This is a genomic window from Brevundimonas sp. UBA7838 (assembly GCF_002500885.1).
In the GTDB taxonomy this organism is placed as follows: domain Bacteria; phylum Pseudomonadota; class Alphaproteobacteria; order Caulobacterales; family Caulobacteraceae; genus Brevundimonas; species Brevundimonas vesicularis_C.
The window spans coordinates 1-55828 of the sequence record NZ_DLTK01000128.1; the positions used below are offsets into that span (position 1 = coordinate 1).

The 55828-nt window shown below is 63.3% G+C and carries 57 protein-coding genes, 3 tRNA genes and 1 pseudogene (1 of these 61 cut by a window edge); 29 read left to right on the plus strand and 32 right to left on the minus strand.

Going from position 1 to position 55828, the window contains the following annotated elements; translation table 11 throughout:
• Positions 1 to 401 precede the first annotated feature (401 nt).
• Together B3T77_RS12740 and B3T77_RS12745 are read left to right on the plus strand one after the other, a co-directional pair.
• Complete coding sequence (locus B3T77_RS12740; RefSeq protein WP_122467059.1) at positions 402 to 1541, plus strand: glutathione-independent formaldehyde dehydrogenase; 1140 nt, start codon at positions 402 to 404, stop codon at positions 1539 to 1541.
• Between the two features lie 31 nt (positions 1542 to 1572).
• Entirely contained in the window at positions 1573 to 2142 is a 570-nt protein-coding gene (locus B3T77_RS12745; RefSeq protein WP_292080045.1) for a type 1 glutamine amidotransferase domain-containing protein, read from the plus strand.
• 215 nt (positions 2143 to 2357) lie between these two features.
• Here the strand turns inward: B3T77_RS12745 and B3T77_RS12750 are convergent, their stop codons facing one another.
• From B3T77_RS12750 to B3T77_RS12765, 4 genes are all read right to left on the minus strand, one after another.
• Positions 2358 to 4949, minus strand: a complete 2592-nt coding sequence (locus B3T77_RS12750; protein WP_312184697.1) for an excinuclease ABC subunit UvrA — start codon at positions 4947 to 4949, stop codon at positions 2358 to 2360.
• A 463-nt stretch (positions 4950 to 5412) separates the two neighbouring features.
• Positions 5413 to 6522 (minus strand): S-(hydroxymethyl)glutathione dehydrogenase/class III alcohol dehydrogenase, encoded by a 1110-nt coding sequence (locus B3T77_RS12755; RefSeq protein ID WP_292080049.1) that lies wholly within the window; start codon positions 6520 to 6522, stop codon positions 5413 to 5415.
• Between the two features lie 215 nt (positions 6523 to 6737).
• Positions 6738 to 7028 carry a metal/formaldehyde-sensitive transcriptional repressor gene (locus B3T77_RS12760; protein ID WP_184279026.1) on the minus strand — a complete coding sequence of 97 codons (291 nt, stop codon included), beginning with the start codon at positions 7026 to 7028 and terminating at the stop codon, positions 6738 to 6740.
• 202 nt (positions 7029 to 7230) lie between these two features.
• A complete protein-coding gene (locus B3T77_RS12765; protein ID WP_292080051.1) occupies positions 7231 to 8220 on the minus strand; it encodes a zinc-dependent alcohol dehydrogenase family protein in 990 nt (329 codons plus the stop codon).
• Positions 8221 to 8358: 138 nt separating this feature from the next.
• Between B3T77_RS12765 and B3T77_RS12770 the strand changes: the two genes are divergently transcribed.
• From B3T77_RS12770 to B3T77_RS12785, 4 genes and pseudogenes are all read left to right on the plus strand, one after another.
• On the plus strand, positions 8359 to 8937 hold the full coding sequence (locus B3T77_RS12770) for a TetR/AcrR family transcriptional regulator (RefSeq protein WP_292080054.1): 579 nt from the start codon (positions 8359 to 8361) through the stop codon (positions 8935 to 8937).
• Positions 8938 to 9012: 75 nt separating this feature from the next.
• Complete coding sequence (locus B3T77_RS12775; RefSeq protein WP_292080056.1) at positions 9013 to 9843, plus strand: aldo/keto reductase; 831 nt, start codon at positions 9013 to 9015, stop codon at positions 9841 to 9843.
• A gap of 6 nt (positions 9844 to 9849) precedes the next feature.
• A complete protein-coding gene (locus B3T77_RS12780) occupies positions 9850 to 10479 on the plus strand; it encodes a TMEM175 family protein (RefSeq protein ID WP_292080058.1) in 630 nt (209 codons plus the stop codon).
• 104 nt (positions 10480 to 10583) lie between these two features.
• Positions 10584 to 11083: pseudogene (locus B3T77_RS12785) on the plus strand (tyrosine-type recombinase/integrase); the annotation flags it as partial.
• A 66-nt stretch (positions 11084 to 11149) separates the two neighbouring features.
• Here the strand turns inward: B3T77_RS12785 and B3T77_RS12790 are convergent.
• The 10 genes from B3T77_RS12790 to B3T77_RS12835 all read right to left on the minus strand — a co-directional run bounded on the left by B3T77_RS12790 (position 11150) and on the right by B3T77_RS12835 (position 17475).
• Positions 11150 to 11515: a hypothetical protein gene (locus B3T77_RS12790; RefSeq protein ID WP_292080059.1), complete on the minus strand. Its 366-nt coding sequence runs from the start codon at positions 11513 to 11515 to the stop codon at positions 11150 to 11152.
• Positions 11512 to 11718, minus strand: a complete 207-nt coding sequence (locus tag B3T77_RS12795; protein ID WP_292080061.1) for a TetR/AcrR family transcriptional regulator — start codon at positions 11716 to 11718, stop codon at positions 11512 to 11514. Before B3T77_RS12795 ends, B3T77_RS12790 begins: the two co-directional genes overlap by 4 nt.
• A 182-nt stretch (positions 11719 to 11900) precedes the next feature.
• Positions 11901 to 12593, minus strand: coding sequence for a DUF2891 family protein (locus B3T77_RS12800; RefSeq protein ID WP_292080261.1), 693 nt, complete (start codon positions 12591 to 12593; stop codon positions 11901 to 11903).
• Between the two features lie 471 nt (positions 12594 to 13064).
• The gene (locus B3T77_RS12805) at positions 13065 to 13967 is read right to left on the minus strand and encodes a helix-turn-helix domain-containing protein (protein WP_292080063.1); all 903 of its coding nucleotides are present in this window, start codon (positions 13965 to 13967) and stop codon (positions 13065 to 13067) included.
• A 60-nt stretch (positions 13968 to 14027) separates the two neighbouring features.
• Positions 14028 to 14456, minus strand: a complete 429-nt coding sequence (locus B3T77_RS12810; protein WP_292080065.1) for a hypothetical protein — start codon at positions 14454 to 14456, stop codon at positions 14028 to 14030.
• Positions 14453 to 14674 carry a helix-turn-helix transcriptional regulator gene (locus B3T77_RS12815; RefSeq protein ID WP_292080066.1) on the minus strand — a complete coding sequence of 74 codons (222 nt, stop codon included), beginning with the start codon at positions 14672 to 14674 and terminating at the stop codon, positions 14453 to 14455. Before B3T77_RS12815 ends, B3T77_RS12810 begins: the two co-directional genes overlap by 4 nt.
• A 77-nt stretch (positions 14675 to 14751) precedes the next feature.
• The gene (locus B3T77_RS12820; protein WP_292080067.1) at positions 14752 to 15426 is read right to left on the minus strand and encodes a hypothetical protein; all 675 of its coding nucleotides are present in this window, start codon (positions 15424 to 15426) and stop codon (positions 14752 to 14754) included.
• A complete protein-coding gene (locus B3T77_RS12825) occupies positions 15423 to 16745 on the minus strand; it encodes a tyrosine-type recombinase/integrase (RefSeq protein ID WP_292080070.1) in 1323 nt (440 codons plus the stop codon). Before B3T77_RS12825 ends, B3T77_RS12820 begins: the two co-directional genes overlap by 4 nt.
• A 284-nt stretch (positions 16746 to 17029) precedes the next feature.
• Complete coding sequence (locus B3T77_RS12830) at positions 17030 to 17224, minus strand: DUF2842 domain-containing protein (RefSeq protein ID WP_292080075.1); 195 nt, start codon at positions 17222 to 17224, stop codon at positions 17030 to 17032.
• The gene (locus tag B3T77_RS12835) at positions 17224 to 17475 is read right to left on the minus strand and encodes a transglycosylase (protein ID WP_292080077.1); all 252 of its coding nucleotides are present in this window, start codon (positions 17473 to 17475) and stop codon (positions 17224 to 17226) included. The genes B3T77_RS12830 and B3T77_RS12835 overlap by 1 nt, the downstream gene beginning before the upstream one ends.
• 134 nt (positions 17476 to 17609) lie before the next feature.
• Between B3T77_RS12835 and B3T77_RS12840 the strand changes: the two genes are divergently transcribed.
• A complete protein-coding gene (locus tag B3T77_RS12840) occupies positions 17610 to 18710 on the plus strand; it encodes a COX15/CtaA family protein (RefSeq protein ID WP_292080079.1) in 1101 nt (366 codons plus the stop codon).
• On the opposite strand, the gene B3T77_RS12845 is transcribed toward B3T77_RS12840, so the two are convergent.
• Positions 18679 to 20064, minus strand: coding sequence for an alkaline phosphatase PhoX (locus B3T77_RS12845; RefSeq protein ID WP_292080080.1), 1386 nt, complete (start codon positions 20062 to 20064; stop codon positions 18679 to 18681). The genes B3T77_RS12840 and B3T77_RS12845 overlap by 32 nt on opposite strands.
• Before the next feature lie 260 nt (positions 20065 to 20324).
• Here B3T77_RS12845 and rplM point away from each other — a divergent pair, with 260 nt between their 5' ends.
• The 4 genes from rplM (at position 20325) to msrB (ending at position 22892) form a co-directional block, all read left to right on the plus strand.
• Complete coding sequence (gene rplM / locus B3T77_RS12850; RefSeq protein ID WP_055809236.1) at positions 20325 to 20801, plus strand: 50S ribosomal protein L13; 477 nt, start codon at positions 20325 to 20327, stop codon at positions 20799 to 20801.
• Positions 20802 to 20803: 2 nt separating this feature from the next.
• Positions 20804 to 21298 (plus strand): 30S ribosomal protein S9, encoded by a 495-nt coding sequence (gene rpsI, locus B3T77_RS12855; protein ID WP_017503896.1) that lies wholly within the window; start codon positions 20804 to 20806, stop codon positions 21296 to 21298.
• 100 nt (positions 21299 to 21398) lie between these two features.
• Entirely contained in the window at positions 21399 to 22349 is a 951-nt protein-coding gene (gene argC, locus B3T77_RS12860) for an N-acetyl-gamma-glutamyl-phosphate reductase (protein WP_292080084.1), read from the plus strand.
• Positions 22350 to 22388: 39 nt separating this feature from the next.
• Positions 22389 to 22892 carry a peptide-methionine (R)-S-oxide reductase MsrB gene (gene msrB / locus B3T77_RS12865; protein WP_292080086.1) on the plus strand — a complete coding sequence of 168 codons (504 nt, stop codon included), beginning with the start codon at positions 22389 to 22391 and terminating at the stop codon, positions 22890 to 22892.
• Here msrB and B3T77_RS12870 read toward each other — a convergent pair.
• Both B3T77_RS12870 and phaC read right to left on the minus strand, forming a co-directional pair.
• Positions 22889 to 23266: a hypothetical protein gene (locus B3T77_RS12870; RefSeq protein WP_292080089.1), complete on the minus strand. Its 378-nt coding sequence runs from the start codon at positions 23264 to 23266 to the stop codon at positions 22889 to 22891. The genes msrB and B3T77_RS12870 overlap by 4 nt on opposite strands.
• Complete coding sequence (gene phaC / locus B3T77_RS12875) at positions 23263 to 25203, minus strand: class I poly(R)-hydroxyalkanoic acid synthase (protein ID WP_292080090.1); 1941 nt, start codon at positions 25201 to 25203, stop codon at positions 23263 to 23265. Before phaC ends, B3T77_RS12870 begins: the two co-directional genes overlap by 4 nt.
• Positions 25204 to 25309: 106 nt before the next feature.
• On the opposite strand from phaC, the gene B3T77_RS12880 reads away from it, so the two are divergent.
• The 9 genes from B3T77_RS12880 (at position 25310) to B3T77_RS12920 (ending at position 30585) form a co-directional block, all read left to right on the plus strand.
• On the plus strand, positions 25310 to 25735 hold the full coding sequence (locus B3T77_RS12880) for a hypothetical protein (RefSeq protein WP_292080092.1): 426 nt from the start codon (positions 25310 to 25312) through the stop codon (positions 25733 to 25735).
• 39 nt (positions 25736 to 25774) lie between these two features.
• Positions 25775 to 27586: a single-stranded-DNA-specific exonuclease RecJ gene (gene recJ, locus B3T77_RS12885; protein WP_292080094.1), complete on the plus strand. Its 1812-nt coding sequence runs from the start codon at positions 25775 to 25777 to the stop codon at positions 27584 to 27586.
• Between the two features lie 78 nt (positions 27587 to 27664).
• Positions 27665 to 27739 (plus strand) — tRNA-Glu (locus B3T77_RS12890).
• 220 nt (positions 27740 to 27959) lie between these two features.
• Positions 27960 to 28499 carry a cold-shock protein gene (locus B3T77_RS12895; RefSeq protein ID WP_045811719.1) on the plus strand — a complete coding sequence of 180 codons (540 nt, stop codon included), beginning with the start codon at positions 27960 to 27962 and terminating at the stop codon, positions 28497 to 28499.
• Between the two features lie 21 nt (positions 28500 to 28520).
• Positions 28521 to 29000 (plus strand): DUF192 domain-containing protein, encoded by a 480-nt coding sequence (locus tag B3T77_RS12900; protein WP_292080100.1) that lies wholly within the window; start codon positions 28521 to 28523, stop codon positions 28998 to 29000.
• 45 nt (positions 29001 to 29045) lie between these two features.
• Positions 29046 to 29122: transfer RNA gene (locus tag B3T77_RS12905), tRNA-Pro, on the plus strand.
• Positions 29123 to 29199: 77 nt separating this feature from the next.
• Positions 29200 to 29505, plus strand: coding sequence for an ETC complex I subunit (locus B3T77_RS12910; RefSeq protein ID WP_039245189.1), 306 nt, complete (start codon positions 29200 to 29202; stop codon positions 29503 to 29505).
• A gap of 19 nt (positions 29506 to 29524) precedes the next feature.
• Positions 29525 to 29601 (plus strand) — tRNA-Arg (locus tag B3T77_RS12915).
• A gap of 27 nt (positions 29602 to 29628) precedes the next feature.
• On the plus strand, positions 29629 to 30585 hold the full coding sequence (locus B3T77_RS12920) for a rhodanese-related sulfurtransferase (RefSeq protein WP_292080103.1): 957 nt from the start codon (positions 29629 to 29631) through the stop codon (positions 30583 to 30585).
• Positions 30586 to 30592: 7 nt separating this feature from the next.
• On the opposite strand, the gene B3T77_RS12925 is transcribed toward B3T77_RS12920, so the two are convergent.
• The 3 genes from B3T77_RS12925 to B3T77_RS12935 are packed head-to-tail and all read right to left on the minus strand — an operon-like array spanning position 30593 to position 32591.
• Positions 30593 to 31399: a DUF1295 domain-containing protein gene (locus B3T77_RS12925; protein ID WP_292080105.1), complete on the minus strand. Its 807-nt coding sequence runs from the start codon at positions 31397 to 31399 to the stop codon at positions 30593 to 30595.
• The gene (locus B3T77_RS12930; RefSeq protein WP_292080107.1) at positions 31396 to 32034 is read right to left on the minus strand and encodes a ChrR family anti-sigma-E factor; all 639 of its coding nucleotides are present in this window, start codon (positions 32032 to 32034) and stop codon (positions 31396 to 31398) included. Before B3T77_RS12930 ends, B3T77_RS12925 begins: the two co-directional genes overlap by 4 nt.
• A complete protein-coding gene (locus B3T77_RS12935; RefSeq protein ID WP_292080109.1) occupies positions 32031 to 32591 on the minus strand; it encodes a sigma-70 family RNA polymerase sigma factor in 561 nt (186 codons plus the stop codon). The genes B3T77_RS12930 and B3T77_RS12935 overlap by 4 nt, the downstream gene beginning before the upstream one ends.
• A gap of 184 nt (positions 32592 to 32775) precedes the next feature.
• On the opposite strand from B3T77_RS12935, the gene B3T77_RS12940 reads away from it, so the two are divergent.
• Both B3T77_RS12940 and B3T77_RS12945 read left to right on the plus strand, forming a co-directional pair.
• Positions 32776 to 34113 (plus strand): NAD(P)/FAD-dependent oxidoreductase, encoded by a 1338-nt coding sequence (locus tag B3T77_RS12940; RefSeq protein ID WP_292080111.1) that lies wholly within the window; start codon positions 32776 to 32778, stop codon positions 34111 to 34113.
• A complete protein-coding gene (locus B3T77_RS12945; protein WP_292080115.1) occupies positions 34110 to 34904 on the plus strand; it encodes a DUF1365 domain-containing protein in 795 nt (264 codons plus the stop codon). The genes B3T77_RS12940 and B3T77_RS12945 overlap by 4 nt, the downstream gene beginning before the upstream one ends.
• Positions 34905 to 34960: 56 nt before the next feature.
• Here B3T77_RS12945 and B3T77_RS12950 read toward each other — a convergent pair whose 3' ends face one another.
• Complete coding sequence (locus B3T77_RS12950) at positions 34961 to 36088, minus strand: zinc-binding dehydrogenase (RefSeq protein ID WP_292080117.1); 1128 nt, start codon at positions 36086 to 36088, stop codon at positions 34961 to 34963.
• Positions 36089 to 36246: 158 nt separating this feature from the next.
• On the opposite strand from B3T77_RS12950, the gene B3T77_RS12955 reads away from it, so the two are divergent.
• The 3 genes from B3T77_RS12955 to B3T77_RS12965 are packed head-to-tail and all read left to right on the plus strand — an operon-like array spanning position 36247 to position 41841.
• Positions 36247 to 37026, plus strand: coding sequence for an ImuA family protein (locus B3T77_RS12955; RefSeq protein ID WP_292080119.1), 780 nt, complete (start codon positions 36247 to 36249; stop codon positions 37024 to 37026).
• The gene (locus B3T77_RS12960) at positions 36917 to 38491 is read left to right on the plus strand and encodes a Y-family DNA polymerase (RefSeq protein ID WP_292080121.1); all 1575 of its coding nucleotides are present in this window, start codon (positions 36917 to 36919) and stop codon (positions 38489 to 38491) included. The genes B3T77_RS12955 and B3T77_RS12960 overlap by 110 nt, the downstream gene beginning before the upstream one ends.
• Positions 38488 to 41841 carry an error-prone DNA polymerase gene (locus B3T77_RS12965; RefSeq protein ID WP_292080123.1) on the plus strand — a complete coding sequence of 1118 codons (3354 nt, stop codon included), beginning with the start codon at positions 38488 to 38490 and terminating at the stop codon, positions 41839 to 41841. The genes B3T77_RS12960 and B3T77_RS12965 overlap by 4 nt, the downstream gene beginning before the upstream one ends.
• Before the next feature lie 31 nt (positions 41842 to 41872).
• Here B3T77_RS12965 and B3T77_RS12970 read toward each other — a convergent pair whose 3' ends face one another.
• The gene (locus B3T77_RS12970; protein WP_292080127.1) at positions 41873 to 42709 is read right to left on the minus strand and encodes an NAD(P)H-hydrate dehydratase; all 837 of its coding nucleotides are present in this window, start codon (positions 42707 to 42709) and stop codon (positions 41873 to 41875) included.
• 114 nt (positions 42710 to 42823) lie between these two features.
• Here B3T77_RS12970 and B3T77_RS12975 point away from each other — a divergent pair, with 114 nt between their 5' ends.
• Positions 42824 to 43162 carry a P-II family nitrogen regulator gene (locus tag B3T77_RS12975; protein WP_008261682.1) on the plus strand — a complete coding sequence of 113 codons (339 nt, stop codon included), beginning with the start codon at positions 42824 to 42826 and terminating at the stop codon, positions 43160 to 43162.
• Between the two features lie 81 nt (positions 43163 to 43243).
• A complete protein-coding gene (glnA, locus tag B3T77_RS12980) occupies positions 43244 to 44650 on the plus strand; it encodes a type I glutamate--ammonia ligase (RefSeq protein WP_066551526.1) in 1407 nt (468 codons plus the stop codon).
• Between the two features lie 99 nt (positions 44651 to 44749).
• Here glnA and tatC read toward each other — a convergent pair whose 3' ends face one another.
• Genes tatC through B3T77_RS12995 form a run of 3 tightly spaced genes read right to left on the minus strand, consistent with a single transcriptional unit; the run spans position 44750 to position 46457 of the window.
• On the minus strand, positions 44750 to 45640 hold the full coding sequence (tatC, locus tag B3T77_RS12985; RefSeq protein ID WP_055810012.1) for a twin-arginine translocase subunit TatC: 891 nt from the start codon (positions 45638 to 45640) through the stop codon (positions 44750 to 44752).
• Positions 45637 to 46215, minus strand: coding sequence for a Sec-independent protein translocase protein TatB (gene tatB / locus B3T77_RS12990; RefSeq protein WP_292080131.1), 579 nt, complete (start codon positions 46213 to 46215; stop codon positions 45637 to 45639). Before tatB ends, tatC begins: the two co-directional genes overlap by 4 nt.
• 23 nt (positions 46216 to 46238) lie before the next feature.
• Positions 46239 to 46457, minus strand: a complete 219-nt coding sequence (locus B3T77_RS12995; RefSeq protein WP_017503863.1) for a twin-arginine translocase TatA/TatE family subunit — start codon at positions 46455 to 46457, stop codon at positions 46239 to 46241.
• A gap of 110 nt (positions 46458 to 46567) precedes the next feature.
• Here B3T77_RS12995 and rnhA point away from each other — a divergent pair, with 110 nt between their 5' ends.
• Positions 46568 to 47020, plus strand: a complete 453-nt coding sequence (gene rnhA / locus B3T77_RS13000) for a ribonuclease HI (RefSeq protein WP_292080133.1) — start codon at positions 46568 to 46570, stop codon at positions 47018 to 47020.
• On the opposite strand, the gene B3T77_RS13005 is transcribed toward rnhA, so the two are convergent.
• The 7 genes from B3T77_RS13005 to kdsA form a co-directional block, all read right to left on the minus strand.
• Positions 47017 to 48414, minus strand: a complete 1398-nt coding sequence (locus B3T77_RS13005) for an MFS transporter (RefSeq protein ID WP_292080135.1) — start codon at positions 48412 to 48414, stop codon at positions 47017 to 47019. The genes rnhA and B3T77_RS13005 overlap by 4 nt on opposite strands.
• A gap of 30 nt (positions 48415 to 48444) precedes the next feature.
• The gene (locus B3T77_RS13010) at positions 48445 to 48903 is read right to left on the minus strand and encodes an NfeD family protein (RefSeq protein WP_292080138.1); all 459 of its coding nucleotides are present in this window, start codon (positions 48901 to 48903) and stop codon (positions 48445 to 48447) included.
• 17 nt (positions 48904 to 48920) lie between these two features.
• Positions 48921 to 49910 carry an SPFH domain-containing protein gene (locus B3T77_RS13015; RefSeq protein WP_066551520.1) on the minus strand — a complete coding sequence of 330 codons (990 nt, stop codon included), beginning with the start codon at positions 49908 to 49910 and terminating at the stop codon, positions 48921 to 48923.
• Between the two features lie 75 nt (positions 49911 to 49985).
• A complete protein-coding gene (locus B3T77_RS13020) occupies positions 49986 to 51077 on the minus strand; it encodes a DUF3089 domain-containing protein (RefSeq protein ID WP_292080141.1) in 1092 nt (363 codons plus the stop codon).
• On the minus strand, positions 51077 to 52078 hold the full coding sequence (gene rfaD, locus B3T77_RS13025; RefSeq protein ID WP_292080142.1) for an ADP-glyceromanno-heptose 6-epimerase: 1002 nt from the start codon (positions 52076 to 52078) through the stop codon (positions 51077 to 51079). Before rfaD ends, B3T77_RS13020 begins: the two co-directional genes overlap by 1 nt.
• Positions 52078 to 53556, minus strand: a complete 1479-nt coding sequence (gene rfaE2, locus B3T77_RS13030; RefSeq protein WP_292080143.1) for a D-glycero-beta-D-manno-heptose 1-phosphate adenylyltransferase — start codon at positions 53554 to 53556, stop codon at positions 52078 to 52080. The genes rfaD and rfaE2 overlap by 1 nt, the downstream gene beginning before the upstream one ends.
• A gap of 18 nt (positions 53557 to 53574) precedes the next feature.
• Positions 53575 to 54453 carry a 3-deoxy-8-phosphooctulonate synthase gene (gene kdsA / locus B3T77_RS13035; RefSeq protein ID WP_292080144.1) on the minus strand — a complete coding sequence of 293 codons (879 nt, stop codon included), beginning with the start codon at positions 54451 to 54453 and terminating at the stop codon, positions 53575 to 53577.
• Between the two features lie 111 nt (positions 54454 to 54564).
• On the opposite strand from kdsA, the gene B3T77_RS13040 reads away from it, so the two are divergent.
• Positions 54565 to 55828, plus strand: the 5' portion of a protein-coding gene (locus tag B3T77_RS13040; protein WP_312184643.1) for a deoxyribodipyrimidine photo-lyase. 194 nt of this gene lie beyond the right edge of the window; only the first 1264 of its 1458 coding nucleotides appear in the window; it begins with the start codon at positions 54565 to 54567; its stop codon lies off the right edge, out of view.

The window sequence follows — 55828 nt, forward strand, 5'->3', positions numbered from 1 at the left end:
AGCAGGACCAGAGGGTGGTCGAGGCGGCGGCGCAGGCGTTGGCGCGCGGCTGAGCCTTGGAGCGCGGTGCCGGGTGCGGCGCCGCCTGCTCAGTCTACGGCGATTCAGTCGACGCCGTTCAGTCGACGGCGGCGGGCTTGTGCGCCAGGCGCGCCTCCCGCGCGGCGCTGGTCGTCTCCGCTTGGCGCTTTATTCGGCCGTTCTGGCTCGGTCATTCAGAAAGCTGCGGTGAATCAATCCCAGGACGGCCCTACGGGGCGGAACCTCCCAGGTAGCAGAAGGTTCACTAAACTGAGATCACTTCGAAGGGTTCGATGTCCTCCGCCGTTGAAATGGACCGGATAATGACCAAGCTCTCGATTTGATGACGCGTTGAGAAGAGCTGCGAAAGGAAAAGAACCGTGAAAGCTGTCGTGTACAACGGGCCCAAAGATGTTTCCGTCAATACCATCGACGATCCGAAGATCGAAAAGCAGACCGATGTTATCATCCGGCTGACCACGACCAATATCTGCGGGTCGGACCTTCACATGTATGAAGGCCGTACCAGCTTCGAGAAGGGCAAGGTCTTCGGACACGAAAACCTTGGCGAGGTCATCGAAGTCGGCTCTGCCGTAGATCGCATCAAGAAGGGCGATCGCGTGTGCATGCCGTTCAACGTCGGTTGCGGTTTCTGCGAAAATTGCGAACGCGGTTTGACGGGTTTTTGCCTCACGACCAACCCTGGAACCGCCGGCGCAGCGTATGGGTTTGCCGAGATGGGTCCGTGGCAAGGCGGTCAGGCCGAATTTATGCGCGTTCCTTATGCGGACTTCAATTGTCTGAAGCTGCCTGAGGACGCTGAGGAGAAGGAGGATGACTATGTCATGCTCTCCGACATCTTCCCCACCGGTTGGCATGGCGTCGAACTGTCGGGTTTCCAACCTGGCGAAAGCATCGCGATCTACGGTGCCGGTCCGGTCGGTTTGATGGCCGCGCACTCAGCCGAAATCCGCGGCGCCGCTCAGATCTTCGTGGTCGATTCTCACGATGACCGCCTGAAACTGGCCGAGGCGATGGGCGCTATTCCGATCGACATGCGCAAGGGCGATCCCGCCCAGCAGATCCTTGACGCGACGGGCGGCCTCGGGACTGATCGGGGGGTCGAGGCGGTTGGGTATCAGTGTTGCGATCGCCACGGCAAGGAGCGCAGCAACTACACGATGAACTGCCTCGTCAAAAGCACGAAGGCCACCGGAGGCATCGGCGTCGTCGGCGTGTTCATTCCGGAAGACCCGAACGCGCCCGACGATCTGCAGAAGGAAGGCAAGATGGCGTTCGACTTCGGCAACTTCTGGTTCAAGGGCCAGAAGATCGGCACCGGCCAGTGCAATGTAAAGCACTACAACCGGCGACTGATGAAGCTTATCGAGCAAGACCGAGCTAATCCTGCCCAAATCATCTCGCACCGACTGCCGCTTGACCAGGCGCCAGACGCCTACAAGCACTTCGACGAGCGCGATGCTGGTTGGACCAAGGTCGTGCTCAAGCCGGGCGCCTGACCTTAGTCTTCGACGGAACAGGAAATAACTTATGACTTTAGAAGGCAAATCAGTTGCCATTCTGATCGCACCGCGCGGGACGGAAGAACCAGAATTCTCGAAGCCCAAGCAAGCTGTCGAGGACGCGGGTGGCAAAGTTACCGTGGTCAGTTTTGAACCGGGCAAGGCTCGCACAGTCAATAGCGATCTTGACGAGGGCGGCAGCTATACTATCGACAAGACGTTTTCCGAGGTCAAAGCCGACGATTTCGACGGGCTTGTTGTGCCCGGAGGGACTGTCGGTGCCGACAAGCTGCGCGGCAGCGACGAGGCGATTGGTTTCATCCGGGCTTTCTTCGATCAGAAGAAACCTGTCGCGGCTATATGCCATGCCCCCTGGACATTGATTGAGGCGGGCGTACTCAAGGGTCGCACCTTGACGTCCTACCCGACGCTGAAGGTCGATATCGAGAACGCCGGCGGTGCATGGACCAATGAGGAAGTCGTGGTCGACAACGGCCTTGTTACCAGCCGCGATCCCAGTGATTTGCCCGCCTTCTGTGCCAAACTCGTTGAGGAGATCGCAGAAGGTGCGGGCGCAGCGCTCCCAGCAGGGAGTTAAGTCGGGGCGTTTCGACGAACAATGTGAGGGCCCTCTCCTTGGAGAAGGTCCGCCACGCCGCGTATCACACGAACACGGCGCACCTGATGGGCACTCAAACCCTAAGCCGCGTCAACCGCGGTGACACATCGCCGGCTCCCGCTTCCAGATCCGACCCATTCCGCCGTGTGGTTGAGATGCACCTGGTCGAACGTGCGTTCGGGCAGATTTGCGACCTACAGCGCCGCCTTGAGATAGCGGGCGGTGAGACTGCCTTTCGCTTCCGCAACGACGCCAGGGACGCCGCTGGCAACGATACGGCCCCCATCTTCTCCAGCCCCCGGTCCCAGGTCGATGATCCAGTCCGCCTGCGTGACGGCGCGCATGTCATGTTCGACGACTACGACGGTATTGCCGGCGTCTACGAGGCCCTGCAGGTGTTGCATCAGGCGGTCGCCATCGGAGGGGTGAAGCCCCGAAGTTGGCTCGTCGAGGATATAGATCGTGTTGCCGCGTTGAGCACGTTGCAGTTCAGTCGCCAGCTTGATGCGCTGCGCCTCCCCGCCAGACAGCTCGGTCGCCGGCTGACCGAGCCTCAGATAGCCTAGACCGATCTCCCGCAACACGTCGAGGGAGCGCATCACAGATGCCTCGCCAGCGAAGAAATCGCACGCATCGTCGACCGTCAGTTCGAGCACCTGGGCGATATTGCGCCCGTTCCATTCGACTTCGAGCGTTTGCGGGTTGTAGCGAGAGCCATGACAGGTCGAACACGGGGCAAAAACGCTCGGCAGGAACAGCAGCTCCACCATGACGTATCCTTCGCCCTCGCACACAGGGCAGCGGCCTTGCGCGACGTTGAACGAGAACCTCCCCGGGCTGTAGTGCCGCCGGCGGGCGAGCGGCGTATCAGCGAAGATCCGTCGCACATGGTCGAACATGCCGCTGTAGGTGGATAGGTTCGAGCGCGGCGTGCGGCCGATCGGTTTCTGATCGACCCGCACCAGCCTGCGAACATGCTCCATGCCTGCGACAATGCGTCCTTCAGTGTCGTTCTGCGCAAGATCGAGCAGCGGATCGATATCCTCCTCCTCAGCCACGGGGGACCCGCCGAGGTGTTCCGTGACGAGCTCGAGCAGCGCCTGACTGACAAGACTGGATTTGCCCGATCCCGAAACGCCGGTGACAGCGGTGAAGCAGCCGATGGGAAACTCGACGTCGAGACCATGAAGATTGTTCCGCCTGATCCCTTCCAGGCGTAGCCATGCCTTGGGATCGCGCGGTGTGCGCTCACTGCGGAGCGCCTCTGCGAACAGGTAACGGCGGGTGATCGAAGTCTCGACGTCGGCAAGCCCCTCTATCGGCCCGCTGTAGAGGACTTCACCGCCCTTTTCCCCGGCTCCTGGCCCGACATCGACGAGCCATTCCGCGCGGCGGATCACGTCGAGATCATGTTCAACGACGAACAGGGAGTTGCCCGCCGCCTTGAGACGCTCGAGGATGGTGAGCAAGGCTTCGCCATCTGCCGGGTGCAACCCTGCCGAAGGCTCGTCAAGCACATAGACCACGCCGAAAAGCTGTGACGACAATTGCGTGGCAAGCCGCAAGCGCTGCAGCTCTCCGGAGGAGAGCGTCGGCGTGCTGCGGTCGAGCGAAATGTAGCCAAGGCCAAGATCGATCAGCGGATCTAGCCGCTCGATCAATTCGCAGGCAAGGCGTTGGGCGGCGATCCGCTTCTCGTCGGAGAGATTAGGCGTGCGGCGTACGTCGGGCGCGCTCTTGTGCGCAGAACCGCCCGCCGCAACCCGTTGTTCGACCGCTGCATCGCGGGCCGCTTTTTCCAGAACATGGCCCTTTGAGGGGGCTGAGACCCCCCCATACGCGCCATGCGCGACGGGCATCAGCAAGTCCTTCAGTTTGAGCACCGTCAGGTCGCCGAACTCGGCAATATCGAAACCGGCGAATTTGACCGACAGGGCTTCGCGCTTCAGGCGCTTGCCGTCGCAGGTCGGGCAATCGCGGCCGATGATATATTGCGAGACGCGCTTCTTCATCAGCGCGCTTTTCGTGTTGGCGAAGGTCTCCAGCACATAGCGGCGGGCGCCGGTGAAGGTGCCCTGATAGCTCGGTTCCATGCGGCGCTTCAGCGCCACGCGGGTCTGTTCGGGCGTCAGACCCGCATAGACCGGCACCGTCGGCGCCTCTTCAGTGAAGAGGATCCAGTCGCGATCCTTTTTCGGCAGGTCGCGCCACGGCGTATCGACGTCATAGCCCAGCGAAACGAGGATATCGCGCAGGTTCTGGCCATGCCAGGCGGTCGGCCAGGCGGCGATCGCTCGATCGCGAATGGTGAGGCTGTCGTCAGGAACCATCGTCTCTTCGGTCGCGTCATAGACGCGCCCGATGCCGTGACAGGTCGGGCAGGCCCCCGCGACCGTGTTGGGGGAGAAATCCTCCGCATAGAGCATCGGCTGATGGCGCGGATATTCGCCGACGCGCGAATAGAGCATCCGCACCAGGCTGGAGAGCGTCGTCACGCTGCCGACCGAGGATCGCGCGTTGGCCGAGCCGCGCTGCTGCTGCAACGCGACCGCAGGCGGCAAACCGTCGATCGCGTCGACCTCCGGCACGCCGGCCTGGTCGATCAGGCGACGGGCATAGGGCGCAACCGATTCCAGATAACGCCGCTGGGCTTCGGCATAAAGGGTGCCGAACGCGAGCGATGACTTGCCCGAGCCCGATATGCCGGTGAACACCACGAAGGCGTCGCGCGGTACATCGACGTCAATATTTTTGAGGTTATTCTGGCGTGCGCCGCGAACCTGCACGCAAGCGGGCGGCCCCGTATGCCCATGATCGGTGGCCGGCGTCCTCGCGTGAATATCCTTGCTCTTCAATTCAGTCTTCCTGCCCTATACGCTCGTGCGGGCCGTGGTTCATCACAGTCGGGCGACAGATGAATGCATTTCCGACTCAATACGTCCAACGGCCAGGCTGGCCCGATGTTCGGCACCTTTGAAATATTTTTCCAGCATCAGACAAAGGTTACGACAAAACCATTTTTCCCGTTGGGTCGCGCGACGAGACCACACACACTCCGCTGGTAAGCGCCTGGGCCAGGCGGACCTGGTCAATGCCGCTATCGGCATGTAACGACCGTACTTCGGCCCTTGTTACCGCATCGCTACGCGTTGCCCATTTGCCAGAGCGCGCGTCATGATGGCCGGGGTCGGGCCATGATGACGGGCGAGTTGTCGATTCGAGCGCTTCGCGCCGCTTCGGATCGATGGGTCAGTAGTGAATGACCGAGCGGATCGACTTGCCTTGACGCATCAGTTCGAAGGCCTCGTTGATCTCCTCCAAACCCATCGTGTGGGTTACGAACGGGGCCAGATCGATATCGCCTCTCATCGCGTCCTCGACCATGCCGGGGACCTCAGTCCGCCCCTTGACGCCACCGAAAGCGGACCCCTTCCATACGCGGCCCGTGACGAGCTGGAATGGGCGGGTGGAGATTTCCTCGCCCGCGCCGGCAACGCCAATCACGATCGACTGACCCCAGCCACGGTGCGCTGATTCAAGCGCGGCGCGCATGACGTGGACGTTGCCGATGCACTCGAAGGTATGATCGATGCCCCAGCCCGTCATCTCGATCAGCACTTGCTGGATGGGCTTGTCATGGTCCTTGGGGTTGATGCACTCGGTCGCGCCGAACTGGCGCGCCAGCTCGAACTTGGACGGATTGGTGTCGATGGCGATGATGCGACCCGCCTTCGCCTGGCGCGCACCCTGAATCGCCGCGAGGCCGATGCCGCCGAGGCCGAACACGGCAACCGAATCTCCAGGCTGGACTTTGGCGGTATTGTGGACTGCGCCGATGCCGGTCGTGACGCCGCAGCCGAGCAGGCAGACATGTTCGGGGTTTGCCTCGGGATTGATCTTGGCGAGCGAGACTTCGGCGACGACAGTATATTCACTGAAGGTTGAACAGCCCATGTAATGATAGAGAGGCTGACCATTGTACGAAAAGCGGGTGGTCCCATCGGGCATCAAGCCCTTGCCCTGCGTTTCGCGGACAGCGACGCACAGGTTGGTCTTGCCCGACAGGCAGAAGTCGCACTTGCCGCACTCGGCAGTGTAGAGCGGAATCACGTGATCGCCCGGCACGACGCTGGTGACGTTTTCACCGACCTCGACAACGATGCCCGCGCCCTCGTGGCCCAGAACCACCGGGAAAACGCCCTCCGGATCATTCCCCGCCAGCGTATACGCGTCAGTGTGGCACACCCCGGTATGCGTCACCCGTATGAGGACTTCGCCTTTCCGGGGTGGGGCGACATCAATCTCGACGATTTCGAGTGGCTTGCCCGCCTCGAAGGCTACAGCGGCGCGAGATTTCATGTTGGGATACCCTCGTTGGACTAAAATGTTTGCTGGCGCGAGGCCGTTGCGTCAGCGCAAATCCGTCGACATTCTCATACTGGCAGGGAGTATGCTTATCATACTCCCCAGCAGTATACAAGAGGTGTCCTGACGAGGATCTTAAACCAGAGAAAACAGCAGGGGCTGGCTTCTGAGTGCGGGAGGACACAGGCAGGAAAATGAGCCTGAAGTCGTCATTTGAGATAAGTACGCAGAATCTTCATTACGCCCTCCACGCCGTCATCGTGCTCGCCACCTGCGCCTCCGACGGCCCGATCGGCGCCCGCACCGAATGTTTCCCTGAGATGACTCTGCATCACTTCTGCCATCAGTCCATTTGTCGCACCACGCATGGCGACAATTTGCTGCAGCAGGGGAGCGCAATCGGCCCCCGCTTCGATCGCGCGTTCCAGAGCGTCCGCCTGACCCTTGATGCGCCGCAAGCGTGTGATGGCTCGCTTCTTGTCCTCTGATGAATGTGGCATCGCGTTTTCCTGGAAAAATCGCTCCAGCATACTATACAGGGGGGGAGTTTCAATCCTGCACAGAGCCGGGCGTTTTTCTAATCGGGCGAGGTTCCGGTCATGCTCTCAAGCCTGCGCCACGAGCAGCCTTGGCATGGGCGCCGAGGGTCCGATTCGCTGTCGGGGAAGGGGGGAGCGATCGCTCACTCCCCCGGTATGCCGGTCAGACCGTAACGACGACCTTGCCGATCTGGTCGTTCGATTCGAGGAAGCGGTGAGCGTCCTGGATGGCGCCTAGCGGGAAAGTGCGCGCGATCCGCGGCTTGAGCTCGCCCGATTCCAGACCCGCCACGATGAACGCCTTGGCGCGATCGAGGGCGGCATCGTCCGAGACGATCTCGCTGTAGAGATACCCCTTGAGGGTGAGGCTCTTGCCCAGCACGGAGAACAACGGGAACGGCGTCGGTTCGCCGCTGAGCGCGCCATATTCGAGCAGGATGCCGCCGCGTGCCATGCTCTCGGTCAGCGGCTCGAACGACGGGCCTCCGACGGGATCGAGCACCACGCGCGCACCCTGACCATCGGTTATCTCCATCACCCTGGCTACCAGATCCTCTTCCCCGGTCGCGACGACATGATGTGCACCGGCATCGATCAGGGCCTGGCGCTTGGCGCCGGTACGCGTCGTCGCGATTACCGTCGCGCCGACCATCCGCGCAATCTGGAAGGCAGCAAGGCCGACGCTGCTGGAGGCAGCAGTGACGATGACGAAATCGCCCTCGCCGAGTTTCGCCTGCTCCACCAGCGCACCCCAGGCGGTGACATACTGCATCCACACGGCCGCCGCTTCCTCGAACGACAGCGCCGCAGGATGCTTGACGACGAGGCGGGCGGGCACGTTTGCGACCTCGCCATAAGTGCCCCAGCGCGCGATATCGAGTGGGGGAATGACGCTGACGGCTTCGCCTTCCGCAAACCCGGTAACGTCCGCACCGACCGCAGCGACAGTGCCGGCAGCCTCATAGCCAAGGCGGCTCGGGAACTCGGCTTCCTGAAGGTAGGCATGGTTGCGGAACATCACCTCGGCGCGGTTTATGCCTATCGCCTTCACCGCGATCTGCACTTCGTCGGCCGCGGGCGCGGGGACCGCCACATCTTCAATCTTGAGGACGCTGGCGTCGCCATATTCGTGAATACGGACGATGCGGCTCATTGGAGACTCCTTGATTATTGAATGATCGTTCTGTAAGGGGGTGGATCACCAGTTTCAAGATATTATTTATCGATCGTTCCATATAGTGCGCCAGCGATGACAGAGACGAAAGCCCGTCGCCCCGTAGGTCGCCCTCGTGTGTTCGACACTGACGCTGCGCTCGACAAGGCGGTGCGGCTGTTCTGGCAGCGCGGCTACGAGGCGACATCGATGGCCGATTTGGTTGCGGAGACTGGCGTCGCCGCCGCCAGTCTCTATGCAGCGTTTGACAACAAGGCGGGGCTGTTTGCGGCGGTGATCGAGCGCTACGCTGCGACGTTCAGCGTCCACCTCTATGCACCCATCAACGATCCGGCGTTGTCCACCCACGAGGCCGTCAAAGGCCTGCTGGAACGAGCGGCGTCATCATTCTCGGAACCTGGAACGCCGGCCGGCTGCTTCATGTATTCGGCAGCGGTAGCCGTTTCGCCGGCGTCCGCCGCCATCGAACGCCTGCTGCGCGACAAGCGTATCGCGGCGGAGGCCCTCCTGATCGAGCGTCTGCAACGCGGCGCCGCGCAGGGTGAGCTTGCGGCCAACACCGATCCGGCCGTGCTAGGCAAATTCATCAATACGGTCATGGAAGGCATGTCCGTTCAGGCGCGCGACGGCGCTACGATCAACGAACTGCTCTCCATCGCCAAAATGGCACTCGATAGATGGCCGGCCGCGATGTGATCTTTACATGGTGGTCATCTGCCAATCCGCCTCGCGCGACCGAACAGTCGAACTCATCTCATAGGACGAAAGCACATGAAACACGTGACATTGCCCGGCGGGGAAGTGGTTCCTTCAATGGGTCAAGGCACCTGGAAGATGGGTGAGCGTGCCGAGCGGCGATCCGATGAAGTCGCCGCGCTGCGCGCAGGTGTCGAGCTCGGTATGACGCTCGTCGATACAGCGGAAATGTACGGCGACGGTGCGGCGGAAGTGCTGGTCTGCGAAGCGCTCGGCGAGCGTCGCGACGAGTTGTTCCTCGTCAGCAAGGCGTATCCACAGAACGCATCGCGCTCCCGCCTTACCGGTGCGTGCGAGGCGAGCCTGAAGCGGCTCGGCACTGATCGGCTCGACCTCTATTTGCTCCACTGGCGGGGATCGGTGCCGCTCGCTGAGACGGTGGAGGCAATGAAGGCGCTGAAATCGGCAGGGAAGATTCGGCATTGGGGTGTCAGTAACCTCGATACTGACGATATGGACGAGCTTGTCGCTGCGGGCGGAGATGGCTGCGTGACCGATCAGATCCTCTACAATCTCGTCCGTCGAGGCCCCGAGCTGGACCTGTTGCCGTGGCTCGCCGAGCATAAAGTGCCAGCGATGGCGTATAGTCCCGTCGAGCAGGGACGACTCTCAAGCCATCCCGCCCTCGAAAAGATCGCAGCCGAGGTCGGTGCAACCCCTGCCCAAGTGGCACTCTCCTGGACGTTGCGGCACGATGGCCTCATCGCCATCCCGAAAGCGAGTTCGATCGCACACGTGCGGGAGAACCGCGCGGCCGCGGATATCGTCCTCTCAGACGCCGACATTGCGACACTCGACGCGGCATTTCCCCGCCCAGCGGACCGACGCCCGCTCGAAATGCTGTAGCGGCAGATGGCGATCTTCTCTCTCGAAGGAACCGAACGCAAATCGGATCGCCTTGAGGCGTTCATGGACGCGGTACTTGCGATCGCGTTCACCCTTCCTGTGGTCGAGTTGCACGCGCCGAAACCGGAGGAGGGCGACCTCGCAGCGGCGTATCTGAAGTTGGCGCCGGAGTACGGCGCCTACGTTCTCAGCGTGGTCCTGATCGGCCTCTACTGGGCGTACAGCCATTTCAGTGGCAAGCTGCTGGAGAAGACCGACCACGGCTACAATCTGCTGAGCATCGGCTTTCTAGCTGCCGTCAGCATCACTCCGTTTCCTGCGCGACCGTTGGTCGAACACCTCGGCGGAGATGCGGAGAGCACCACCGCCGCCCTATGGTATCTGGGCGTAGCAGCGACACCGGCGACTTGGTGGTTTCTTCGTTGGGTATACGCCACCGCGAGAGGTCTTCCCGATCGAAGGCTGACCGAGGCTTATCTTCGCAGTCTTACCATCAAATATGGCCTAACTGCCGCTGCCTATTGGGCGGCATTCGGCTTGGCATTCTGGAATTGGCGTGTTGGACTGATCGCCGCGGGGATCGTGACGTTGAGCTACATCGTTCCGCCAGCAAAGCCCACCTACAAGCCAGACTAGGAACCGGAGAATGGCTGAGGCTGGGTATTGACCCGGCACGGTGGATGCTGTCTTCGGCTAATCAGTCCAGGATTTTGTCGATCGTGATCGGTAAGGACCGCATCCGCTTACGCGACCTTGCGATGTTTAACTGTGCACTGGATGCAAAGCTCAGAGCCTGTGATCTGGTGAAGCTCCGCGTCAGTGACGTCGCGCCTGGCGGCTCACTTAGGCTTCGATCCACCGTCATCCAGCAGAAGACCGGACGACCGGTTCCTTCGAGATCACAGAGCCAGCCCGCGACGCGATTGGAGCCTGGTTGGAACTCCGAGGACAGCGTGACGACGACTGGCTGTTTCCGAGCCGAAACCATGCCGGCTGCCATATGGGCACGCGACAGCACGCGAGACTGGTCGATCAATGGATCCGTTTGATAGATCTGGAGCCCGCGGCTTACGGCACCCATAGCCTCAGGCGCACGACGGTCTCACTCGTCTACAAGAAGACCGGCAACCTGCGCGCATGCCAGCTGCTTCTCGGTCACCGCAAGCTGGAGAGCACCGTACGCTACCTTGGCATCGAAGTTGACGACGCCTTGGAGCTCTCTGAGCAGATCGATCTCTGACACCGACCGGGTCCGCTCAGCGGACCCGGCATTCGTCCGCTAAGGGTGGAAAGCGGACTGGCGTTCTCAAGTCGCTGGCATGAGGAAGGCAGCAACCGCTGAACGGAGTTGCTCGCGCATTACGACGGCGCGTTCGGGACTGAGGTCAAACTTACTGTTCAGATCGCGGGTGATGGCCATACCGGCGAGAAAGCCCATAAGCAGGCGCGCACGGACATCTGCGTCCTCGCCCCCGATCCATGCTTCAAGGTCGCGAAAGCCTTGGTGACCCAACGCTTCATCGATGAGGCGTTTGGCCTTATCTGATCCAGCGGAGCGCATCAGAACGAGCAAGTCGCGCAGCACCCTTCCGCCATTTGGAACCGCCAGAACATCATCCGTCACGCGCTCAGCGAAGCTCTCACGATCTCCCCAGCGACGCTGCCAGTTCACGCTCCAGATTTGATCACTTCGACGAAAAGCTCGTCCTTTCCACCGAAGTATCGGCTGATCAGCGAATAATCGACGCCCGCGCGCGCTCCAATAGAGCGGACTCCGACCGCCTCGAAACCCTCCTCAGCGAAGAGGTCCAGCGCAGCCCGAAGGATCGCGTGTCGGGTAGCTTCGGCATCCCGCGTTGGAGTGGTGGTGGTCATAAGCCATCTATAGCGGAACTGATCTAACTATGTCCGCAACGGGTCGAGAGCGGACGCTCAACAAGGTGTGTTGCCGAGGTCCGGTTTCCGGCGTTGAGTAATGACCGCTCCTGGCGCATGACAGACATTTGTGAGTGGGGACGCCAAGCGCTAGCCTTCGAGGTCTGACAACTGGCGGCGGACTACTCGTTTGGCTCAGCGGTGATGACAGACTTCGGTGTCTGCAGGAGCGCGAGGAGCGCGAAGCTGGCCAGCCAGTGCTCACCCATATAGTCGCCGGTGACATGCGCAAGCGCGACATCGAGATGGCGATCGGCCGCGTCGGCGGCGATCGCGCGGACGGGAGATTCGCCAGGAAGGGCAGAGGCGATGCCGCGCCAGCACCAGGCACGGCTGAGATTGAGTTCGTCCAGATGGGCGATCTTGCCGTCACTGCGGTCGCTGACGCGGGCGGGCGACAGCAGGGTCGCCGGCTCATGCGCCGCGAGACCGGGCAGGAAGGCGGCGAACCAGCTCTGGAAGTTGTCAGACGGCAGGATGCGCCGCATCAATTCCGCCACCATCAGGGAGGGGGACAAAAACTCGTCCTGCGACGGCTCCCAGGCCTGGCAGTCTCGATCGTTCGCGTGCCAGGCCAGGGCGGCCTCGCGGCAGAGGGCGGCCAAGTCGGCGTCGTGTGCGTCTGCATAGTCCAGGGTCAGACGAAGGGCGAAGGCGGTGTTGGTGTGGGTCCCGACCCGCACCGGATAGTCAGCCAGCGGCAGGAAGGCCTTGAACCGTTCGGCGAAAACGTGAGCCAGCGGTTGCAGGGTCTCGAACCAGCGGCGGCCTTCATCCGTGTCATGCCGCGCCAGTTCAGCGCTCAGCATCAGCAGCCAGGCCCAGCCTTAGGGACGTTCGAACCCCGGCGCCTTGGGGCGGAACGGTTCTGTTGACTGCCGCCGATACACGCTCTGATCCAATGGCAATCAGCTGACCGGTTTCTCGAACGACGTCACATGTATCCAGGAGCGCGCCGCTTAGACGGGCGTCGCCACATATAGCAAAGGCAGCGTCAGCGCTCTGAGAACGGAAGAGGCCTCCCCCTTCAGCCAAGGAGTCGAGGACTACCTATCTACCTCGATGTGCCAAGGAGTTAACGAGTCCCCGCATGTTCAACGAATTCGAGGGAAATGACCCCCCCCCATTTTATTGGACTCCCTGAAGAAGTGGGCACGGCGCCGGTCTGCGCGAAACGTTTTCCGGACTTTTTGACCCCCACCGGCTTGGAAAATGGTGCGATCTTCAGTGACCAGATCGCAAGCTCATGTGACCCATCCCAACAATGCCGGGGGGGGGCGGTCCTATCAGTCGAAGGCGGTCCAGTCGTCCTCGCCGGCGGCACCGTCCACGTCGCCAATTTCGCCCGGCCGATCATCCACCAGCCACGACTCCCACCGCCGCGATCGAAGAATCTTCTCGGCGGCCTGGTGACCGTTGAGATCGTCGTTGTAGGCGTCCGGGCCATGCATCGCCGCAATCGTGCCGCGTGCGGCGGCTTCCAAGTCCACGCGCTCGCCGGCAAGCTTGCGCAGCGCGCGCGCAATTCGAGTCTTTCTTGATCGATCACGGCCGACGCCGTGGGTTTGGCGGAAGATGCGCGTGGTGAGCTCTTCAATCCGCTCTTCCGAACAACAATCGTCAGATTGGCCGAAGGACGATCGGACAAGATTCTTTGTTCGTGGTTCTTCTTTGTAGATCTCTTCCAAGTGGATTGTCGGTTCAGCGGCGCCGGTGACTTTGGCGCCGCTGAACCGTTGACTCGGCGCCGATGGCCCGATCACTCGTTCAAGGTGGGAGCTGTACGCGGACTCTGTGTCCCGTTTGCCGGAGTCGACGCCTCCCCCGCAGCGCGCGGTCATAGATCGACTAACTGGCGCCGCCGACCCGGTCGCTTCGTCAGAACGGCCGGCCGTGTTCGCTCGATCTCCTGGGCGTGCGAAGAGGGTCGGATTAAGCAAATAGACGTTGGTCTTCCGTCTTCCATCTCGGCGCTTGAGGAGGAAACCTGCCGCGACCGCGCACCCGAGATGATACCGAACCGTCCGCTCGTTCAATCCGACAGCCCGCGCCAAGGTATCCATGGAGGGAAACGCCTCGCCTTCCTCTCCCATGTAAGAAAGCAGGGTCGACACCACAAAGAACGTGACCGTCGTAAGCGTCCCGGTTTGGTCGCGCGCGACCGCTCGGCGCAGCTTCTCCTCCGTCAACCTTCGATCAAGCTGAAGCTGCTCCTTTCGGGAGCGAGGCTTTAGGAGAGCGCCCATGAGTTAGACCCGATCCTCGCTCATGATCAGGGCGTAGCGGTGCGAGCGGCCGCGACCGCGACCAGCAGAGCGATCGATCCAGAGGTGGCCGCCGCTTTCCAGGGACAGCAGACCCTGCCGTAGCCATTTGCTAGCCCCATCGGCTCTACGTGACGGGGCCGCGACGGCGTCGAGAGCCACCAGCGTCGCGGCTATCTCGGGGCCGTTTCGACGCAGGAAAGTCGACACCGCCCAAGCCACGCGGAAGGCGGCGTTGCCCTGCCGCCGATCCCGTGCGACTCCGCGTAGCCAACGGTCCTGAACCAGATCGCTGGGTCGGGTGATAGAGCCGGTGGGCGGGGTGTAATCGGGACGCTCGGCGCCCGCCAGAACATCCCGATTGCCGCCGCTCGCCACGCCATCGGCGGCGGGGGTGTTCGATTTCGGGGTCACGCTGCGTTCGCCTCAGCGCGACGGTCGGCGACCCAGCGCCGCACATCCTCGAGGCTCCAGGCCTTCCGAGCCGTGCCAATCTTGCAGGGGCGGGGAAAGCTACCGGCCTTCACCAGGCGATGCAGCTGGGTGCGCGAGACGCTGGTGAGGCGGATCACCTCCTTCACTTGGATCAGGCGGTCGGCGTCAGAAGCTAAAGTCTGGGGTTCGGGGGTCATGTGCTGTCTCCGTTCGACCGTCCATCGCGGCCTTGGAGCCCAACGAAACCTCTATGCGCCGCCAGAGTCCCCGCAGATCATTTGCTCCCATTTGATCTGCGCTTCCGTCCACGCCTCACTCTGTCGCGCAGCTGGGTCTTAATGCTCTCGAGCTCAACCTCGGGGCGGTCCAGGCGCGCCGCCCACTCGTTAATGACATCGGCCTGCTTCTCGGTTGCCCCATCGACGCGCCGAATGATGTCAACGACTGCTGCGTCGTATGCCGCTCCGACCTCGGACGGGCCGGGTTTGCGACCTGGCGGCGCAGCGCGAGGTAGGTTGTGCAGCATCTGACGTGCCTGTCCCGCCAGACCGGCAATCATCGGAAGAATCAGGGCAGCCGCCAGGTGATCATTGTCGTTCAGAGCGTTCCAGAGATCGTCCAGCAGTGGCAGGACCTGGTCACGAACAGTCGATGCACCAGGAATGAGCCGAGCAGCAGCCATGACGTAGATGCTGTCGCCTACCGCGCCCATCATTCGGTCTCGAATGCCGGCGGGAAGACTGCCCTCTGCGAAGTCGAGGATCTCCACACCTCGCCCTGTCAGGTCTCGCTCCGCATCGATAAGCCATTCGGGCAGGGCGTTGCGAGGGCCGCAGCGCTCGAGCCAAGCCTGCCGCTCAGCCGGAAGGGTCTTGGTCCACCGGCGAGCCTCACTGCCGAGCAGTGATTCAATCTGCCCGTCGACCGGTGCGGCTCTGTCGAGGCTCACGCCGCACCTGCAGGACGGATCGCGACGACATCGCCCCCGGTTAGACGCTCGAGCTTCGCCGCCCATAGGTTCAGGGCTTCAGCGGCCTCGGCGTCGAACCGGTAGCGCGCGTAGATGGCGGTAACGCTGCTGTCTCCCTCGGCATGGTTCAGCACCCGGCTGATCACCCTGCGATCGACGCCCAGCATCTCCATGTGGGTGGCGCAGGTCCGGCGCAGATCATGGACATGCCAGTCGGGCAGGGCATGCGCCTTTCGGTCGAAGAGCTCGTGAAGCGCCTTGGCGATGGCTTTGCCGACCTCGTCATCCAGCCGGCGCTTGAACTTCGACCAAGCCGAGGGCGGCTGGTCGCCCCCGACTCCGCTGGCGAAGATGTGCTCGAGCAGCTGGCCTTCCACCTGCAGCTTCGGAGTGCCGTCGATCAGGCGCTTGGCGAGGGGCGAGAGCGGGACGGCGTGGGCCCGTAGGCGCTTCGTCCGCCCGGCCGGGATCAACCACGCCTCTAGCTCCTGCGTCTCTCCAGTCCGGCCGTCGCGGTGTTCGAGCTTACCGATCTCGCAGCGGCGCAGTCCCGCCACTTCACCCCGCCGCTGACCGGTGACCAAGGCCAGCCGCACAAGGCGGCCATAGGGATCGCCGACGCGGCCACAGGCATCCCAGACCAGCCGGATCTCCTCGTCGCTCAGGTAGCGGTCGCGGGAGACCTCATCGGACGGCTTCTCGATGTCAGCGGCCGGGTTGGCCGTGACGATGTGTCGGCGCTTCGCCCACCGCATCAGCTTCTTGATGAAACTGACCAGGCGGTTCGCGGCAATCGGGGACGTCTGCGCCTTCTTGTAAATCAGGTCGGAGATCTCGCGCGCGGTGATGGACCCGATCGGCCGTTCGAGCCAGTCGGCCAGATCCTTCTCGACCTTCCGCTGCATCTCCGTCTTGGTCCGCAGCTTGGCGCCGCCCCCGCGCAGAGTGTCTTCGAAGTAGGCGTCGCTGACGGCCTTGAAGCTGTCGGTGCCGCCGGCGGCCGCCTTCGCCTTCTCCTCGGCGTCGCCGGGAGCAATGCCGTTCTGGGCATCTTCGATGATGCGACGGGCGGCCTCGCGCGCGGCGGCGAGTTCGGTGTTGCGGGTGGTGCCCAGGCTTCGGCGGATCTGACCAGGGCGACCCTTCACGCGGGTGACGACGAGATAGCTGCTGGCGGTCTTCCCGACCCTGAGCATGAAGCCGGGCACGAGATCATCGTTTAAGATAATGGGCCGCCCGTCAGACGAGGGCGCGCGGTTGATGCTGCCTCTGTCGCCACCCGTCAGCCGAACCCGCATCACCGCCTCCGTTGTCACAGCGTTGTCACAGCCTCGGGCGGTTCATACCGGCACAGGCTGGAACAAGGTGTTCGCTCTAAGTCGCGGTGGATGCAAGGAAAGCGCCAGAACCACGGAACAGCATGGTCGGTGCGGAACTGGCTGAAACGGCGCTCGCTACGCCTGGGGGTCAAGGGGTCGCAGGTTCGAATCCTGTCGCTCCGACCATTCTTGAAAAAGAATGATGATAGTGGGGTCGTCCTTGCGGGCGGCCCCATCGCCGTATCTGGGGCCAGGTTCGACGCTCAGCCCCGCTCCGCCCATCTCAGCAACGGGATGAGCGGCAGGCCCCAGGCGGTCCCGCCGATGCCGAAGAAGACGAAGTCGATCCACTGCGACGGGGGCAGCATTCCGCGCAGGGCGATCAGACCCCAGACCCAGAAAACGAGAAAGAGCAGCACGCCGATCGCGGCGACGAAGCGACGCAGACGCGGCGGCATCAGCGCTTGTTCCGGAACAGGAAGAAGGCGACCAGACAGATGCCCGATCCCACGAGCGCCCACGGCACCCAGACCCAGCTGTCCATCGTGCTGACCGCGAAGACCCGCACCGCCAGAAACCATCCACAGGCCAGGCCCGTCCCGGACACAAGGCTTGTGCCGCCGAAGCCGCGCCGGGCCGTCAGAAGGTCCGCGATCCAGGCCAGCAGCAGGCCGCCTGCGACGGCGGCGGCGATATCGGCGTATTGCAACCCTGATCTCCTGCGGCGACAGCGCCGTTAACTCAATCCGACTCGATCTTGTCGCTTGGGGCGGGCATACCGCACCGGTCGCGTCTGGTCTTCGTTCGACGCGACACCATATCCGGGTCAGTGTCAGGCGTCGAATGAACCGTTTCGGAAATCCAGATCGTAACCGCGCCGTCGCCGTATGGCTGTTCGCCACGGCCGCCGTCGTCTTCCTGATGGTGGTGATCGGCGGCATCACGCGGCTGACGGGCTCGGGCCTGTCGATCACGGAGTGGAAGCCCATCATGGGCGCCATTCCGCCTCTGAACGACGCGCAATGGGCCGAGGCCTTCGAGAAGTACAAGCAGATCCCGCAATACGCGCAGGTCAACGCCGGCATGAGCCTGGGCGAGTTTCAGGGCATCTTCTGGTGGGAATGGCTGCACCGGCTGATCGGGCGTCTGGTGGGTATGGTGTTCGCCCTGCCGCTGATCGTCTTCCTGCTGTGCCGTCTGGCGCCGGCTCGGTCGGTATTCCACCAGTGGGCCATGCCCAACCGTCTGATCTGGCGCTGTGTTCTGCTCCTGGCCTTGGGCGGCCTTCAGGGCCTGATCGGATGGTGGATGGTGTCCAGCGGCCTGTCCGAGCGTGTCAGCGTGGCGCCGGAGCGTCTGGCGACGCACCTGGGCCTGGCGTTCGTCCTGTTCGCGGCCCTGATCTGGACGGGGCTGGAGGCCTGGAACGGTGAGGATCACGGCCGGCCGCCGTCGGGTTGGGCGAGGGGCGCCGGTCTGCTACTGGGCGCGGTATTTCTGCAATGTCTGGTGGGCGCCCTCGTGGCCGGCGGTCATGCGGGGCTTGTCTATACCGACTGGCCGCTGATGAACGGCGCCGTTTTGCCGCCGGCCGACTGGAGCCTGGGCGCGGCCGCCTTCCTGCACGATCAGGCGCTGACGCAGTTCAATCACCGACTGGTGGCCTATGGTCTGCTGATCGCCGTCAGCATCTATGCTTTCCAGGCGTGGCGCTGGCGCGTAGCGGAGGGAATGGGGCTCGGCGCCTTCACGCTTGCGGGTGTGATCTGGTTCCAGGCTCTGCTGGGGATCGTGACCCTGCTGCACGCGGTTCCGGTGTGGCTTGGCGTATTGCACCAGGCGGGCGCCGCGATCGTGCTGGCGACGGCCACCGTGAACCTTTGGTTGGTGCTGCGGGCTCAGCCGCGCATCTTCATGTCCGGACCGAGGACCATGGGCCTCTGATCGCCAGGGTCATGCCGGGGTACATGATGTTGACGAACAGCACCTCGCCATCCGGCGAGAAGCAGGCGCCGGCAAACTCGGAGTTGGCGGTGAAGACGTTGCGGCCGATCGTATAGACCTTGCCCTCTGGCGTGACGCCTTTCAGGTGGTTGCGGACGTCCGAGGAATAGTTGTCCTCGCACAGGATCAGGTGTCCCCAAGGCGCGACGGTGATGTTGTCGGCCATGTTCATCGTCTTTGGATTAGTGCTCTCGACGAACAGCTGAAGACGATCGGCGGCGCCGTCGAAGCCGGGAACAAGGCGCAGCACCTGACCGCGGCGGATCGGCCCGCCCGAGGTCGCTGTGAAATACAGCTCGTCATCGCCCCACCAAACGCCTTCGCCCCGCGCAACCCAGGCCGCGCCGGCTGCATGACCGCGCTTGGCCAGGTCGCCATTGGGAGACTCGACGTCGTCCAGATCGATCCATTCGATCTCCCTCCAGTCGCCGACAGCCCAGGCGCGACCGTCCTGATTGCGGGTGTCGGCCGAGGGTGCGCCTTTCCAGGCCATCGCCTGAAGCCGGCCGCCCTCGATCAGCTTGCCGAGCGCATTGGGAATGAAGCGATAGAAGAGGCCGGCGTTGTCGTCTTCGGTCAGATAGACGACGCCGGTGCGGGGATCGACGCAGACGGCCTCGTGATCGAACCGGCCCATGGCCTTGAGCGGCACGGGATCGACCAGGCCAGTCGCGGTCGCCGGCACTTCGAAGACCCACCCGTGGGCCTTGGTCACATCGGCGTCGGCCGGCGTCTCCAGCGTCTCCTCGCAGGTCAGCCAGCTGCCCCACGGCGTCGGGCCACCGCAGCAGTTGGTCGAGGTGCCGGCCAGCGTCAGATGCCGGCTGACCATCTGGCGGCTCGCCAGATCATAGATGATGGTGGAACAGCCGCCGGGCAGCGGGCGGCCATTCTTGTAGGTGTCGTAGCCTCGGCTGGCGTCCAGCAGGTCAAGCCGTTCCTCACGAAGGCCGCCAGGACCCAAGTTGCGATGCAGGCCGCTGGAGCCCTTCAGCTCGTGATTGACGACAAGGGCCACGCGAGACCCTTCAAGCGGGAAACAGGCCATGCCGTCGGGCTGCCCCGGAGCGAACAGGCCGTCGTCCATCGTGTCGCCGCTCTGGGCGACGACCTGATAGGAAAAGCCTTCGGGCAGATCGAGCAGACGATTGGGATCGCGCAGCAGAGGTCCGTAGCCATGGACCTCGTTGACGTAGGTCTCTTCGCCCGCCGTCTGAGCGGCGGCGTGACGCGCCAGTCCCGAGAAGGCGGCGGCTGCGCCCGTGGCGATCAGACCACGACGATGAAGGATCATGGGGGCTCCAAAGCTGTCGCCGTTGCGATGCCCGCCTATAATCATGGTTTGATGACGTTTTATGTTACGCCGTAACGCTACTTGGTCTCTTCGCGTCAGGTATTTTAATACCGTATTTGAAAAATCGCTTTTAAACAATACGTTGTGGCAAATGTGGTGTTGTCGTGTGCGTTGACGCGACCAATCGTCTCCTGTATCAGCGCGCCTTCATTCGGTTCCCTCGGGGGCCGGACCCGATTTTCGTCTCCAGGAACCCCCTCATGCTGAAGAGCACTACGGCTTCGTTGAAGCCGGCCGAGGTCGAGAAGAAGTGGATCCACATCGACGCCGAAGGCGTCGTGGTGGGCCGCCTTGCGACCTTCATCGCCAACCGTCTGCGCGGCAAGCACCGCGGCGATTACACCCCGCACGTCGATTGCGGCGACTATGTCGTCGTCACCAACGTCGATAAGGTGGTGTTCACCGGCAAGAAGAACACCGACAAGATCTACTATCGCCACACCGGTCACCCGGGCGGCGTCAAGTCGACGACGCCTGAGAAGGTTCTGGGCGGCCGTTTCCCCGAGCGCGTGCTTGAAAAGGCCGTCGAGCGCATGCTGCCCAAGGAAAGCCCCTTGGCCCGCAAGCAGATGACGCACCTGCGCCTGTTCTCTGGCAACCAGCACGACCACGAAGCCCAGCAACCGGAAACGATCGACTTCAAGTCGGCGTCGCCCAAGAACACCCGGAGCGTCTGAGCATGACCGACGTGACCAACACCGAAACCGCAACCGGCTTCGACGCGCTGAAGGGCCTGAGCTCTTCGGTCGAGAACGACGCGCCCGTCTATGTCCAGAAGCTGGACGCCCAGGGCCGCGCCTATTCGACCGGCAAGCGCAAGAACGCCATCGCTCGCGTCTGGGTGAAGCCCGGCACCGGCAAGATCACCATCAACGGCAAGGACCAGGAGCAGTATTTCGCTCGTCCCGTGCTGCGCATGATGATCGCTCAGCCGCTGACCGTCTCGGACCGCGCCACGCAATATGACGTGATCTGCACCGTCGAAGGTTCGGGTCTGTCGGGCCAGGCTGGCGCCATCCGCCACGGCCTGTCGCACGCTCTGACGCACTTCGAACCGGAACTGCGCAAGGTTCTGAAGCCGCACGGCTTCCTGACCCGCGACAGCCGCGTCGTCGAGCGCAAGAAGTATGGCCGCGCCAAGGCTCGCCGCAGCTTCCAGTTCTCGAAGCGCTAATCGCGTTTACGCGGTTTGGATTTGGGCGCTTCGGGGAGACCCGGAGCGCCCTTTTTCTTGCGCCTTTGCTCCTTAAGCGGAGAAGGGACGGGAGAGACAAATGACCCATACCATCTTCATCGACGGCGAGGCCGGCACCACGGGGCTGGAAATCCGCGAGCGGCTGGAAGCGCGCCCGGATTTGAAACTGTTGTTGCTGGGCGACAGACGTCGGGATGAGGATGCGCGGCGCGAGGCGCTGAACGGCGCCGACGCCGTGATCCTGTGTCTGCCTGACGATGCGGCCCGAGAGGCCGTGTCCATGATCGACAACCCATCGGTCAAGGTGATCGACGCCTCGACCGCCTATCGGGTCGCGCCGGGCTGGGCTTATGGCTTTCCTGAAATGGATGCCGGGCAGCGTGCGCTGATCGCGCGCTCTCAGTTCGTGTCAAACCCCGGTTGCTATCCGACCGGTTTCATCGGCCTGATGCGGCCGCTGGTGAAGGCGGGTCTGGTTCCAACTAACTATCCGGTCACGGTCAATGCGGTGTCGGGCTATTCCGGCGGCGGCAAGACCATGATCGCCGAGTTCGAGGCGGCCCGAGAAAACAGTGGGGGCGCTACGACCGCCTATCGCGCCTATGGCCTGACGCTGAGACACAAGCATGTGCCTGAAATGACCAGACACACAGGTCTGAGCCGAGACGTGCTGTTTACGCCGGCGGTCGGCAACTACCGCCAGGGCATGCTGGTGGAGGTTCCGCTGCATCTGGGGGCCCTGCCGGAAACCCCTTCTGTCGAACGGCTGCACGGCGCTCTGGTCGAGGCCTATGACGGCCAGCGGTTCGTCGAGGTCGCCGACCTGGAGGAGACCGAAGCCATGACCGGCATCGAGCCCGAAGGCCTGAACGGCACCAACCGATTACGCTTGCATGTCTTCGGCGATCGCAATGGCGAGCAGGCGCGGCTGGTCGCTTTGCTCGACAACCTGGGCAAGGGCGCGTCGGGCGCGGCGGTGCAGAACCTGAATATCATGCTCGGCCTGGATGAGGCGACCGGGCTGGTGTGAGCCCTGAAACCAATCGGCGCCGTTCGTCGTATCAGGGACATGACCCAGTCCCTGATCCTGCATCGCCGGGGCCTTCTGATGAGCGCCGGCGCGCTCGCCCTGTCCGCCTGTTCGCCTGAGACGTCCGAAGCCGGGGAGGGGCAATATGCAGCCTCGCCCTATCGTCGGGTGTCCGATGCGGATTGGCGACGACGCTTGGGCGAAGCCTCCTGGCGCGTCATGCGGCACGAGGGGACGGAGCGTCCCTATTCCAGCCCGCTGAACGATCAGCACGCTCGCGGGACCTTCGTCTGCAAGGGCTGCGATCTGCCGCTGTTCCGATCGCAGTGGAAGTTCGATTCCCACACCGGCTGGCCCAGCTTCTACGACATCATCGCCGCCAATATCGGCAAGAAGCGTGACCTGGCCATCGGCATTCCACGCACCGAATATCATTGCGTCCGCTGCCTGGGACACCAGGGGCATGTGTTCGACGATGGTCCGCGTCCGACGGGGCTGCGCTACTGCAACAACGGCGTGGCGCTGAAGTTCGTGTCGGCCTAGGCGCGACGGGCGCGCACGGCTGAATCGACGGTCAGGCCGAAGATGACCGAGGCGATGATCACCAGCAGCCCATAGTCGTGACCGGCGAAGAATACGGGCGCGCAGGCCATGGCGATGACGATCAGTGGAAACAGTCCGGCCCACACCGCCGTGCCCGGCGTGCTGACGTGGATCAGCGGCTGGGCGACCGGTCGTTTCATCACGCGCGCCATTCGTTCGTTGAGCAGGACAAAGGCGGCCGCGCAGATGACGGCCGAGATCACGTATTTGACCGTGTTGCCCGGTTCGCCGAACAGGCTGGCCGTCATGATCAGCAGGATCAAGGCGACGCCTGTGCTGACGGCGAGGAGGGCGTTGGGTTCGAGACGGTTCAAGACTTCACTTTCACATAGCTGCCCGGCGCCGGCTCGATGGGCTTGAGCGGGCCCATGGCCGGGTCGCGGGCGGGGATTTGCTTACCGGATCGCGCGCTGAGCCAGGCCGCCCAATGCTCCCACCAGCTGCCGGGATGTTCGACGGCGTCAGCCTGCCATTCGGCCAAGGTCGCGGGCAGGGCAGGGTTGGTCCAGTGCTGATACTTCTTTGCGGCGGGGGCGTTGATGACGCCGGCGATATGACCTGACCCGGCCAGGGTGAAGGTCACATCCTTGCCGCCAAACAGCTTGGCGGACCGATAGACGGAGTTCATCGGCGCGATGTGATCCTCGCGGCTGGCCTGGAAATAGAGCGGGATCTCGACCTTCGACAGGTCCGCCGTCAGGCCGCCGATCTCGAACTGCCCCTTGGCCAAGGCGTTTGCCACATACATCTGACGCAGATAGTCGAGATGCAGGGTCTTCGGCATGCGGGTCTGATCGGCGTTCCAGAACAGCAGGTCGAAGGCGGGCGGATCCTTGCCCAGCAGATAGTTGCTGATGAAGAAAGACCAGATCAGATCGTTAGACCGCAGGGCGTTGAATGTTTCCGCCATGGCTGCGCCCGGCAGGACGCCGCCCGCCGCATCCATCTGACGCTCGATCTCGGCGATCCAGTGTTCGTCGGTAAACAGCAGCAGGTCGCCGGCCTCGGCGAAGTCATGCTGAGCGGCGAAGAAGGTAGCGGCGGCGATGCGCTTATCGTCCTTGGCCGCCATATGGGCCAGGCCAGCGCCCAACAGGGTGCCGCCGATGCAATAGCCCACGGCGTTCAGTTGCTTGGTTCCCGCCTGCTCCAGCGTTTTCTCGACCGCGCGATAGATGCCCTTTTCCAGATAGTCGTCGAAGCCGAAGCCAGCCTTGTCCCTGTCCGGATTGATCCAGGAACAGACGAAGACCGTAAAGCCCTGCGCCGACAGCCAGCGGATCAGTGAGTTCGCCGGCTGCAGGTCCATGATGTAGAATTTGTTGATCCAGGGCGGGAAGATCAGCAGCGGGATTTCGTGCTGGCTCTCAGTTGAGGGTGCGTACTGGATCAGTTCGAACAACTCGTCGCGCCAGACAACCTGGCCCGGCGCGGTGGCGACGTTCTCGCCGACGACGAACTTGCCATAGTCGGCCTGACTGATGCGCAGCGATCCCCCGCCACGTTCCAGATCGGCGGCGAAGTTCTGCATGCCCTTCACCAGTGATTCGCCGCTGGTCTCCGCCAAGGCTTTCAGCGCAACGGGGTTAGAGGCCAGGAAGTTGGACGGCGAGAAGGCGTCGGTCAGCAGACGGGTGAAGAACTGGGCGCGACGTTTGAGAGTCGGATCGACGTCCTCGACCCCGGCGATCAGGCCGTTCATCCAGTCCGACGTCAGAAGATACGACCGCCGCATCATGTCGAACATCGGGTTTTCGGACCAGACCGGGTCCTTAAATCGCTTGTCGGCTGGCGCGGGATCGGGCGTCTCGCCGGCCGCCTGACGCGCCGTCGATGACCAGAGCTGCATATAGCGGCCAAACAGGTCAGCCTGGGCCTGAATCATCTTGTCGGGCTGGGCGGCCAAGCTGGTCATGACTGACGTCATGGCTGGCGCGACGTTGAAGGGATCGGCGGAAAGGGCGGCCGGGCGATCGGCCTGGGTCAGCGCCGCCTCGGCGATCGCGCTCTGGGCCATCATGGCCGCCTTGGCCAAGTTGATCGACAGGGTTTCGATCAACTCGGCCTGGTTGGGCGTCGCAGCAGTCGGCTCAGGGGTCGGCTGTGCATGGGTTTCAGAGTTAGCTTCCCGCGTTTCGGCAGGTTTCGACTTGGGTTGACGAGGCGGGCGGGGCTTGGCGGACGTCGGACGTCCGGCCTTGCGTGCGGGGCGGTCGGGGGCGTCTGTCGGCGTTTTGGGAGTCCTGGCCATGATCGTCCTTCGCGTCCTGCGCCAAAGGCTGGTTCATCCACCCTTCCGCGCACCGCGATGATGGCATAAGACCATCAAGGAAATGAACGCGTCGCACTCGAAAAAGATGATCCTGATCGCCGCAGCCGCGATCGCGACGCCACTGAGCGGCTGTGTCGGCGCATCCGCCTCCAAGACGGAGGCTGTCTCGCCGCTTGCGCCACGTATCCAGGAACTGGTCGACGCCAATCGGCGCTATCCGCGCTGGGAGGACTTTCCGGCCGCGCCGACCGATCTGCCGCCGGTCACTCAGGTCGCGTCGAATGTGCAGCGCCTCCAGGGCGATAGCGCGACGCTGACCAGCGAGATCGCACGCATCGACTGGACGCTCGGCGACGCCGAGGCGCTCGCCGCCGAAACACGCGCGGCCGTGAACGCCGTTCCGGTGTCGCCTGACGCCGTCCGAACCCAGGCGGATATCGAGGCCTTCGCTCAAAGCCTGCGTGACAGGGCCAAGGCTCCGCCGCCGCTCGACCGCCGCCCGATGCGATGACCGGTCGCGCGGGAGGCAGAATCCCGCGATAATGCGCTGATGGCAGACGACAGCGGCGCAAAGACTCTGAACGCATTCCTCGGCGTGTCTCGATCCCTGTCCGGGCGCGCCTGGCGTCAACGTCCGGCCGACGCCGCAACGACGCGCGCGCACATGCAGACCCTGAACCTGGAAGAACCGCTGGCCCGGGCCTTGGCCTCGCGGGGCGTTAGCGCCGACCAGGGCCAAGATTTCCTTACCCCGACCGTGCGCGCCCTGTTTCCCGATCCCTCAAGCTTCATGGACATGGATGCGGCCGCCGATGCGATCCTGAACGCATTACAGGCCAAGGCGAACATCCATGTCTTCGCGGACTATGACGTGGACGGCGCCTCCAGCGCGGCTCTGCTGGTGCGTTGGTTCCGGGCGATGGGACATACGCTTTCGATCTATGTTCCGGACCGGATGACCGAAGGTTACGGCCCCAGCGCCAGGGCCTTCGATACGCTGAAGGCCTCGGGCGCCGATCTGGTCATCACGGTGGATTGCGGGGCTGCAGCGAACGAAGCCCTGGCCCATGCGGCCGCCATCGCCCTGAACGTCGTCGTGATCGATCACCACCTGATGCGCAGCGAGCCGCCGACGGCGTTGGCGGTCGTCAATCCGAACCGGCCGGGCTGCAACTCGGGTCAGGGAAATCTGGCGGCGGCGGGGGTCGTGTTCGTGCTTCTGGCGGCGCTGAACCGGGAGGGGCGTCGGCGGGGCCTGTTCGCCGAGAAGCCCGTGCCGGACATTCGCCAGTGGCTGGATCTGGCGGCGCTGGGCGCCATCTGCGACGTGACCGGCCTGACCGGCTTCAATCGCGCGCTGACCGGCCTTGGGCTGAAGGTCATGAGCGACTGGCGCAATCCGGGTCTGCGCGCGCTGTTGGCGGCGGCCGGCGCCGAACCGGGACCGGCCAAAAGCAATCATGCCGGTTTCATCCTGGGGCCGCGCATCAATGCGGGAGGACGCATCGGTCGCTCCGATCTGGGCGCGCGGTTGTTGTCGACGGATGATCCGGCCGAGGCCGAGGCCCTGGCGATCGAACTCGATGCCCTGAATCTATCGCGGCGCGACGTCGAGCGGGCCGTCACTGACGCCGCCGTTCGTCGGGTCGAGGCGACCGGCGCCCATGCCGACGAAAGCGCGGTCGTCGTCGTCGCTGGCGAGGACTGGCATCCGGGCGTCGTCGGGATCGTCGCCGGCCGTTTGCGCGAGCGCTGGCGCAAGCCGGTGATCGTCATCGGCGTCGATCCCGTAACCGGTCTCGGGAAGGGCTCAGGCCGGTCACAGCCAGGCATGAATCTGGGACGCGCGATCCAGGCGGCCTGGGAGAGCGGGATCCTGCTCGCTGGCGGCGGTCATGCCATGGCGGCAGGCCTGACGATGGACGGTGCGCGCGTGTCCGAGCTGAACGCCTTCCTGAACGAGAGACTCGCTACCGAAAGGGTCGAAGCTGTCGCACAGGACGTGCTGGAGATCGACGCCCTAATCGACCCCGCGGCGGCGACGCGCGATCTGTTCGAATCGTTCGAGCGTCTGGCCCCATTCGGCCCTGCCAACCCGGAACCCAGCTTCGCCCTAAGCGGGGTTCAAGCCCGCGAACCCGTCGCCATGAATGGCGGTCATGTGCGGTGCCGGCTGGTCGGTCCAGATGGCGCGTCGGTCAAGGCCATCGCCTGGCGCTGCGCCGATCTGCCGACGGGCCAAGCCTTGCTGTCGGGGCAGGGCGGGCTGAGCATCGTGGGCCGGCTGAAGGCTGACGACTGGAATGGGCGCAAGGGCGTGCAGTTCGAGATCGAGGATGTCGCCGATCCTCGAATGATCTGACGGCGGCTCCAAAAAACTGAAAATCGACGCTTGCACCGCTCCGAGGGCGCGGCTATATCGCCGGCTCTCCCGCGCAGCGGTCCCTTCGTCTATCGGTTAGGACGTCAGGTTTTCAACCTGAAAAGAGGGGTTCGACTCCCCTAGGGACTGCCACGCGGGCAGTATTATGGTTGAGCCTTCGAGGCTCTCGGCAAGCAGCCTAGCGCAGATTGCACGAGAGACTGGCGGTCATTCGCCAGCGCCTGCGATGCGCGTCTGCACTCTCCCAAACGCAAGCTTCTGCATAGACGCGCATTTTCCGCTTTTCAAAATTTCGCGGAACGGTGTTAAATATAAAACGAGTCCGCTGGAGGCGCGGGCGGGGGTTTTTTAAGTGTCTGACTTTAGAGAGACGGAAACGGCGCAGACCGTTCGCGTCACTGGGCGCGTGAAGTGGTTCGACGCCGTCAAGGGCTACGGTTTCATCGTCCCTGACGATCCGACCCTGACCGAAACGAGAGATGTCCTGCTGCATATCAGCAGCCTGCGGGATCTCGGCCGTGACGCGGCCGATGAAGGCGCGACCATCACCTGCGACTGCGTCAAGCGCGCCAAGGGTTGGCAGACGATCGAGATCCATGACCTGGGCGAGGGCGAAGCGACGCCAGCCGTGCGTCGCCCTGTGACTTCGCCGCCGCCGCGGCCGGTCGCCGAAAGTGACGAACAGCTCGAGACCGCCCTGGTCAAATGGTTCAATCGGACCAAGGGCTACGGATTCGTCGTGCGTGATCGTGAGCCGGGCGATATCTTCGTCCACATCGAAACCCTGCGTCGCTGCGGCCTGGATGATCTGATTCCTGGCGATGCGGTGCGGGTGCGGTTCGCCAACGGGCCCAAAGGTCTGGTGGTTGCAGACATCAGAACGGGCGACTGATCGAGCGCCCAGGAGAGGCGTATGATCAAGGCGACAAGACGTTTTGCAATGGCGGGCTTGGTTATGCTCGCTCTCGCTGGATGCGCGGCCAAGGCACCAGTCGGCCCCAATGGCGAGCCGCTGCAGAAGTTGGCCGTCGTGACCACGTCGGGCGAGCATCAGTTCTGGGTCGAGATCGCCGACGAAGAGCCCGAACGTCAACGGGGATTGATGTTCCGTCCGCCGCTCGAAGCCGACCGCGGCATGCTGTTCCAGTGGCCGGGCGAAGCGCCGCGCGAGCAAAGCTTCTGGATGCGCAACACGCCGAGCTCCCTGGATATTCTGTATATCGATCCACAAGGCCGGATCGTCTCGATCGCTTCGCACGCCACGCCCTTCTCCGAGGCGCCGATACCGTCCAGCGGCGCCGCCAACGGCGTCTTGGAACTACGGGCAGGGCGGGCGGCCGAAATCAACGTCAAGCCGGGTGACAAAGTTTTACATCCTTATTTCAAGCCTTGATTGCGGATCGCCTCGCGAAGTGCCAATAGAGCGCTCCGTTCGGTCCGGGGTGTAGCGCAGCCTGGTAGCGCATCTGGTTTGGGACCAGAGGGTCGGAGGTTCGAATCCTCTCGCCCCGACCAACGGAAGGCCGCTGGATCATATGTCCAGCGCGCGTTATGGCAGGGTCACAGACCCCGCCGTCACTGAGGATTTCGCCATGTTGGCTCGCATCTACCGCCCGGCCAAAACTGCGATGCAGTCGGGCAAGGCCAAGAGCCGCGACTGGCGGCTGGAATTCGAACCCGCTTCGGCGCGCACCATCGATCCGCTGATGGGCTGGACCAGCTCCACCGACATGAACGGCCAGGTCCGTCTGAGTTTCGAATCGAAGGAAGAGGCGATCGAATATGCCGAGCGTCACGGCATCGCCTTCCGTCTGCACGAGCCGAACGATCCGCCGGTGATCATCAAGGCCTATGCCGACAATTTCGCCACCAACCGTAAACAGTCCTGGACGCACTGACGCCTGACGTCTTGCCAGAGCGCCCATAGCTCAACCGGATAGAGCACCCGCCTTCTAAGCGGGATGTTGCAGGTTCGAGTCCTGCTGGGCGCGCCATCTCCGGCGCATTCTAGGGGCTGATCCATGACTGACCATCAGACCTCGTCCGATCAAGCCGTCCGTGTCGCCGCACTCTACCGGTTCGCGCCGGTGGCCGACCCCGAAGCCGTACGCCAGACGCTTCAGGCGGTCTGCGACGCTGGGCAGGTGAGAGGGACCCTACTCGTCGCGCCGGAAGGTCTGAACGGCACCATCGCCGGATCAGAGGCGGCCATCGCAGCAGTGCTGTCCAGGATCCACGCCATGCCAGGCTTCGAGACGCTCGAACTCAAATACGCCTGGACCGACGCCCTGCCGTTTCACCGGATGAAGGTGCGCGTCAAACGCGAGATCGTCACCATGGGACAGCCGAATCTTGACCCTGCGAATCAGGCAGGCGTCTACGTTGCGCCCACGGACTGGAACGCCCTGATCGCCGATCCCGAGACCTTGGTGATCGATACGCGCAACGACTATGAGGGCGAGATCGGCGCGTTCGAGCGGGCCGTCCAACCCAATACTCGCAGCTTTCGCGATTTTCCCGACTGGTTCCGGAGCGAAGGTCGCGCCCTGATTGAGCGGACTGGCGCCAAGCGCGTGGCCATGTACTGCACCGGCGGCATTCGATGTGAAAAGTCGACCGCCTTCCTGAAGGCTGAGGGTGTGGAAAACGTCCACCATCTGGAGGGCGGCATCCTCCGCTATCTTGAGACAGTGGATGAGGATCAGAGCCTATGGCGTGGGTCGTGTTTCGTTTTCGACGAACGCGTCTCGGTCGGGCACCGCCTGAGCCAAGGTCCCCACTCCTTGTGCCGGGGATGTCGTCTGCCCGTGGACGAGGCCGGTCGGGCTTCGCCGCATTATGTCGAAGGCGTATGCTGCGAGCGCTGTCACGACGCCCGCGACGCGGTCCAGCGGCAGCGATATGCCGAGCGTCATAGGCAGATGGAAATGGCCCGCGAGCGGGGCGAAACGCATCTGGGGTCAGCTCAGAAGGACTAAGATCGCCTCAACGACGGGGGGGGCGAGGGAAGAAGGCGCTGGTGCGGGCGGCATAGGCCTCGAACGCCTTGGGTCTTGATTGTCGCATATGCTCTTCCAGCAAGGGCACGCCAGATACCTCAGTCAAAAGCCAGTACATATAGGCTGGTCCGGTCAGCGCTAACCAACCCCAAGGCCATTCGCCGCTCAGATTGATGGCGAACACAGGCCAGGCGCACCAACTCACCCATTCGAAGAAATAGTTCGGGTGGCGTGACCAAGCCCACAGACCGACATCGCAGACACCACCCTTGTTGGCCGGGTTGCGTTTGAAGGCCGCCAACTGGCGATCAGAAATGGCCTCTCCAAACAAGGCTCCGACAAAGATCAATGTCGCGAAGGCATCCTGGAGCGTCAGGCCCGGCGCCGGGTTGCGCGCCGCCGCCATCACGCTGAGCGCCAGGAATGCCGCGGCTCCGGCTTGCAACATAAGGAAGCCGAACATCTTGACCTGAAAACCGGCGCCCCAGTCCTCTCTCAGACGCGCATAGCGAGCGTCCTCGCGCTCTTCATGGGAGGCGCGAGCAGCGATGTGGGACCCCAGCCGCAAGCCCCAAAGCCCGATCAGAAGCGCTGCAAGATACTGGCGCAATGACGGAGCGGCGCCGTCGATCGGGAAGAGTGCGACGCCGACGCCAGCCGCTCCCAGTCCAAGCGACCAGAAGGCGTCCGCCCAACCGCCCTGGCCCGTTCGTTTCTGGACCAGCCACGCCACAGACATAGCGACGACGAGAAACAGGGCGGCGACACCCCAAATGGTCGCGAAAGCCGTCACAGGCGAACGAAGGGCTGGATCAGCTTGCCGACCCACCCATCCAGCTGAATCTGACCGTCAAGCGCGACGACGCACAGGCACGGCTCGTCCGACACTACACGGGGTTGGTGCAGCACCTCCGGATCCGCCTCTTCGAAATCGCCGACGTCGAAACGCTCGGTTTCGGTCGCATAGGCGCCGGAGATCACGCAGGTCAGCTCGACGCCGCCATGTGTGTGTTTTGGCGTCTCACGACCCGATTCAATCTTCAGAAGAATGACGCGGCAATCCCCGTCTCGCGGCGCATGGACATCGCGCACGCGCATCCCCGGCCCAACCCAACGCCATGGGCCCAGCGCATAACGCCGCAGCGGCTCGGGCAACTCGGGCATGTCGTTCAACGGCGGGCTGTGGCTGGCTTTGCCGGCATCCGTCTCGATCCGCGCCATCGCCAAGGCGAGCGCATCATTCGACAAGGGGGAGGGGTGGGTCTCGTCCAAAAACTCCCCGCCCACGGCCTGCAGGTCGCGCACCCAGGCGTCATTAGTCGGTCGCATCGCCAGATGCGCCGCCATCACCACAGCCTCGGGCGGACTGAGCGTGCCGGCCGCATAGGCCAGCAAACGTTCCTCGGAGGGATTGCGCTGAGGTTTCATCGCGCAGCCTCCTCGGACAGCGCGAGGATCAGACGAAGCTTGGTCATGGCGTTACGAATACGGGATTTGACGGTGCCGAGCGGCAGGCCGAGGTGTTTGGCGATCTCGGAATGAGAGTTGTCCATGAAGAAGGCCAAACGCAGGACCTCGACATGGTCGGCGCTGAGCCGCGCCAGGGCGTCGCGCACGCGATCTGCGTCTTGCGACATCGACAGCAGTTCATCAGGTCGGCGGACATCGTCCCCCGCCAGCTCGATTTCGGGCGTCGGCAGGGGACGCGCGTCACGACGAAGCATGTCCAGCCGACGGTTGCGAGCGATGGTGAAAATCCACGTGGCGGCGCGCGCCTTGGACGAATCAAACAGATCCGCCTTGCGCCACACGGTCAGCATGGCGTCCTGCGCGAAGTCTTCGGCCGCTCCGGGCGTCGCGCCCGACTTGATCAGCCAGGCCTTCAGCCGCGGTGCGAAATAGGCAAAGAGCGCAGCGAAGGCGTCACGATCGCGCCTCAGGGCGATCTGTTCGATCAGCCGATCGTGCAGCAGCGGATCAGACAAGCTGTCGAGCGCCTTCACGCGGTTGGACCGACATGGCGTTGATGCGAAGGATAACGGCTCGGCATGCATGAACACTAATACGCTCAGCGGAAATGTCTGGATCAATCGCGATCCGAACATGACGGCGACCCGTAATCCGTTCATGCCCTAGCGATTGCGCTGCGGCGTATCTTTCGGAGTTTTCATGCCTCTGTCGTCCGCGACGCCCTCTGTCGAACGTCAAAAGATCGCTGTGGTCGGATCTGGCGTCGCCGCGCTGTCTTCGGCTTGGCTTCTGTCGAAACGCCATGACGTGACGCTTTACGAAAAGGGCGACCGGCTGGGCGGGCATTCGAATACGGTGATGGCCAGCGTGCCTTCCGGCGACATTGCGGTCGACACTGGCTTCATCTGCTTCAATGACGCGACCTATCCCAATCTGATCGCCCTGTTCGAGCATTTGGGGATCCCGACACGCGCGACGGACATGTCGTTCGCTGTCTCACTGGATGACGGGCAGTTCGAATATGCCGCGCCAGGCTTGTTTGCTCAGCGTCGCAATGCCCTGCGTCCTCGTTTCTGGTCGATGCTGAGCGAAATCCTGCGTTTCTATCGCGACGCGCCAAAGGATTTGGCTGCGATGTCCGATTCTTCGCTGACGCTCGGCGACTATCTAAAGCGGGAAGGGTTCAGCGAGGCGTTCCGCGACGATCACCTGTTGCCTATGGCCGCCGCGATCTGGTCATCGCCGGCGCACACGCTGATGGACTATCCGGCCGAGTCGTTCATCCGTTTCTGCGGCAATCACGGCCTGCTGAAATTGGTGGGGCGGCCGCTGTGGCGCACCGTCGAGGGTGGCAGCCGCGTCTATGTCGAACATCTCGCCCGCACGATCCAAGACATTCGGTTGGATCACGGCGTTACAGCCGTGCGGCGTAGCGACCATGGCGTCTTCGTTCACGACAGCCAAGGCGGCGTCGAGCGCTACGACCAGGTCGTGATCGGGTCCCATACCGACCAGGCTCTGGCGATGCTTGCCGAACCGACGACGCAGGAGAAGGCGCTGCTCGGCGCTTTCCGGTACAGCCGAAATCTGACCGTCCTGCATACCGACGCCGACCTCATGCCGCATCGTCGTCGCGCCTGGGCCAGCTGGAACTATATCGGCGCGGACGACGGCCTCTGCGTCACCTATTGGATGAACCGCTTGCAAGGTCTGCCGGGCAACGACCTTTTCGTGACGCTCAACCCGCCACGTCCGCCGCGGGCCGACACGATTTTACGCAGCGAACTGTACGAGCACCCCATCTTCGATCCCGCCGCCATAGAGGCTCAAAAGCAGTTGTGGAGCCTGCAAGGGCAGGGGGGCGTCTGGTTCTGCGGGGCCCACTTCGGCGCGGGCTTCCACGAGGATGGCCTGCAATCCGGCCTCGCCGTCGCCGAACAACTCGGCGGCGTGCGTCGCCCTTGGTCTGTCGCCAACGAAAGCGGTCGCATTCATTTGACGACGCCTATAGGCGCGCAGCTGGAACGTGCCGCGTGACACTCAGCTCGGCCCTTTATCGCGGCCGGGTCATGCACCGACGCCTTCGCCCCAAGATCCATAAGCTGAACTATCGCGTCTTCTGGCTCCTGCTCGACCTGTCGGAAATCGATGATGTGGACGCGCGCCTGCGCCTGTTTTCGCGCAATCGATTCAATCTCTTGTCCTTTCATGACAAGGATTACGGAGACGGTTCTGGCGCGCTGCGTCCCCAGGTGGATGCGTGGATGGCTCAAGCCGGCATCGACTTAAAGGGCGGAACTGTCCGCCTGTTAACCATGCCACGCGTCCTCGGATACGTTTTCAACCCGATCAGCATCTACTATTGCCATTGGCCCGACGGACGGTTGGCCGCCATGGTGTACGAGGTGACCAGCACCTTCGGCATCCGCCACGCCTATGTCATTCCGATCCCGATCGAAGATCAGGCCGCAGGCGTCATTCGGCAGGGCGCGGCCAAGGCGCTCTATGTGTCGCCATTTATGGGCATGGAGATGGATTACCAGTTCCGTGGTCATACGCCGGGCGATCGCCTCGACATGACGATCGATGGGCTAGATGCCGAAGGCGTGCTGATCACGGCCGCTATGGCGGCAAAGCGGGAACGCCTGGAGGATCGCAGCATCGCCGCTGCGACAGCAGCGATCCCGCTGATGACGTTCAAGGTGGTCGCGGCGATCCATTGGGAGGCGCTGAAGCTGTTGCTCAAGGGCGTCGGTCTGACACGGCAGCCTAAACCGGCAGGCTCGCCAGTGACCATTCAACGCCAAGCCCAAGAGAGCCGTCTGTGACCCAGAGTGGCAACGTCACCTTGTCGTCTAAGATATATTATCGGCAATTCTAGTCTTCAGTTTGTAGTTGGATCGATCAGGAATTTCTCTCCCGTCGCCTTCCGCTCGTAAGCAAGCAGAGTTTCTGGGTCGAGCGCTTCAGCAAGTCCTATTGTGCGTGTGTAGCGCGTCGCGAATGTGGTGGTCAGGTCGTCAAAGACGCGTTTGCGCATTCTCGACACGGTATCGGAACCAACCTTCTGCATGAAAGGCGTCAATAGCCACCCGGACACGCCCCACTGGAAACCAAAAGCAAGACGATTCAGAATCATCGGCGAAGTATCGAGCGCGCCGTAGACGTAGAGCTGTTTGAACGTTGATGAGCCATATCGGCTGTATTCGGTCATACGGTTGACTGCGCCACGTTCCATCGCGTGCATGATTTCGCCGCCCAGCGATCCGCCGCCTATGGCGTCGAACGCGACAGTGGCGCCGGTTTCAGTGACCGCGTCGGTGAGTTGTGTTCGAAAATCATCTTCGCGGCTGTTCAGGACATGGGTCGCCCCCGCGTCCTTCAGCAGTCGCAACTGATCTTCAGAACGCACGATATTGACGAGTGGCACACCGTCTTGGGCGCAAATCCGCTGGAGCATCTGGCCCAGGCTGGATGCGGCCGCAGTATGGACGATTGCGGAATGTCCCTCGGCCCGAGCGGTTTCGACAAATCCGAGCGCCGTCATGGGATTGACTGTCAAGGCTGCGCCTTGGGCGGCCGTCACACCTTCGGGAATCGGCAGGGCGTCGCGTGTTTTGATCTTTCTCAGATCGGCGTACATGCCGCCCCCGATCATGCCGACCCGACGCCCGATCCAGTCCTTCGCTTGATCACCGGCAGCGATGACGGTCCCTGCCCCTTCGTTGCCGACCGGAAGCGACTGGTTGATCCGGCCAGCCATGCCGCCCATCCGCGCTGGTGGAATATCGAGGCTAAGCTGAGGGGCGCCGTCCGACACATCCCTGCGGACAGAAGCTGCATCCGCCGGACCAAGCAGCAAACCGAGATCGCTCGGATTGATGGGCGCCGCCTCGACACGGACAATGATTTCGTCTGATGCCGGATCATCCAGCACAATCTCCGCAAGCGACAGCGTTAGAACCCCGTCCTTATTCACCGTTGATCGTAATTCACGCGTTTTGTGGGCCATGAAGATGGGTCCTTATCGAGGCATCGGGTGGTGAACGGATGCACAACGTTTTGTGTCCCGCGATCGGTTCAGATCTGGTCTGACGCGCGTGTCATCCTCGATCTGGCCGCCACATAACGGCTTGACAAAGTCTCTCGTCACAATGCAAAAAAGAACAAATGGAGAACATGTGCAGGGCTGAACGTTTATCTTTTGTCCGGCAGCGACTCAGGGTCTTGGACCAAGGCTGCCCACAAGTTTGTCATTCAAAACAGACGCCTGGACTGTTGTCTGGTGTTTTTAAGCAGGAAGCGATTCACGAACTCTATGCAGCCAATCCTGCAGACGCAGTTGCAGTGAATGCCTTTGCTTTGGCGGTCGGGATGCTTTCCGCAAATGGACAGAATGTTGTCTGGGGATTGGATGCAACGATGACTTCAGAACATGGGACACCCTATGTCGGTGGCATTGAAGAAATGGGAATTGATTCATCTAAAATTTTGCTAGTCAAAGCCCCAAATATAAAAAATCTCCTCATTGTTGGTGAGGAATCATTAAAATCTCCTCCTGTCGGATCTGTTATTATTAGCGCCTGGGGCAATTCTAAAGCCCTCTCATTGAACTCGAGTCGACGCCTTGCTCTGGCGGCCAAGTTGGGAGGCGCAACGCTTTTCTGTGTGCGTGCTGGAGCCGTGCCATCACCCAGTGCGGCAGAGACAAGATGGTCTGTGAAGGCAACAGCCTCCGCCTCTCTGGCTGGAGGCGCGCCTGGTCATCCGTCTTTCTCACTTACCCTGCTGCGGCGGCGTGGCGGGGGCGAACTGAAAAATTGGATCTTGGAGTGGGATCGTGACGCCCGATCGTTCCGCGAACCGGCGCCGCTATCTGGCGCTATGGTTCCCGTGGCTGCCCAGCGATCGGCTGAGGCGTGGGACGATAGCGGGCGACGCGTCGCCTGAAATTGGACCTGATCCCGCGCCGGTCGTTCTGGTTGAGAAGGTTGGCGGCGCTCTGCGTCTGGCGGCCGTCGATCCGGCGGCGGCAAGGGCGGGGCTGACGCCCGGACTGACCTTGGCCGATGCGCGGGCGCGAACGCCGTCCCTGCGCACCATCATCCATAGGCCCGAGGCGGATTCTGACCTGCTGCTGCGGGTGCTGGAAGACTTCGGCCGCTTCACTCCGATGATCGCCGAGGATGGGCCGCACGGTCTGTTGCTGGACGTCACCGGCTGCGCCCATCTGTTCGGTGGGGAGGCTGGCTTGGTGCGCGCCGCGCATCAGCGTGCGGGTCGCATCGGCCTGGAGATGCGCAGCGCCCTGGCGTCCACACCCCAGGCGGCGCGCGCCCTGGCGCGTTTCGGGCGGGGTGGTCTGTTCGCGTCGGGCGAGGATCGACAGGCGGTGCGCCAACTGCCGATCACGGCGCTAGAGTTGCCGGACCGTGACGCCCAGGCGCTGCAGCGCGCCGGGCTGAAGAGGATCGCCGATCTGGACGACCGGCCGCGCGCGCCTCTTGCGGCCCGCTTTGGGAAGGACTTCCCCGCACTTCTGGCTCGTGTGCTCGGCGATGAAGATGTCCGCATCACCCCGCACCGACCGACGCCACCCATCGTCGTAAACCGCGTCTTTTTCGAACCGATAATCACCGACGCGGACGTGGAACGAGTCCTGTCCGACCTGCTGATCGACACCGCCGATCGTCTGGACCAGGCGGGCCAGGGCGGTCGGGCGTTTGAGGCCGGCTTCTACCGCGTTGATGGCCAAGTTCGCCGCATCGTCGCGAGGACAGGCCGTCCGACACGCGATGTGGACACGGTGCTGCGTCTGTTTCGAGAACGTTTGGCGGCCTTGGCAAGCCCGCTGGATCCCGGCTTCGGTTTCGATCAAATGCGGCTATCAGTTCTGGAAACGCAGACGTTGAAACCGGTTCAGCGCGGCCTGGACGGCGACCGCCCCGACGGCGAGGATTTCAGTCGTCTGATCGACCGATTGACGGCGCGGCTGGGGCCCGAGGCGGTGTTGAGTTTCGAACCGCTGGGATCGCACATCCCCGAGCGCGCCGGACGGATGGTTCCGGCGACGATGAAGGCGCTGCGAACGGCCCATGAATGGCCGGGTCTCGATCCCGACGATCCGCCCTTGCGGCCATTGCAGATGTTCGACCCGCCCCAGCCGGTGGAAACCCTGGCGGAGGTGCCGGACGGTTCGCCCCTGCGTTTCCGATGGCGCCGGGTTCTGCATGAGGTGGCCTTGGCCGAAGGGCCGGAGCGGATCGGCGGCGAATGGTGGCGCGCGCCGGATCAGAAAACCCGCGACTATTACCGCGTCGAGGACCGCGAGGGTCGTCGTTTCTGGCTGTTCCGCCAAGGCCTGTATGGCGAGACCGACGAACCGCGCTGGTTTGTCCACGGCCTATTCGCATGACCGCGCCCGCCTATGCCGAACTGGCGGCGACCAGCAACTTCTCCTTCCTGCGCGGGGCGTCGCATCCGAAGGATCTCGTGCTGACCGCGATCCTCAGAGGGCAGTCGGGGCTGGGTCTGGCCGATCGCAACACAGTCTCCGGCGTTGTGCGGGCCTGGAGCGCCCTGCGGACCATCCGCGAGGACGGCCTGTCGCCGCCCGATGTCGTGCGCGACGGCGGCGGGCCGGGCGAAGTGACCTATGTCGAGGATCCGCTGAACGATCCAGCCCTGTCACAGATGGTCAAGGATCGGGCCGCGACGTTCAAACTGGCGACCGGCGCGCGTCTGGTCTTCAACGACGGGACGCCCGACATCCTCGCCTATCCCGAGACGCGCGCCGGCTGGGGACGACTGACGCGGCTGCTGACCTTGGGCAATCGCCGGGCGGTGAAGGGGCAGTGCGAGATCGGACTGCGCGATCTGCTGGCCGCGCCCGAGGATCTGCTGCTGATCCTCATGCCGGGCGAACGGTTGAACGGCATCGATCAAGTCTTGGCAAAGTTGACCTATGTATCGCCCGGCGCAGTCTGGCTGGGCGCGGTGATGGGGCGCAACGGCGACGACCGTCGAAGACTGGCCCGGCTGAAGACACTGTCAGAGCGAAGCGGCGCACCGCTTCTGGCCGTCAACGATGTACTCTATCACGACCCGATCCAACGCGATCTGCAGGACGTGCTGACCTGTATTCGCGAAGGCGTGACGATCGAGGACGCAGGCCGACGCCTGAACGCCAATGCCGAACGCTGGCTGAAACCACTCGACGAGATGGCCCGCCTGTTCCGCGATGCGCCCGAGGCCCTGGTCGAGACCCAGCACGCCTTGTCTCGTATCGGCTTCGATCTGGGCGACATCAGTTACCAGTATCCGGAAGAGACAACCCCGCCTGATGAGACGCCGCAGGGCTGGCTGGAACAGCTGACCTGGCGACACGCCGAGATGCGTTATCCCGACGGCGTGCCCGACAGGGTCAAGGCGCTGCTGGATAAAGAGCTGATCTTCATCGCAAAGGCCGGCTACGCGCCGTATTTCCTGACGATCTACGACATCGTGAGGGTGGCGAACGACAAGCGGATTTTGTGCCAGGGTCGAGGTTCGGCGGCCAACTCGGCTGTCTGTTACGTACTGGGCATCACGGCGGTGGACCCGGCGGAATCCGATCTACTGTTCGAACGCTTCCTTTCCACCGACCGTGGCGAGCCGCCCGACATCGACGTCGATTTCGAGCACGAGCGGCGCGAGGAGATCATCCAGCACATCTACGAACGCTATGGCCGCGCGCGAGCCGGCATCGCCGCCACCGTCATCCGCTATCGTCCCAAGAGCGCCATCCGCGACGTGGGAAAGGCGCTGGGTCTGACCGAGGACGTGACCGCCCGTCTGGCCTCCAGCCAATGGGGCAGTTGGGGCAGTGAGATCGGCGAACGCCATGTCGAGCAGGCTGGTCTGGACCCCGCCAATCCCATGATCCAGCGTGCGGTGAAGCTGGCTATGCGGCTGTTGAACTTTCCCCGCCACCTGTCCCAGCACGTCGGCGGCTTCGTTCTGACCCAGGACCGGCTGGACGAACTGGTCCCTATCGGCAATGCCGCCATGCCGGATCGCACCTTCATCGAATGGGACAAGGACGACATCGATGCACTCCGCCTGATGAAGGTCGATGTGCTGGCGCTTGGCATGCTGACCTGCATCCGCAAGGCGTTCGACCTGATCCGCGCTCATCACGGGGACGATTGGGCGCTGCATACGATCCCGCGCGACGATCCGGCCGTTTACGACATGCTGTGCAAGGGCGACTCCATCGGCGTCTTCCAGGTCGAGAGCCGCGCCCAGATCAACATGTTGCCCCGTCTGAAGCCACGCCGCCTCTACGATTTAGTGATTCAGGTGGCGATCGTCCGACCCGGTCCGATCCAGGGCGACATGGTCCACCCCTATCTGCGCCGTCGCAATAAACTGGAGGAGCCCGACTATTCCAGGCCAGGACCGCAATATCCCCAAAACGAGCTGAAGCAGGTGCTCGAAAAAACTCTGGGCGTTCCCCTGTTTCAGGAACAGGCGATGAAGGTCGCCATGGTTGCGGCCGAGTTCAACGAGAAGGAAGCGAATGGTCTGCGCAAGGCCATGGGCACCTTCCGGGGAGACGGCACCCTGCACACCTATGAGGATCGAATGGTCGGCCGCATGATCGAACGCGGCTATGACCCGACCTTCGCCCAGCGTTGCTTTGATCAGATCAAGGGTTTCGGCTCTTACGGCTTTCCGGAAAGCCATGCCGCCTCCTTCGCCCAACTGGTTTATGTCTCGTCGTGGATCAAACACCACTATCCGGCGGCCTTTGCCTGCGCCCTTTTGAACAGCCAGCCGATGGGGTTCTACGCCCCGGCCCAGCTCGTACGCGACGCCCGCGAACACGGCGTCGAGGTGCGGCCGGTCGATGTCTCTTACAGTGGTTGGAACAACAGTCTGGAAGGTTCGGACAGAACGCCAGCGTTGCGGATCGGCCTGCGCCAGATTGAGGGCTTCCGCGAAGACTGGGCAAAGGCGCTAGCCGCCGCCCGCGCCTTCTCCCTGTCCAACATCGAAACTCTGGCCCGCCGCGCCGCCTTGTCGTCTGCCGCCATGCGCAAGCTGGCCGACGCCGACGCCTTCCGATCGTTGGGGCTGGATCGGCGTGAAGCCCTATGGGCCGTACGACGCTTGCCCGACGACGCGCCGCTGCCGTTGTTCGCCGCCGCCGATGCGCGCGAGTTGGGCGCCGAACCCGACGCTCGGCTGCCGGTCATGCCGCTGGGCGAGCATGTCGCCGCCGACTACCAGACCCTGCGCCTGTCGCTGAAGGCTCATCCCATGGCGATCCTGCGCCCGATCTTTGAAGTGGAAGGGCTGCTGACCTGCCTCCAGACCGAGGCCCGACGCGGCGGCACCGTGGTGCAGGTCGCCGGTGTGGTTTTGGTCCGTCAACGTCCCGGCAAGGGCAACGCCATCTTCGTCACCCTGGAAGACGAGACCGGCATCATCAACGTCGTCCTGTGGGCGCGGATGTTCGAACAGTTCCGCCGCGAGGTCATGGCCGCCCGCCTGATGGCGGTCGAGGGCGTGGTGGAAAAAAGCCCCGAAGGCGTCGTCCATCTGGTCGCCCGCCGCGTCATCGACCGCTCCAGCGAACTGTTCCGCCTATCCCAGGATCACGACACCGCCGTCCAACTCGCTCGCGCCGACGTCGTCGCCCATCCCCAGACACCCCGCCATCCGCCCCATCGCCATCCCCGTGATGTGCGTATCCTGCCCGGATCTAGAGATTTTCATTGATCCTGAATTGCGGGACCGAAACTCAAGAATGTCATTCTTGATTCTTGATACTCCACTGCTCAAACAACGCCTTCGGCAAGGCATCGTAGAGGTCGTCTGAGGTCAGTCCCGGGCCAAAGCGCTCTGCCGCGTCGGAATGAAGCCAGACGGCGGCGCAAGCGGCATAGAAGCTGTCCATGCGCTGGGCGACCAATCCACCGATCATGCCGGCCAGGACGTCGCCGGTTCCGGCCGTCGCCAGCCAAGGCGAGCCGTTCTCGTTTCGGCGGATGCGGCCGTCAGGCGATGCGATCAGCGTCTGAGCGCCCTTCAGGACGATCGTCGCCTGGGCCGCTCGCGCCGCATCTTTAACGGCCGTTTCTCGCCCCTTCGCGAGCAGGCCTGGGAAAAGTCGATCAAACTCACCTTCATGCGGCGTCAGGATATCGTCGCGATCCAACACGGCGAACAGTTCAGCCGTTCGACCTTTGAAGACCGACAGGCCGTCGGCGTCGATCACCAGAACAGCGCCGGTCGAACCAAGCGACTGAATGTTTGCGATCGTCGCGTCGTCCAGGCCTGCGGCCGGGCCGATCACCACGGCGTCGCTGCCGGCGGCTTCTCGACTTAAGTTTTCCGGTGAAGAAAAAGGCGTCAACATCACCGCTTGCACAGCTGGCGCGATCACCGACGCCGCATCTGGCGGACAGAGGATTCGCACGACTCCAGCGCCCATCCTGAGACCCGCATGAGCTGCAAGTCGCGCAGCGCCGGTATGATGCGCCTTTCCCGAAACGACCGCCAAACGTCCACGCGCATGCTTGTGCGTTTCCGCGCTCGGCCAAGGCAGAAAATTGCGCCAGATCGCCGGGTCGTTGGTTTCTATCATCCGCGTTCCGATTATCCTTCGCCAGCCTGCGAAAATCGCTTGCTTTGAGCGGCCCTGCTGTGTCCCATTCGCGCCCGAGCGCCGCTGCATTCCGTGCGCCGCTCCGGGGTCGCCATGAAGAAAATTGAAGCCATCATCAAGCCCTTCAAGCTGGATGACGTCAAAGAGGCGCTCCAGGACGTGGGCGTGCAAGGCATGACTGTGCTGGAGGCCAAGGGATATGGTCGCCAGAAGGGTCATTCCGAACTGTATCGCGGCGCAGAATACGTCATCGACTTCCTGCCCAAGATCAAGATCGAGGTTGTCGTCGCCGACGACCTCGCGCCCGCAGTTGTCGAGGCCATTCAGACCTCGGCTCGTACAGGCAAGATCGGCGACGGCAAGATCTTCGTGTCCGACGTCGCTGAGGTGATCCGCATCCGCACCGGCGAAACCGGAGCCCAAGCCGTCTGACCTGACTGCCCTCCCCGGCCCTCGGCCCTCGGGTCGCTGTCCGGTCTCCTCCCCAAACGACAAGAACAGGACTTTTCGAGAATGAGCGCCAGCAAGATCCTCAAAGAGATCAAGGATGAGGAGGTCCAATATGTGGACGTCCGCTTCACCGACACGCGCGGCCGTCTGCAGCACGTCACCTTCGACGTCGATCTGGTCGACGAGGACTTCCTGAACGAAGGCACGATGTTCGACGGCTCGTCGATCGCCGGCTGGAAGGCCATCAACGAGTCCGACATGCTGCTCAAGCCGGACCTGACCACGGCCTATATCGATCCCTTCTATCAGCAGAAAACGATGTTCCTGTTCTGCGACGTGCTGAACCCGGACACCGGCGAGCCCTACAACCGCGACAGCCGCTCGATGGCCAAGAAGGCGCTGTCCTACGTTCAGTCGTCGGGCGTGGGCGACCAGGTCTTCTTCGGGCCGGAAGCCGAGTTCTTCATCTTCGACGACGTGCGCTGGTCCACCCAGCCGCACGACACCGGCTACAGCTACGATTCGACCGAGTTGCCCGCCAACACCGGCGCTGAGTATTCCGAAGGCAATATGGGCCATCGCCCTGGGCCCAAGGGCGGCTACTTCCCCGTCAACCCGGTCGATTCCGGACAGGACCTGCGCGGCGAAATGCTGGGCGTCATGCGCGATCTGGGCCTTCAGCCCGAGAAGCACCACCATGAGGTGGCTCCGGCTCAGCATGAGCTGGGCCTGAAGTTCTCGGACCTGCTGACCATGGCCGACCGCCTGCAGCTCTATAAGTACGTGATCCACAATGTGGCCCACGCCTACGGCAAGTCGGCGACCTTCATGGCCAAGCCCATGTTCGCCGACAATGGCTCGGGCATGCACGTCCACATGTCGATCTGGAAGGACGGCAAGCCCCAGTTCGCCGGCGACCAGTACGCCGGTCTGTCGCAGGAATGTCTGTGGTACATCGGCGGCATCATCAAGCACGCCAAGGCCATCAACGCCTTCGCCAACTCGACCACCAACAGCTACAAGCGTTTGGTCCCCGGCTATGAAGCCCCGGTGAAGCTGGCCTATTCGGCCCGCAACCGTTCGGCTTCAATCCGCATCCCGCACGTCTCCTCGCCCAAGGCCAAGCGTCTGGAAGCTCGCTTCCCCGATCCGATGGGCAACCCCTATCTGACCTTCGTCGCCCTGCTGATGGCCGGTCTGGACGGGATCGAGAACCGTATCGATCCGGGCGCGCCGGCCGACAAGAACCTCTACGATCTGCCGCCGGAAGAGCGCGGTTCGATCCCCGAGGTCTGCGGCTCCCTGCGTGAAGCGCTGGAGAACCTGGATAAGGACCGGGCCTTCCTCAAGAAGGGCGGCGTCATGGATGACGACTTCATCGACAGCTACATCGAGCTGAAGATGGAAGAGGTGATGCGTCTGCAACTGCACCCGCACCCGGTCGAGTTCGACATGTACTACAGCTGCTGATCTCCTGAACGCAGCCAAGACAAAGGGCCGGGGATCGCTCTCCGGCCCTTTTTGCGTAGCTTGACTGCTTCGAGCAGCGACCGACACGCCGCCGTGGCGCTAAGCGATCTCGGCTTCTAGATCGTCCGCCTTCTTGCGGCGCAGCTCGATCAGTCGCACGCACCAGATTGAAATCTCGTAGAGAATGACCAGCGGCACGGCCAGCATCAGTTGGCTGATCGGATCGGGCGGCGTGACGACCGCCGCGACCACGACCACGGCGACGATGGCGTAACGACGACCGGCCGCCATGACCTTGGAACTGATCAGACCGGCGAGGCCCAGCAAGGTCGTCACCACAGGCAGCTGGAAGCAAAGCCCGAAGGCGAGCAGCAGCGAGGTCACCAAGCTGAGGTAGTCGGAAATCTTGGTGGTTTGCGCCACGGATATGCCGTCGGTGGCGACCTGCTGGCTCAGCGAGAACAGCATTACGAACGGCAGCATGACGTAATAGACCAATGCCCCGCCCAGGCAGAACATCACAGGCGCGGCGATCAGGAACGGCAGAAACGCCCCACGCTCGTTACGATAGAGGCCCGGCGCCACGAACCGGTACATCTGCCACGCCATGACGGGGAATGTCAGGACCGCCGCGCCAAAAGCCGCAATCTTCATCTTGGTGAAGAGCTGTTCCAGCGGCGCCGTGGCAATCAGCTGGACAACGGCGGCGCTGCCTGGCGGATAGGGTTTGATCCCTGTCATCACAGCGATCAGTTCGATGGGATTGGCGTGGCCGCCGGTCGCCAGGGCAGCGGCATGGATCGCCACAGCGGCCTGATACGGCTTGATCAGCGCAATCTGGATCTGGTTGGCGAAAGCGAAGCAGAGGATGAAGGCCAGGAAGAAAGCCACCACACAGATGAGCAGCCGCCCGCGCAGCTCGATCAGGTGATCCATCAGGGGCGCGCGCGACGCCTCGATCTCAGCCTCGTCACGATCGGAAGGCGTCACAGGTCAGCGGCTTTCTTGCGCGAGGTCTTGGACTTGGCGGCTGCAGGCTTGGTCTTGGCCGCAGGCGCGGCGGTCTTCGGTTTGGCGGTTGAGCGAGGTTTGGCCGGCGCCGATCCGGAGACAGCCGCCCCCGTCTTTGCATTTGAGGCGGTTCGATTGGGTTTTGTTGTCGCGACCGGCTCAACCGCCGCCTGCGTATCCGGCCATTCGTCGACCGCAGGCGTCATGACCGGCGCCTCCGGCTCCGGCGCAGGCAGGGCAGCCGCCGCAGTCGGCCCGGTCAATCCGGCGTTTATGTCCTTGAACGCGGCGTCCGCCTCGGCGCCCAAAGGATACATGGCCCCCTGCCCTGTCCGCAGCGCCTCGACCTCCTTGCGCAGGTCGTCCAGTTCGGACTGACGCGCCATCTCGTCGAAACTGGATCGGAACTCATTGGCCATGGCGCGCGCCTTGGCGACCATCTGACCGACGCGACGCATCAGGACAGGCAGGTCCTTCGGCCCCACGACAAGCAGGGCCACCAGACCGATCACCACTAATTCGAAACCCCCGATACCGGGGCCGAGCCCGCCCATGCGTCAGCCCTTACAGACGACGACTAGCGCTTCAGCTCTTCCTTTTCCGCCTCGGTGCGCGGCAGCGAGCTGACGCCTTCGTGCGGGCCGTCCTTCTTGTCTTCGTCCTTCAGGCCGTCCTTGAAGGCGCGGATGCCCTTGGCGGCGTCGCCCATGATGCCCGACAGCTTGCCCCGGCCGCCGAACAGCAGCGCGATGACGACGATGACGATGGCCCAATGCCAGATGCTCATGGAGCCCATGGCTAATCTCCTCGCGGGGATCGGTCATCCGATCCCATCCACTCTTATTCGACCCGCATATAGGCGCAGTGATGGCCCCGCGCCAAGGGAGGCTGTAGGTCTGCGCGACCATGAGTCCCTCCGATCACGTCATCATCCACACCGACGGCGCCTGCAAGGGCAATCCGGGCCCTGGAGGCTGGGGCGCCGTGCTTCAGGCCGGCGGTGGCCACGAGAAGGAACTGAGGGGCGGCGAGCCCAACACGACCAACAATCGCATGGAGCTGATGGCCGCGATCATGGCGCTGGAAGCCCTGAAACGGCCCTGCAAGGTCGAACTGCATACCGACAGCAAGTACGTGATGCAGGGAATCACCGAATGGATGCGCGGCTGGAAGGCGCGCGGTTGGCTGACTGCGGATAAGAAACCGGTCAAGAACGCTGACCTTTGGCAGCGGCTGGATTCAGCACGCCTGCGTCACGACGTGAAATGGCGGTGGGTGAAGGGCCATGCCGGCCATGAACTGAATGAACGCGCCGACCAACTGGCGAATCGCGGTGTCGCGGAACTGCCCCGGCGCTAGACCGCCTCGACCTCCTTGTCCGGCTCGGCGGGACGTCGGCGGACGCGCGACCCGCTCATCACCGCGCCGAACAGGGCTGTGACAGCCGCGATCTGGAACCCGTGATCGACGCCGTTGATCGGCGCGGCCGACAGCAGGAAAGCCACAACCACGGCGCCCAGGGATTGCCCGACGACCCGCGCCATGCCCAGGGTGCCGCCCGCTGCGCCGGCACGATCTTTCGGGGCCTCCGACAACATAGCGCGATTGTTGGGCGACTGGAAAAATCCGAAGCCCGCGCCGCAAAGGGCCATTCGCCAGATGATGTCGAAATGGCTCGAATCGGCATGGAGAAAACTGAGCGCCATCAGGCCGAAAGCAAACAGGCTAAGGCCGATGGCGCCTAGCACGCCCGCCGAATAGCGATCAGACAGATGGCCGGCCAGCGGCGCTGCGATCATGGTCGCCAGTGGCCAAGGCGTCATAAGCAAGCCGGTCTGGACCGCCGTAAGCCCCAACGCTCCCTGGAGAAAGAAGGGCAAGGCCACGAACGCCATCATCTGAGCGGTGAAGGATATGACCGATGTTGCGACCGACAGGCTGAACATCGGTCGCGCCAGCAGGTCGAGGGGGATCAGCGGCGACGTCCGTGAGCGCTCGTGGCGAATCAGCAAGATCCCGGCTGCCAGCCCTGCCCCTGTCAGACCGAAACCCAAAACGGCCGCTTCGCCATGCGCCAGTGATTGAAGGCCGGTGATCAGCAGGCCGAACGCCGCAGCGTTCAGCGCGGCCCCGAGCCAGTTCAGCTTTCGCGGCTGAAGTCGGTTGTGCGGCAGGGTGAAACCCGCCAGCGACACTGCTAACAGGCCTATCGGCACATTCAGCGCAAACAGCCAGCGCCAGTGTCCGACAGCCAAGATAGCGCTGGCGATGGTCGGCCCCGCCGCCGCCGCCAGCGAAACGATCACCGCGTTGATCCCGACTGCGCGACCCAGCAGTCGCTGCGGATAGGTGTAACGGACCAAGGCTCCGTTGACGCTCATGATGCCCGCTGCACCAAAACCTTGAACAACGCGTGCGAGGCTGAGCGTCTCGATGGAGTTGGCGAACACACACGCGATGGAGGCCAGGGTGAACACGGCCAGACCCGCCTGTGACACACGCCGATAGCCAACGATCTCGCCGAACGACGCCAGTGGCAAAAGAGCGACCACGATGGCGATCTGATAAGCGTTGACGATCCAGATCGAGGCGGCCGATGACGCCTGTAAATCCTGCGCGATCGACGGCAGGGCGACATTGGCGATCGCGCCATCCAGAACGGCAAGCGTGATGCCCAAGCCGATGGACACGATGGCCCAATAGCGCCTGGGTGTCGGCAAGCCGTCCGTGACGGCGTTCTGGCTGTCTGTCATGCCTGACGAACGCCGATGCGACCGTTGCGTTCAGACGGGTGATTGCACCGTCAGCAAAGAGCCGTTCACGCGCATCACGACGACATCCTGTCCTTCGACCGGCGCCTCGCCCACGATCTCCGCCGGCCATTCAGCGCCGGAGATGAAGACGCGACCGCGGCCCGAGACGAACGTTTCGACCACCCGCGCGCGCTGGCCGAGCAGACGGCTGTCTCGGTCATTGATGTCGGGACCGTCGGGATTGGCTTTGGAAATCAGGCGGCGGGACAGCAGGGTGGCGATGACCGTCAGAATAGCGAACACGGCGACCTCGCCCGGCAGCCCCAACCGCACGCCAGCCGCCGTCATGACCGCGACGACGCCGGCCGAAACAGCGGGCCACAGCAGCCATTCGGTCGAGAACATCGCCTCGACCGCCAGCAGCAGAACCCCGATCGCCAACCAAATCCAGAACGGCTGGGCGACATAGAGATCAGCAAGCGACATCATCGGTCAGCCTCCTTCGATCAGGCCGAGGGTGGAACGGAGCCCCCGGCGGGGCGGCGGGGCGGCGCGGGCCGCACGGGCGGCGTCGCAGCCGAGTTCTGATCCTTAGCCAGGCTGACCATCTCGCCGATGCCGGCGATCGTGCCGACCAGGGCGCCCATTTCGGCGGGCACGATGACGGTGCGTTGCTGCGGGCTGCGGGCCAGTTCCGCGAAGGCCTCGACGTACTTCTGAGCCACGAAATAGTTGATGGCGTTGACGTCCCCGCGGGCGATGGCTTCCGACACCATGGCCGTGGCGCGGGCCTCGGCTTCGGCCTCGCGCTCGCGCGCCTCGGCGTCGCGGAAGGCGGCTTCCTTGCGACCCTCGGCCTGAAGGATGGCGGCCTGTTTGGCGCCCTCGGCGCGAGCGATGGCGGCGGATTTCTCGCCGTCGGCCTCGGTGATGACGGCGCGACGTTCACGCTCGGCCTTCATCTGGCGAGCCATGGCATTGGTGATGTCGGTCGGCGGGGTCAGGTCCTTGATCTCGATCCGATTGACCTTGACGCCCCACGGCTCGGTGGCCGCGTCAATCACATGCAGCAGGCGCGTGTTGATGCTGTCGCGCTGGCTCAGCACCTCGTCCAGTTCCATCGAACCGACAACGGTCCGCAGATTGGTCATGCACAGCTGCGAAATCGCATAGGGCAGATCGTCGACGCGATAGGCGGCGCGGGCGGAATCCATCACCTGGATGAAGACGATGCCGTCGACCTTCACCATGGCGTTGTCCTTGGTGATGACCTCCTGGGTCGGCACGTCCAGCACCTGTTCCATCATGTTCATGCGGCGGCCGACGCGTTCGACGAATGGCGTCAAAAAGCCGATGCCCGGGCTCAGTGTCTTCGTGTATTTGCCGAAGCGTTCGACCGTAAATTCACGGCCTTGCGGCACGATCTTGATCACGCTGATCAATAGCACAATGGCCAGCAGCAGCACGACGCCGGCGAAGATGGTGGTCACGTCCATTCAGATCCCTCCCTGACGCGGCAAGCCTACCCGCTGCGCGCGAGCGGCGCCAGACAAACCGAGAGGACGACCGCCTTAAAGACCGTGCTTGGCCCGCCAGGCCGCGAGACGCACGCTGACGTCACGCTCGATGTCGCCGTAGAAAAGATTGTAGGGGACGATCTTGCGCCGATCAGCCCAACTGCCGCCAGCAGTCAAGAAATCGGCGTCCGGCGCGCTATGCCACAACAGACCGCCACGGCATTCGGTGGAGATCAGCCGGCCAGTCAGGGCCGGTCGGGCTCCCCATTCCAGGCCGGTCGCATTGGTGGCGCCGCTGTGCTGACGTGCTGCGGCACGTGGCTGGCTCGCAGCACCCGTTACCGGATTCACGCAGATGGGGTCAGTGGACAGGTTCACCAGATCGCCGCGATCATCCCATTCCAGAGCGCGTCTCAGCTTGCGCCGCGCGCCCGTTTCGTCGCCGTCCTGCACCGACGCCCACGCCACGATACATCCCGTTTGATCGGCGGCATCGCAGGGCGAGATCGCCTGCCGGAACATCTCGCGCCCGACCAGGGTCTCAATCAGATAGGCGGCGACAAGCCTGTCTTTCAGCGCCGTATCGGCGCGGAGTTGGTCGCGAACCAAACGCGCCGTCAGCTCTCCGCCCTGTTCCACGCCGGCGATAACGATGGGGCCGGCGGGATGCTGTTGCAGCCACAATTCGAAGGCGGCCTTCACGTCCTCATAGGCGAAGGCGCGCGCCTCGCGCGCGTCGTCACGCAAGGTTAGCCGGGTATAAAGGCTGGCTTGGCGATAGAGCGGCGCGCTGACCCGGCCTTCTCGGGCGAAGGGCGACGCATAGTTCGGCAGCACGACGCGCCGCATATAGGCGTTGGCCCGCGCATCGTCGATCGGCCCATTCCACTCGGCGCCACCATCGAAGGTGGTCGGCATGACGAAGAAGATCGCCGCCTGGTTCGGCGCGCCCTGGTCGATCAGCGCCCAGGAGGATGTCTTTCGATAGTCGGGTGCTGGCGGCGGCTTGTAGGTCTGGAACGGCACCTGCGGATCCAGCCCTGCCCTCAGAATGTCGCCGCTCCACACCGCGACGGCCGCCGTCAGCACGAAGACGGCGGCGAAGCCTGCATATCCGACCCATTGCCTGAAGGTCAGCCGACGCATCAGCGGTACGGATCAGCCGTGGCGAGGAAGTCCTGCACGTAGCGCCGCACGCCCTCTTCCAGCGGCGTGGATTGACCCTCGAAGCCTGCGGCGCGGATGCGATCCATGCGGGCTTCGGTGAAATATTGGTAGCGGTCACGGATCGACAGGGGCGTATCGACATAGTCGATGGACGGCGTCTTGCCGGCGGCCTCGAAGGTGGCGCGGGCAAGATCGGCGAACGACCGCGCCTGGCCCGAGCCGGCGTTGAATATGCCAGAGACCTGCCGCGACTGGAGCAAAAACTCGATGATATCGACCACATCGTCGACGTAGACGAAGTCTCGCATCTGGCCGCCATCCGCATAGTTCGGATTGTGCGACCGAAACAGGGTCACGGTCTCGCCTGCCGCGACCTTGGGCCAGATTTGAGCCACGACCGACATCATTCCGCCTTTGTGACCTTCGTTCGGGCCATAGACATTGAAGAATTTTAGCCCGGCCCACTGTGGCGGCGCCTGACCGCGATCCGCCTGCCGCACTGCATATTGATCGAACAGCATTTTCGAATAGCCATACGCGTTTAGCGGGCGAAGCTGCGACAATGAGTCTGCATCGTCATCGTCGTTGAAGCCCGTTTCGCCGCCGCCATAGGTGGCAGCGGAAGACGCATAGATCATCCGCGATCCCCGGATTGCGCACCAGTCCCACAGGTCACGGGACAGAGTGAAGTTGGTCCGCAGCATCAGGTCGGCGTCCGGCTCGGTCGTCGAAGAGATCGCGCCCATATGCACCACGGCCTCAATCCGCTCGGCGTGGCGCTCCAGCTGTTCGAACAATTCTTCGGGCGACCAGAAGTCAGCGATCGCGTGTTTGGCCAGGTTCTTCCACTTGGCCAGGTCGGCCGTCTCCAACCGATCGCAGACGACGACATCATAGGCGGTCTCGGCTGTCAGCCGCGCAACGATGTTTGAACCGATGAAACCGGCGCCTCCGGTCACGACGATCATTCTCGGCGTCATCACTCTTGTCCTATCGCTGCCGCTACTTGAGGACCGGCCGTCATCTTCTCGATCGTTCGCGTGGTCGAATAGCCGTCCTTGAAATCCGCCAGCTTGACCTCCCCACCCCAGCTTTCGACCAGATCGCCGCCCACGACGCCCTCTCGCGTATAGTCCGAGCCTTTGATCAGAACATCAGGACGCAGCCGTTCGATCAGGGCGATCGGCGTCGGATCATCGAAGCTAGTGACGCGGTCGACGCTGGCCAGCCCACCGATGACGACGGCGCGACTGTCCAGATCATTCAAAGGTCGCCCCTCGCCCTTCAGTCGTTTGACGGAGGCGTCGGTGTTCAGCGCCACGACCAGACGATCGCACCAGCTGCGCGCCTGCGTCAGATAGGCGACATGGCCGCGATGCAGGATGTCAAAACAGCCGTTGGTGAAACCGACTTTCAGGCCCTGACGCCGCCAGCCTTCAACCTCAACCGCCAGCTCGTCGAGCGGCGTCACCTTGGATACCGCAGCGGTGGCGTGCTGGCTCAGTTCGGCTTCGATCAGCTCGGCGGGTGTCACCACGGCTGTGCCGGCCTTCCCGACAACCACGCCCGAGGCCAGGATGGCGAACTCGACCGCCATCTTCAGCGACGCGCCGGCGCCCAGCGCCAACCCGATCGCGGCCAGGCCTGTATCGCCCGCGCCAGACACGTCGAAGACCTCGCGCGCCCGGCCGGGGAAGTGCTTCACCGGTTCGCCGCGCCGCGCCAGGCTCATGCCTTTGCCCGCACGGGTGACGATGATCGCCTTGACGGTCGTGGCGGCCAGCAAGGCGGCCAGCGCCGTCTCGACCTCGGCGTCCGTCCCGACTGGCAGGCCTGTGGCGCCGGCCAGTTCCGAAGCATTGGGCTTGATGACATCGACCGCGCCGTAGCGAGCGAAGTCCCTTCCCTTTGGATCGACGACAACCGGCGCACCCGATGTCTGCGCCGCGTTCAGCGCCGAAGCCAGAAGTGCATCGCTGACGACGCCCTTGGCGTAATCTGAGAGCAAATACACCGAAGCGTCTGCAAACGCGTCCGAGCCTTGGATCGAGGTCGGCGCAGCCTCGTCATCCAAACGCAACAGCTGTTGCCCTCCCGAAACGAAGCGCGTCTTCACGATGGTGGACGCGCCTGCCGGCCTCGCCACGACGTCTTCTATGTGCGGCTCGGCGGCGATCAGAGCGGTCAGTTCCGCTCCAGCCGCGTCGTCGCCGATCACGGCGCCCAGCCGCGCCACCCCACCCATAGCCGCGATATTACGCGCGACGTTGCCGACGCCGCCCGGCATGGCGACGGTGCGGCTGGTGCGGAGCACAGGGATCGGCGCCTCGGGCGAGATGCGGCTCACCTCGCCATAGACGTAGCGATCCAGCATCAGATCGCCGACGCAGGCGATCTTCAGGCCGCGCACGCGCTCCAACAGGCTTTGAAGGGCGCCCAGATCCAAGGTGTCAGACATAGGTCCGACCTAGAGGATTCAGGCGGCCCGCGCCACCGGCGCCTTGGCCCCGATCTTGATGGCCAGGTCGTCGAAGGCGATCAGTTCGGCGGCCAGGGCCTCGAACTGGCTCAGCGGCACCATGTTTGGGCCATCCGACGGCGCATTATCCGGATCCTGGTGCGTTTCCATGAAGACTGCATCGACGCCGACGGCCACCGCCGCGCGCCCGAGCACCGGCACGAACTCGCGCTGACCGCCCGACGACGCGCCCTGCCCGCCCGGCTGCTGAACGCTGTGGGTCGCATCGAAGACGACGGGGCAGCCGATCTCTCGCAGCACCGGAAGCGCTCGCATGTCGCTGACCAGAGTGTTGTAGCCGAAGCTGGCGCCGCGTTCGCAGGCCATGACGTTCGGATTGCCGGCGCCGACGACCTTGGCGATGACGTTCTTCATGTCCCAAGGAGCCAGGAACTGACCCTTCTTGATGTTGATCGCCTTGCCGGTGGCGGCGGCGGCCAGCAGCAGGTCGGTCTGGCGGCTGAGGAAGGCCGGGATTTGCAACACATCGACGACCTCGCCGACCGGACCACACTGAACCTCGGAGTGGACGTCCGTCAGGGTTGGCAGGCCGGTCGCCTCGCGAATCTCGGCGAAGATCGGCATGGCGTCTTTCAGACCGATGCCCCGCGCGGCGCTGGCGCTGGTCCGGTTCGCCTTGTCGAAACTGGTCTTGTAGATGATGCCGACGTTCAACCGCTCGCCGATTTCCTTCAGGGCATGGGCCGTCTCCAGCGCGTGCTGGCGGCTCTCCATCTGGCAAGGACCGGCGATGAAAGCGATTCTTGCGCCGCCGCCGATGACGACAGGCGTCCGAAGACCTTCGGACAACGTAATGACAGCGTTGGGTCGGCTCACGAGGCGGCTCTTTCGACGTTCGGTGTTGTGGAGGCGGCTTTTGCCGCAGCTATTGGGCCATCAGGTGGCGCTCTGAAGGGATGAGCGCAAGTTATCACGGAGTTCGCCCGCGTGGCCACCAAACCTGTCATCCTGTGGTTTCGCCGCGATCTGCGACTGCATGACAATCCCGCCCTGAACCACGCGGCGGAGACGGGGCGACCAATCCTGCCCGTCTATATTCTGGACGAGCATGTCGAGCGGCCGATGGGTGCCGCGTCGCGCTGGTGGCTCGACAAGTCGTTGAGGGCGCTGGATGCGGCGCTTCAAGATCGCGGTTCGCGCCTGATTTTGCGCAAGGGCGATGCTCTGACCCAGTTTCAGGCGCTGATCGCCGAAACTGATGCCGACACCGTCTTCATGAACCGCCTGTTTGAACCTGAGGCGTTTGAGCACGACGCCGAAATTGCTCACACGCTCAAGGCGGACGGAGTCGAATGCCGTGGCTTCAATGGCGCCCTGCTCTGCCGCCCGGGCGAGGTGCTGAACGGCTCGGGCCAACCGTACAAGGTCTTCACCCCGTTCTTAAGGGCCCTGTTGGCTACGGCCGAGGCGCCGGCTCACACAACGGGACCGCGCCAAATCCAGACGCCCGAAACGGTTCAATCCGACGACCTCGACGGCTGGAAGCTGCACCCCCACCGTCCGGATTGGTCCAAAGGCTTCGACTGGACGCCGGGGGAGGATGGGGCCTCGCAGGCTTTATCCAGGTTCATACCATCCGGCCTGAAGACCTATGCGAAGGATCGCGACTTTCCCGACCGGCAAGGCGCCAACAGCCGCCTGTCGCCGCATCTTCACTGGGGCGAGATCAGCCCTTGGCGTGCGATAGACCGAGCCCAACAGGCAGCCAAAGATGGCAAGGTGTCGTCGGCGGAGTCTGACAAATTTATTGCTGAGATCGGCTGGCGCGAGTTCTCCGCGCACCTGCTGCACCATTTTCCCTACATCGCCGAGCGCGCGTTCCGTCCCGAATATGACGCCATGCCCTGGCATAAGGACAACGCGAGCCTTAAGGCGTGGCGACAGGGGCGGACCGGATACCCGTTGGTGGACGCCGGTATGCGCCAGCTCTGGACGACGGGCTGGATGCATAATCGGGTTAGGATGGTCGTCGCCTCCTTCCTGATCAAACATCTGCTGATCGACTGGCGCGAAGGCGAAGCCTGGTTCTGGGACACGCTGGTGGACGCTGACCGGGCCAGCAATGTGCAGAACTGGCAGTGGGTCGCAGGCTCGGGCGCAGACGCTTCCCCCTTCTTCCGCATTTTCAATCCCATTACGCAGGGCGAAAAGTTTGATCCAGACGGCGGTTATGTCCGTCGGTGGGTGCCGG

Bases quoted from the DNA above. Each gene is read 5' to 3' on its own strand.
- B3T77_RS12965 (WP_292080123.1), top strand. From the start codon at position 38,488: ATGACCGCGCCCGCCTATGCCGAACTGGCGGCGACCAGCAACTTCTCC.
- B3T77_RS12975 (WP_008261682.1), top strand. From the start codon at position 42,824: ATGAAGAAAATTGAAGCCATCATCAAGCCCTTCAAGCTGGATGACGTC.
- phaC (WP_292080090.1), bottom strand. From the start codon at position 25,203: ATGGCCAGGACTCCCAAAACGCCGACAGACGCCCCCGACCGCCCCGCA.
- B3T77_RS12825 (WP_292080070.1), bottom strand. From the start codon at position 16,745: ATGCGGGTTCGGCTGACGGGTGGCGACAGAGGCAGCATCAACCGCGCG.
- B3T77_RS13015 (WP_066551520.1), bottom strand. From the start codon at position 49,910: ATGGACGTGACCACCATCTTCGCCGGCGTCGTGCTGCTGCTGGCCATT.
- B3T77_RS12745 (WP_292080045.1), top strand. From the start codon at position 1,573: ATGACTTTAGAAGGCAAATCAGTTGCCATTCTGATCGCACCGCGCGGG.
- B3T77_RS12950 (WP_292080117.1), bottom strand. From the start codon at position 36,088: ATGGCCCACAAAACGCGTGAATTACGATCAACGGTGAATAAGGACGGG.
- B3T77_RS12760 (WP_184279026.1), bottom strand. From the start codon at position 7,028: ATGCCACATTCATCAGAGGACAAGAAGCGAGCCATCACACGCTTGCGG.
- B3T77_RS12840 (WP_292080079.1), top strand. From the start codon at position 17,610: ATGAACCGTTTCGGAAATCCAGATCGTAACCGCGCCGTCGCCGTATGG.
- glnA (WP_066551526.1), top strand. From the start codon at position 43,244: ATGAGCGCCAGCAAGATCCTCAAAGAGATCAAGGATGAGGAGGTCCAA.
- rplM (WP_055809236.1), top strand. From the start codon at position 20,325: ATGCTGAAGAGCACTACGGCTTCGTTGAAGCCGGCCGAGGTCGAGAAG.
- msrB (WP_292080086.1), top strand. From the start codon at position 22,389: ATGACCCAGTCCCTGATCCTGCATCGCCGGGGCCTTCTGATGAGCGCC.
- B3T77_RS12940 (WP_292080111.1), top strand. From the start codon at position 32,776: ATGCCTCTGTCGTCCGCGACGCCCTCTGTCGAACGTCAAAAGATCGCT.
- B3T77_RS12920 (WP_292080103.1), top strand. From the start codon at position 29,629: ATGACTGACCATCAGACCTCGTCCGATCAAGCCGTCCGTGTCGCCGCA.
- B3T77_RS12970 (WP_292080127.1), bottom strand. From the start codon at position 42,709: ATGATAGAAACCAACGACCCGGCGATCTGGCGCAATTTTCTGCCTTGG.
- B3T77_RS13010 (WP_292080138.1), bottom strand. From the start codon at position 48,903: ATGATGTCGCTTGCTGATCTCTATGTCGCCCAGCCGTTCTGGATTTGG.
- B3T77_RS12755 (WP_292080049.1), bottom strand. From the start codon at position 6,522: ATGAAATCTCGCGCCGCTGTAGCCTTCGAGGCGGGCAAGCCACTCGAA.
- B3T77_RS12930 (WP_292080107.1), bottom strand. From the start codon at position 32,034: ATGAAACCTCAGCGCAATCCCTCCGAGGAACGTTTGCTGGCCTATGCG.
- B3T77_RS12995 (WP_017503863.1), bottom strand. From the start codon at position 46,457: ATGGGCTCCATGAGCATCTGGCATTGGGCCATCGTCATCGTCGTCATC.
- B3T77_RS12775 (WP_292080056.1), top strand. From the start codon at position 9,013: ATGAAACACGTGACATTGCCCGGCGGGGAAGTGGTTCCTTCAATGGGT.
- B3T77_RS12765 (WP_292080051.1), bottom strand. From the start codon at position 8,220: ATGAGCCGCATCGTCCGTATTCACGAATATGGCGACGCCAGCGTCCTC.
- B3T77_RS12795 (WP_292080061.1), bottom strand. From the start codon at position 11,718: ATGACCACCACCACTCCAACGCGGGATGCCGAAGCTACCCGACACGCG.
- argC (WP_292080084.1), top strand. From the start codon at position 21,399: ATGACCCATACCATCTTCATCGACGGCGAGGCCGGCACCACGGGGCTG.
- B3T77_RS12780 (WP_292080058.1), top strand. From the start codon at position 9,850: ATGGCGATCTTCTCTCTCGAAGGAACCGAACGCAAATCGGATCGCCTT.
- B3T77_RS13020 (WP_292080141.1), bottom strand. From the start codon at position 51,077: ATGCGTCGGCTGACCTTCAGGCAATGGGTCGGATATGCAGGCTTCGCC.
- B3T77_RS12910 (WP_039245189.1), top strand. From the start codon at position 29,200: ATGTTGGCTCGCATCTACCGCCCGGCCAAAACTGCGATGCAGTCGGGC.
- rfaD (WP_292080142.1), bottom strand. From the start codon at position 52,078: ATGACGCCGAGAATGATCGTCGTGACCGGAGGCGCCGGTTTCATCGGT.
- B3T77_RS13005 (WP_292080135.1), bottom strand. From the start codon at position 48,414: ATGACAGACAGCCAGAACGCCGTCACGGACGGCTTGCCGACACCCAGG.
- rfaE2 (WP_292080143.1), bottom strand. From the start codon at position 53,556: ATGTCTGACACCTTGGATCTGGGCGCCCTTCAAAGCCTGTTGGAGCGC.
- B3T77_RS12815 (WP_292080066.1), bottom strand. From the start codon at position 14,674: ATGACCCCCGAACCCCAGACTTTAGCTTCTGACGCCGACCGCCTGATC.
- B3T77_RS12900 (WP_292080100.1), top strand. From the start codon at position 28,521: ATGATCAAGGCGACAAGACGTTTTGCAATGGCGGGCTTGGTTATGCTC.
- B3T77_RS12830 (WP_292080075.1), bottom strand. From the start codon at position 17,224: ATGCCGCCGCGTCTGCGTCGCTTCGTCGCCGCGATCGGCGTGCTGCTC.
- recJ (WP_292080094.1), top strand. From the start codon at position 25,775: ATGGCAGACGACAGCGGCGCAAAGACTCTGAACGCATTCCTCGGCGTG.
- B3T77_RS12955 (WP_292080119.1), top strand. From the start codon at position 36,247: ATGGAGAACATGTGCAGGGCTGAACGTTTATCTTTTGTCCGGCAGCGA.
- rpsI (WP_017503896.1), top strand. From the start codon at position 20,804: ATGACCGACGTGACCAACACCGAAACCGCAACCGGCTTCGACGCGCTG.
- tatB (WP_292080131.1), bottom strand. From the start codon at position 46,215: ATGGGCGGGCTCGGCCCCGGTATCGGGGGTTTCGAATTAGTGGTGATC.
- B3T77_RS12880 (WP_292080092.1), top strand. From the start codon at position 25,310: ATGATCCTGATCGCCGCAGCCGCGATCGCGACGCCACTGAGCGGCTGT.
- B3T77_RS12845 (WP_292080080.1), bottom strand. From the start codon at position 20,064: ATGATCCTTCATCGTCGTGGTCTGATCGCCACGGGCGCAGCCGCCGCC.
- rnhA (WP_292080133.1), top strand. From the start codon at position 46,568: ATGAGTCCCTCCGATCACGTCATCATCCACACCGACGGCGCCTGCAAG.